The organism is Paraburkholderia fungorum, assembly GCF_046027605.1.
GTDB classification, from domain to species: Bacteria; Pseudomonadota; Gammaproteobacteria; order Burkholderiales; family Burkholderiaceae; genus Paraburkholderia; species Paraburkholderia fungorum_F.
The window spans coordinates 1-57,671 of record NZ_JAQQEF010000003.1; the positions used below are offsets into that span (position 1 = coordinate 1).

Below are 57,671 nucleotides of genomic sequence, written 5' to 3' on the forward strand. Positions count from 1 at the left end.
GCACTTGCACTTGCACTTGCACTTGCACTTGCACTTGCACTTGCACTTGCACTTGCACTTGCAGCCACAGCCACAGCCACACCAGCACTCGCAGCCGCAGCCGCAGCCGCAGCCGCAGCCAGATTCCGACCTAGAGCCAAAGCCAAAGTCCGAGCCAGAGCCAGCGGTGGCGGTGGCGGTGGCGTGGCGTCAAAGTCGAGTCGGAGCGACTGTGATAATGGGAGCGGCGGTGGTAATGCAATGACGGGGGGACAGTATTGTGCAGAACGCGAGAGTTAAAACGTAGCGAGCGGTTGTATGAAGTGCTCTTCGGCGCGCGCAGCGCCGCCGGAAGAATGACTGCCTTGTCACACGCGCCGAATGTGCGAGAACACAGATTCCAGATGCACCACTACTGCGACTGTGCGGGGGACCCATTTATGAGCTGGCGGGGTGAGCCGCTTTCTTTGCTTATCTTTCTTTGCGGCGGCAAAGAAAGTAAGTGCCGCCCCGCACAGGGGCAACGCTAATAGACCAATAACAATTCAAGGAAAGGCCAAAACAATAAGCACACAACCGAACCCGACGCCGTAGGCAAACACCCAACCCCACCGCCGCAGGCAGCCAACCAACAAGCGCCGAGCAGGCAAAAAACCCACCCGCGCCACGCGCAAAAAAACACCGATCAATAAACCCCTGCCTCCCCCACCGGCCGATTCTTAAACCTCTTATGCACCCAATAATATTGATCAGGAATCCGTCTTACCTGCGTCTCAAGAAACTCAGTAATCCGCCGAGCATCAACAGAAACATCATCCGAAGGAAAATCACTCAGCGCATCAAAAATAGTCAGCTTATAACCCCGATAGTCCGGTAAGACCTCAGTCACAAACGGCACAACACGAGCATTCCCCGCGCGCGCCATCCGCGAAACCGAAGTCAGCGTGCAAGCCGGCACGCCAAAAAACGGTACAAACACCGAATCCCGCAACCCAAAGTCCATATCAGCAGCCAGCATCACCGGCTTACCCTCACGCAAAACACGCAAAGCCCGCCGCACGCTATCGCTGCGCGGAATCATCTCCGTGCCGAAGCGCCCGCGCTGCCGCTTCGCCATCCCGTCGAGCAAAAGGTTCGACATCGGCGTGTACAGCGACGCAACCGGGTGCCGCGTCGAATACATCATGCAGCCCGCCTCGATACCGACAAAATGGAAGCCGACAAAAATCGTCGGCTTGCCCTCCATGTCGGTGAGATCAATCGCGCTTTCCACCTCGACAAGACGCGCCAGCGCCTGCGCATTGCCGAACCATTGCGGCCCGCGCTCGACATAACTGCGGATCACATGACAGAAATGCGCGCGTGCAAGGCGTTCGCGCGCCTCATCGCTCATGTCGGGAAAACACAGCTTCAGATTGGTATGCACGACGCGCCGGCGGCCGCTCGGAATCCGGTACAGCAACGCCCCGATGCCGGTGCCGATGCGAGCGACGACGCCATATGGCAAAAAAGCAAACGCGCGTAGCAAACCTGTCATCAGACAGATGAGTATTCGACTTTTCACGAGTTCTGGAGACCCTGGTGGATGCTGGGTGTGTAACACCACGGCCGGAGCAACATCGCGTTGCTGATGGCCGAGGTGGCATTCGCGCGCGTCAAAGGGGTCTCGCGCGGCGCGGGGTGCGAAGGTGGACGTGTCGCTCGCGGCGAAACGCAGCGGTGCCGGAGACCGAAACCGCTTAGGAATCGAGCGTCCGTATGGGACCCAATATTGAGACAACGCAGGCGTGATTAAAACACACTGCGGAAGGTGGGCACAAAATCTGCTGAATCGGCGCCCAGATAACATCACGAAATCTGTGAAAGGGCGGCGATTTCCCTGTCCTTTCAACAACGTAAGTGTGCAGCCGAAGCCGCCCGCACACGCTCACTGCGCCCCCAGTCGAGCCCTTCTACGCAGCCTCCCGGAAGGAAGGACCGGGCGGCATCAAGGCTTGTTCGACTCGAACAGATCCATGATCTGTTTCTTTTCATTCGACGACACGCTCGGCGGCGGCACCGCCGGCGGCGTCATACCCGCCGGTCCGACACCGCCAACCGCGTCGCTCGCGCCGGCCGTCGGATTCGCCGAATCGAGACCGATACTGGCCACGAAACCATTACCCGGCGTCACGTCGGTATAGAACAATTCGCCGTCGACCGCGGTCACGCCGTCCGGCTGCGCCGGCTCGCCTTGCGGCACGCCGCGCAGCGCGCGCTGCATGTACTCGACCCAGATCGGCAGCGCGAGCTGCGCACCGAATTCGCGGCTGCCGAGGCTCTTCGGCTGGTCGTAACCCATCCACGCCACCGCCACCAGCGATTGCTGATAACCGGCGAACCAGCCGTCCTTCGCGTCGTTGGTCGTACCCGTCTTGCCCTGCAAGTCCGAACGATGCAGCACATTGGTGCCCGCGCCCGTACCCGCGGTGGCAACCGAATGCAGCAGGCTGTTCATGATGTAGGCGTTACGCGGTTCGAGCGTGCGCGGTGCATCGCGGCCGGCCGTCAGCGGTTGCGCTTTCGAGAGCGGCTGGCCGCGCGCGTCGGTGACTTCGTTGATCAAATACGGATTGATCCGGTAACCGCCATTCGCAAACACCGAGTAAGCACCCGCCGATTGCAGCGGCGTGACCAGTCCCGCGCCGAGCGCCAGCGGCAGATACGGCGGGGTCTTGTCGGCGTCGAAACCAAAGCGCTGCGTGACAAAATCCTGCGCATACTTGGTACCGATGAACGACAGAATGCGGATCGATACCAGGTTCTTCGACTTCTCCAGCGCGAGGCGCATGGGCATCGGACCATCCGGCTGGTCGTCGTCCTTCGGCTCCCATGCGTCGCCGCCTGGCGTGCTCGGCGGGAAGTACAGCGGTGCGTCGTTGATGATCGTGGCAGGTCCAATGCCCTTGTCGAGCGCCGCCGAATAGATGAACGGCTTGAAGCTCGAACCCGGCTGGCGCCACGCCTGCGTGACGTGGTTGAACTTGTTCTTGTTGAAATCGAAGCCGCCCACCAGCGCGCGAATCGCGCCGTCCTGCGGCGTCAGCGAAACCAGTGCGCCTTCCACCTGCGGAAGCTGCGTGATCTGCCAGTTGCCTTTGTCGTCCGCAACCAGGCGCACGATCGAGCCCGGCTTGATCTTCGTGGCCGCCGTCGCCCGCGCGCTCAGGCCGCCGGCCACGAAGCGCAGGCCGTCGCCGGTGATCGTCACTTCGGTGCCGTCGACCAGTTGCGCCTTCACCTGCTTCGGATTCGCGTCCGTCACCACGCCGGCGATGATCTCGCCATTGTCGGGGTGATCGGTGAGCGCGTCGTCGATGGTCTGATCGCGGTCGTCGCTCGGCGCGGGCAGTTGCACGAAGCCCTCCGGTCCGCGATAGCCGTGGCGCCGCTCGTAATCCATCACGCCCTTGCGCACCGCGCGATAAGCGGCGTCCTGGTCGGCGGAATCGATCGTGGTGGTAACGTTCAGGCCGCGCGTATAGGTTTCGTCCTTGTACTGCGCGTACATCATCTGGCGAACCATTTCAGCGATGTATTCAGCATGCACGCTGTACTCGTTGCCCGGGTTCTTGGTGTGGATCTCTTCCTTCACTGCCTGGTCGTACTGGTCCTGGCTGATGTATTTCAGCTCGAACATGCGCTTCAGAATGTATTCCTGACGGATCTTCGCGCGCTTCGGATTGACCACCGGGTTGTACGCGGACGGCGCCTTCGGCAAGCCGGCCAGCATCGCGGCTTCAGCCAGCGTGATGTCTTTCAGATCCTTGCCGAAATACACGCGCGCCGCGGCGGCAAAACCGTACGAGCGCTCGCCCAGATAAATCTGGTTCATGTAGACCTCGAGGATCTGGTCCTTGGTCAGCGCGCGCTCGATCTTGTACGCCAGCAACATTTCGTAAATCTTGCGCGTGTAGGTCTTCTCGCTCGAGAGGAAGAAGTTGCGCGCCACCTGCATGGTGATCGTGCTCGCGCCCTGCGAGGCGCCGCCGTGCGTGATATCCGAAACGCCCGCACGCAGAATGCCGACGAAGTCGACGCCGCCATGCTCGTAGAAGCGATAGTCTTCGATCGCGAGCACAGCCTTCTTCATCTGGTCCGGAATGTCCTGGAAGCGCACGATGCTGCGTCGCTCTTCGCCGAACTCGCCGATCAGCACGTGATCCGCGGTGTAGACACGCAGCGGCACTTTCGGGCGATAGTCGGTCAGCGCCTCGAGCGACGGCAGTTGCGGCCCCATCACCACGAGCGCGTAACCGACGATCAGCGCACCCACCACGGCGAGGGTCGCCAGCAAACTGGCAATCCAGATGACGATGGTCACGCCGATCGAACGGCGGCCCGCCTCCGCGTCGCGCGACGCAGCGTTACGTCCAGGAGTGCGGTGGTAGGCGTCCCGGTCTTCACCAGCCGGAGAATTTGAAGAATGCGGTCGTTTGATGATTGGCATGACTGGAATAGTGGGCGCGTAACTGAACGCCTTTCTGCATACGCTCCTGGCGCGTGCATGGATCGTGGTCGAGCATCGTAGCTTGAGGCGCTAAACACCGCGCGGCCCTATTTCCCCGGGCAGCCACACGGCACGCCCGAGACATCGTCCGGCGCAACGTAACAGCGCATTTTAAAGAAATCAAGCGACGTCCAAGACAGTTTTTTTGTAAGAATTCCCTTCGCGCCGCGCCGTGACGGTAGGCCGCGGCAGACTTGCAAGCGCCCGGCGACGCTTGCCAGGGTTATCAACAGAAAATGTTCATAGGCCTGTGGACAAGGCCGCCGGAAACGCTACAACTCCTTGATGTCACGGGATTTTCATGTTGCGCCCGTTCCGCATCGGTGCAACTCGTCATATGATGGACTCGGCGCGCGAGTCAGCACCCACGCGCGCGACGGCGTACGCCAGATAAACGCCTTGAACCGCCCATGCCAACAAGTATGCGAGCCGACCATGAACAAGCCCAGCGAACGCATCGTCGTATTCGTCACGACCGCGCAGAAACGCGCGATCGCCGCCACCGCCGAGAACCTGGGCATTAGCGTCAGCGAACTGATGCGGCGCGCGGTATTGAGCTTTGGCGCAACCAGTGAGCAGGTGAAAGCGGCCAGCATCGTCGACCGGTTACGTGCGCCACGCGCGCCGGACGCGCTCGACGCGGCGCTGCAGCGGGTCGCCCGCGGCACGCGGCACGCACGGGCGGCGCTTCCGCCGGCCTTGCAAACTCACAAGGACAACGCATCCGCGGCGCCGGAGGACGGTACATCGGCCAGGCACGCGGATGAATTGTTAGGCACACCCGCAGGTTCAAGCCCGGCACCCTTGCTGCCGGCCGGCGTGATGGCCGCCCTCACCGCTACCGCCGAGGAGCAGGAAGCCGCCGCGGCGGCCGAAGCCGTAGGCCGCGTCGCCGCGGCCAAGGCGGCGTCCATCGCGGACCCGGCGCAGGAATCGGGCGACCTGGAAGCGCAATTGCGCAACGTGCTCAAACGCCCACGCGTCGACGCGGCGCCGCGAGATGAAGACGATCCGCAAAGCGATCCAAGCACGGAGGGCGGCCGCTTCGCATGAACGGGAAGCGGTGGGGGCCAGCGCCGCCTTCGATTCACACCTTCGATTCAATGTCGCAAACGCAGCGGTTCGACAGGGATCGCGCACACAGAAGCAGCGGGACGGCTAAAGCGACCTCACGCCATGCTCACTCCCCCGCGACAACCCGCCGCACAGATGGGTTTGGCGATTGCGCCATCGCGCCCTTTAAGTCGGTTTTAAGAGAAGGCGTGGTGTAATATCCCCGAGCAGCTGAATGACTAGCCGCGCGTTTTAACCACTGGGATTGTTTGCAAGCCGGTTTCAAAAACGTAAATTTACAGCGCCGCTATTGCAATCGGCGCGTGCGCCCCGAACTCCGGTCCGAACGTTGCGCAGCTTCCCGCGCGGCGGCGTAAAGTAGCATTTGAAAGCAGTTAAAGCGCGTGGGAATTACTCAGCGCCGATTTCATTCCTTGGAGGTTTTCATGTCGCTTTTTGACAGCATTTCGCGCACGCTTAAAGGTCTCCTGAACGACGCAGCGGATTCCGTGCAAGACCCGTCGCGCGATTCGCGCCAGATCGTGCGCGAGCTCGACGAGAGCATTGCCAAAGCCGAGAACTCGCTGATCGAGATTCAGGCACAAGTCGCCACGCAGCAAAGCAAGCGCGATGTCGCCGCCGACAAGGCGAAGAAGTACGAAGACGGCGCGAAACGCGCGCTGCAATCGGGCGACGAAGCGCTCGCCCGCGAAGCCCTCGGCGCGCAAGCCACGGCCGAAGCCGAGCGCGATGCGCTGGCCAAGGAACTGGTTACGCTGGAGCCGTCGGTCGCGCAGCTGAAGAGCCAGATCGACGACATGCGTGGCCGTCGTAACGACCTGAACGCGCGCTCGAACATTCTGCAAGCCAAGCAGCAGATCGCTCAGGCTAAAGACGTTGCGGCTACTGCGCTGGGCGGCATCGGCGGCAAGAACCTGTCCGAAGATTTCCAGAAACTGGAAGACAAGGTGGCGTTGTCGAATGCCCGCTCCGATGCGCGTCTGAACTCGGCCGACGTGAAGAGCGGCAAGGCACTCGACGACAAGCTCGCGGATCTGAACCGTGGCCCGTCCGTCGAAGATCGTCTCGAAGCGTTGAAGAAGCAGATCAACACGCCGGCCCAGTAATTGCGTTGACGGTGAACCGGTTGCCATCATGATGTGCGCAACCGGAACGCCGGCCGCCGGAATGCCGGCCACCGGATCGCCGGCCGCCGGATCGCCGGCCGCCGGAATCGCTGAAGGAGACGGGCGCATCGCGCCCGGTCCGTAAATGAAAAAATTTCTCGCAAGCGCATTCGCCTCACTGCTGTTCGTGTCGGCTGCGGCGTTCGCCGTACCGACAGTCCAGCAGATCGAATCCGCCATGTCGCAAGGCAACTGGCAGCAGGCCGACGCCGGCTTGAGCGAGGTGCTGCAGGCGCATCCGAACAACGCACGCGCGCACTACCTGTACAGCCAGGTGCTCGATCGCGAAGGCCGTTATGCCGACGCCCTCGCCCAGGTGCAACAAGCCAAGACGCTCGACCCGCAGATCCGCTTCACCGACCCGAGCCGGTTCGCGCAAACCGAAGCCCGTATCCGTAAAGACGCGGAACGTGCCGGCGGTGCCGCCGGCAACACCACCAGCCGCGCGGCCAATCCATTCGTGCAGCAGAATTCGCCGGCGGTGCAGCAGCAGTCGGCCATGGTGCCGCAAGCGCCGCAGCGGCATGGTCCTGGCGTCGGCATGTGGGTCGGCATCATTCTGCTGATCGGCGTGATTGCGCTCGTGCTGCGCTGGACCTTGCGCCGCGCCCGCTCGCAAGACGATTCGCGTGCCGACGACGATCGTCGCGTGCAGCTCAAGCGCGCGACCGAGATGCTCAACGCCGTGCGCTCGTTGAAGCTCGACGTGAAGCTCTCCACCGCACCAGGTCATGAGGCGCTGGAGAAGGAAGTCGAAGCGACCGAGGAACAGTTGCGTGGCCTCCTCGAAACGCTGTCGAACAGCAAGAATCCGGTGCCCCCGTATCAACTCGACGAACTCGAGCAGCGTATCGGCAGCATGCGCGCCCGTGCCGATGGGCGGCCCGATCCGTATGCCGCGTCGGCCGCCGGCACGCAGCAGTCGCCGTATGCGCAGGAAGCCGAACGTTTCGGCAACCCGCCGCAAGCGCCGTATCCCCAGCAAGGACCGTATCAGCAGCAACCGCCGGTTATCGTGCAACAGGGCGGCGGTGGTTTCGGCGGCGGCATGGGCGGTCTGCTGACCGGCGTGCTGCTCGGCGAGGCGCTGAATTCCGGGCGTGATCGGGTTGTCGAGCGCGACGTGATTGTCGATGACGAAGCGCGTCGCCGAGGCGGTGACGGCGGCAATGGCGGCGGCCTCGACTTCGGCCAGGGCTCGAACGACTGGAACGACAACAGCGGCGGTGGCGTCGACATGGGCAGCAACGACGACTCCGGCGGCTGGAACGATACCTGACACGCAGCACTGCTTGAGACGCAGCCGATCAAACGCTAGTCGATCAAGCTGCAATGAAAACAGGCTCCTGTGCGGAGCCTGTTTTTTATGTCCATCCCTTTTATGCGTCACTGACGCGGCGCGCTCGCCGGTTCATGCTGCGCCAGCAGGATCGAACCCGCGAACAGCCGGACGATGAAACGCTCCGCATACGCGACCAGCGCCTCCCGGCGCGCGGCATCCGCGTCGATATACTCCGCCGACAGATGAAACAGTTGCAGCACGATCTGCGTGCAGACTTCGTCGACGGTTGCGCGAGCGAGCGTCGGCATCAACTCCAGTTGCACGACGTCGTCCGCCATTTCCGCTGACACCTCGTTGAGGTTCTCCCGCACCGCCTCGCGAAGCGCCGGCGAAGTGCCGTGATACTCGGCCAGCGCGCTCAGAAACGCCTCGCGGTTCTCCAATGCGAACGTAAAAAACGCCACGCACGCGCGACGTGGCACGCTCTGCGGCTCGTCGTGCGCGGCCAGCCAGCGCTCGCGCCGCAGCATCGGCCGCAAGCGCCGGCTCACCGATTCGACCGCCTCGCGCGCCAGGTCGTCGAGCGTGTGGAAATGGCGGTAGAACGTGTTCGGATTCAGTCCTGCCTCGCGCGCCAGTTCGCGCAGGCCGAGGCTGGCAAAGCTGCGGCCGCCCGCGGTCAGACGCAACGCGGCTTCGATCAGTTTGCGCTTGCCGGGCGCCGGGTCCTGCGCGGCAAGCGCACCAAGGTCCGCGGGGGGCGCCGCTTCGGGGACGTGTTTCATGAGCTTCAGTCGGAGTGCGGCCCGTGTGTTTGATAGTCGTACTCTAAACGATCTTGACGCGAAGTGTACAGTTGTCTACCCTGCGCGTTATGCCGATGTAGACATGTGTAGACACCCGACATATGTAGCCACCGAGATTCCGCCCACCTCTCTGGAGACCCGCTGTGACGTCAGCCACATCCGCCCCACCCGCCGCGCCGCGCATTGCCATTGTCGGAAGCGGTTTCGCGGGCATCGGCATGGCAATCCGCCTTCAGCAGATGGGCATCACGTCGTTCACGGTTTACGAGGCGGCTGGCGATATCGGTGGCACGTGGCGCGACAACACCTATCCCGGCGCGGCTTGCGATGTGCCGTCGCATCTGTATTCGTTTTCGTTCGAGCCGAATCCGGCATGGTCGCGTGCGTTCGGCGGCCAGGCGGAGATCCTCGCTTACCTCAAGCATTGCGCGCGCAAATACGGCGTAGATCGTTACGTGCGTTGCAATGCGCGCGTGGCCTCGGCCCGTTTCGACGAAGCACGGCAGACGTGGCAAGTCGAGATCGATTCGAACGGCGCACGCGAAAGCATCGAGGCCGATGTGGTGATCGCGGCGAGCGGTCCGCTGTCGCGGCCGGCCATGCCGCGGATCGCCGGGCTTGACCGGTTCGAAGGCAAGCTGTTCCACTCGGCGCGCTGGGATCATGACTATCCGCTCGAAGGCAAGCGCGTCGCGGTCATCGGCACCGGCGCCAGCGCGATCCAGTTCGTACCGCAGATCCAGCCGCGCGTTGCGCAACTCGAACTGTTCCAGCGCACCGCGCCGTGGATCATGCCGAAGCCGAACAAGCCGATCGGCCCGCGCGCGCATTGGCTGTTCCACCATCTGCCGTTCACGCAGCGCTTCGTGCGCAATGCGATCTACTGGCAACTCGAATCGCGCGCCATTGCATTCGTCGTCAATCCGAAGCTGATGAAGTTGCCGATGAAATTCGGCCTGAGCTACCTCGAACGGCGCGTGAAGGACCCCGCATTGCGCGCCAGGTTGACGCCGAACTACCGGCTCGGTTGCAAGCGCGTGCTGCTGTCGAGCGATTACTATCCGGCGCTCAGCCAGCCGAACGTCGACGTGGTGACGACCGGCATCCGCGAAATCGTCACCGACGGCATCGTCACCGAAGACGGCACGCATCACCCGGCCGACACGATCATTTGCGGCACGGGCTTCCAGGTCAACGACGTGGGTGCGCCGTTCGATGTCACCGGCATCGACGGTGCCGATCTTGGCGCGATGTGGTTGCGCGATGGACCGGAGGCCTATCTTGGCACCAGCGTCGCCAACTTCCCGAACTTCTTCATGATCGTCGGCCCGAATACCGGCCTGGGTCACAACTCGATGATCTACATGATCGAGTCGCAAGTGCAGTACATCGCCGATTGCCTGCGCGTTTTGCGCCGCCGCAAGGCACGCACGATGAACCTGCGGCACGACGTCCAGCGCGATTTTAATGAGCGTTTGCAAAAGGAGATGCAGCACTCCGTGTGGGTCAGTGGCTGCCAGAGCTGGTATCAGACGAAGAGCGGCAAGGTCACGGCGCTGTGGCCGGGCTTCACGTTCAGTTTTCGCAAACGCACGAGGCGTGTGCGGCCGCATGACTATCGATTCGCGCCTTAAGGCAGGATGCGGCGGCTGAGCGGCACGCGCGCGACGGAGCAGCCGATCGCGTGGCTCAGGCGGTGCGGAGACGGAAGAGGCAACGCGGAGGCGGAGGCGGAGGCGGAGGCGGAGGCGGAGGCGGAGGCCGAAGCAGATGCAGATGCAGATGCAGATGCAGATGCAGATGCTGGCACAGAGACGATCTAATTCGAACCAAAAGGGGGATAACAACCATGGCAAGCATCGAATCCGCGGCGCCCACCTCAACCGCTCCACTGCCGCCGCGCTCGCTCGCCGCACGCCTCGGCATCACTAGTGTGCCGCGCACCGAATTGCAGCGGCGCTACACGCAAAGCGGTTCGAAGTTCGTCAAGATCATGGGCGCCGACGTGCATTACGTCGATGAAGGCAGCGGCGATACGATCGTGATGATTCACGGTTTCGCGTCTTCGTTGCATACGTGGAATCGCGTCGCCGATGAACTCAAGCGCGAGCATCGCGTCATCCGCCTCGATCTGCCGCCGTTCGGCGTGACCGGGCCACTGCGCTCGAACTCCGGCGCAATCGAAACGATGAACCTGCCAACCTACCGGCGTTTCATCGACACGTTCATGCAGGCGCTCGGCATCTCGCGCGCGACGCTGATCGGCAACTCGCTCGGCGGCCTGATTTCGTGGGATTACGCCGCGCGCCATCGCGAGGCCGTCGACAAGCTGGTATTGATCGACTCAGCCGGTTTTCCGATGAAGCTACCGATTTACATCGGCCTCTTCAACAGCGCGCTGGTGCGAGTCAGTTCGCCGTGGTGGCTGCCCGAGGTCATCATCAAGAGCGCGGTGCGCAACGTATATGGCGATCCGCGCACGATCGATCCGGTGACGCTACGGCGCTACGTCGAATTCTTCCACGGCGAAGGCACGCGCACGGCGATCGGCAAGATGGTGCCGACGCTGGATTTCAAGGACGTCGACACCGACGTGCTGAAGACGCTGAATGTGCCGTCCCTGGTGCTGTGGGGAGCGAAGGATCGCTGGATTCCGACGGCGCATGCGGCCGAATTCGCGAGCCGCATTCCGGGAGCGAAATCGGTGATGTATCCGGGGCTAGGTCACATTCCCATGGAAGAAGCGCCCGAGCGCGTGATGGTTGATTTGCGCGAGTTTCTCGGCTCACATTCGGAGGCTGCTCCGATGTCGGAAAGCATGCGCAGTACACCGGTCTGACCTTTTGTAACGCAAAGCGCGAGGGTCGTGTCGCGGGTTCGCGGGTTCGCGGTGTCATGATGTCGCGGCGTGCCTGTGTGCCTGTGTGCCTGTGTGCCTGTGTGCCTGTGTGCCTGTGTGCCTGTGTGCCTGTGTAGCCGTGTCCCCGGCAACTCAGGCCCGGCGCGCCCCCTTCAACCGCCGCCCAGCAACCGCAACAACCCCCAGAGAAACTTGCAGAGCATCACGATCAGTTCCCACAGGTGATGGAGCTGTTGCCAGCCCGAAACGCGCGCGAAAGAGTCGATCATGGATTACCGATAAAAGAAAAAATGGCTGCGGACTTGCAAGCCTAGCGCCCCATGATACCGATTGACTGCGGGATACCCCGTATCAAGTCCTTTGCAAGCTTGCCGTAAACGCGTCGAGAAGACGCGACATCCGCACTGGATGAACGCGCTCATTGACTGCGCCAGGCGCACCATCAGGAGACCAGCATGACGCGTTTCAGCTTTCGCCGGGCCGGCCGTTCGCAAGCGGTCGTTGGCGATATTGCCGCGCAAGCCGGCAAACTGGGGATCGAAATCTGCGACGTATCGGGCCACGTCGAGGAAGTCGCAGCGCGCGTGCAGCGCCAGGCGCAGGTATGCCGTGCGCTGCGCGAATCCGCTGCACAGACGCTGGCCGGCAATCATCGCATTGCCATTGCCGCACGGCAAATGCGCAGCGTCTCGGCCGAAGCCGCGACCGGCGTGCAGGAATCGCAGCAGACGCTGGAGGCATCGTTGGCCGACATCCACGGGCTGGTGGAAGGCGTGACGGTCATCGAGAGCCAGATCGGTGCGCTGCGCAGCGCGTTGGCGCATGTGAGCCGTGTCTCGGAGGAGATTTCGCTGATCGCTCGCCAGACGCATCTACTGGCGCTCAATGCCGCGATCGAAGCCGCGCGCGCCGGCGACTCCGGCAAGAGTTTCGCGGTGGTCGCAGCCGAGGTGAAGAACCTGTCGGCCAAGACCGCGGAGGCGACCGGCCAGATCGAGACAACGCTGGCGCAACTCACTCAGCAGACCGAGCAATTGATCAACGAGGGCTCGGTGAACACGGCGCGCGCGCATCGGGTCCGCGAAGGCACCCGCAAGATCGGCGACGTCGTACACGCGACGGGCGACGCCATTACACAGCTCAATGAGGAAGCTGGGCAGATTGCCGCGCTGACCGGTGATATAGAAACGCAATGCAATGGGCTTGAGGCGCAGGTGCTGGAAATGGCGAGCGGCGTCGAGGATTCGAGCGAGAACTTTGTGCAGGCGAAGGACCGGCTGGGGAATTTGCTCGGCGTGTCCGAGACGTTGATCGAGCTCACCGCGGCGACGGGGGTTGAAACTGGGGACACGCGCTTTATCGAGGCGGTACAGCACGCTGCGGCGACGGTGAGCAAACTGTTTGAGGCCGCCGTGGCTCGCGGCGAGATATCGATTGATGATCTGTTCGATCGGAACTATGTACCCGTGAACGGGAGCAATCCTGCTCAATTCATGACGCGGTTTACTGCCTTCACCGACCGCGTGTTGCCTGCGATTCAGGAGCCTTTGCTTGGGCTTGATCCACGCGTGGCGTTTTGTGCTGCTGTTGATGTGCGCGGTTATTTGCCGACTCACAACCTCAAATTTTCTTTGCCGCAGCGCGATGATGCGGTGTGGAATATGGCAAATTGCCGGAATCGGCGAATGTTCGATGATCGTACGGGGATTGCGGCTGCTTCGCATGTTAAGAAATTTTTGCTGCAGACGTATCGGCGCGATATGGGCGGTGGGCAGTTTGTTTTGATGAAAGATGCGTCGGCGCCCGTGGTTGTTGCCGGGCGGCATTGGGGTGGGGTTCGGATTGGGTATAAGGTTTGATTTTTTTGCCTGCGGCGCTTGTTGGGCTGTGCTTTTATGGCGTTGGCCTTTCCTTGATTTTTTATTGGATTATTAGCGTTGCCCCTGTGCGGGGCGGCACCTACTTTTCTTTGCCTGCCGCAAAGAAAAGATAGGCAAAAGAAAGCGGCTCACACCGCCAGCTCATAAGCGGGTCCCCCGCACAGTCGCGGTAGTGGTGCATCTGGAATCTGTGTCCTCGCACATTCAGCCGTGGTGACAAAGCACTCATACTTCCCGCCTCGCACTGCGCGCTCGCCGGAAAGGTTCATCAAAATGCAGCGGGCTTTGTTTGGCGCGGGGTCATCGATTTCGCCTCCGGTGCGGGGGCCTTAGGCTTCGCCTCAGCGATGTGCCTTGGCGACGACGAGCCGACGCGCTGTGCCACCGCGCCGAATGAAGCGTGAGTACGAAAACGGAGTGGTCGGCTCTATGATGCCAGTCAGCGCGCGCCGGCGGAAGCACGCCTGCCTATAGAAGAGAAGCCAATAATTCACCCGAGTCCCGAACAAAATCGCCGTTCTTCCCGATGTCCCGCTCCGGCGAGCACGCAGTGCGACGCGGCAAGTAAGACTGCCTAGCGCCCCCGAGCCCACGAGTTTACTTAACGGCCCCTTCCGACGAGCGCAGTGCGACGCGAGAAGTAAGACTGCCTACTGTCGCCACCGCGCTCAAACGCAGCCACGAGTTTACTTGACGGCCCTTCCGGCGAGCGCGCAGTGCGAGGCGGGAAGTATGAGTGCTTTGTCACCACGGCTGAATGCGCGAGGACACAGATTCCAGATGCACCACTACCGTGACTGTGCGGGGGACCCGCTTATGCGCTGGCGGGGTGAGCGGCTTTCTTTGCTTATCTTTCTTTGCCGCGGCAAAGAAAGTAAGTGCCGCCCCGCACAGGGGCAACACTAATAGACCAATAACAAATCAAGGAAAGGCCAACACCGTAGGCACACAACCAAGCGCCGCGCAGGCAAAAAAAAAAACTACACCGCCATCACACCCCTCTTCCTCTCCGCCCGCTGCATAAAATAATTAGCAACCACAACCCCAACAGTAACAACAGCAATAAACAGCGTAGCAAGCGCATTCATCTCAGGATTCAACCCAAGCCGAACCCGCGAAAAAACAACCAGCGGCAGCGTCGTCGACCCAGGCCCGGACAGAAACGCCGACAACACCAGATCGTCGATAGACAAAGTGAACGACAACAACCACCCGGAAACCAGAGCCTGCGAAATCAACGGCAACGTGATAAAGAAAAACACCTTAAGCGGCGTAGCCCCAAGATCAAGCGCGGCCTCCTCAAGAGAAGGATTCAACTCCTTCACCCGCGACTGCACGATGATCGCCACATAAGAAATACACAACATCACATGCCCGATCCAGATCGTGAAAACGCCACGCCCGGCAGGCCATCCCAACCACTTGGCCATTTCGATGAACAACAGCAGCAGCGAGATCCCCTGAATCACCTCGGGAATCACCAACGGCGCATTGATCATCCCGGTATAAAGCGTAAACCCCCGAAACCGCCCCATCCGGGCCAAAACAAACCCCGCCCACGTGCCGATAATCACCGAAGCAAACGCCGTCAACAAAGCCACCCGCAGCGACAACCACGCAGCCGCGATCAACTCATCGTCCTGCAATAGCGCCGCATACCAGCGCGTGGAAAACCGCGTCCACACCGTGACCAGTTGCGATTCGTTAAACGAATACACAACCAGACTCACGATCGGAATGTAGAGAAACAGAAACCCGATCCCCAACGCGATGAACTGCAAAATCCGGTTTGGTTTCATTTGCGCCTTTCCTCCATCGCCTTCGCCTGCGCGTACTGGAAAAACGCCATCGGCACCAATAACAACAACACCATCGCGCACGTCACGGCAGACGCCATCGGCCAATCGGCATTGTCGAAGAACTCATTCCACATCACGCGGCCAATCATCAGCGTGTTCGCGCCACCCAGCAATTCCGGAATCACGTACTCACCCACAGCCGGAATGAACACCAGCAGGCAACCGGCAATAATGCCGTTCTTCGACAGCGGCAAGGTGATCTGCCAGAACGCTCGCCACGGCTTCGCGCCGAGGTCGTAGGCGGCTTCCAGCAACGTCATGTCCATCTTCACCAGGTGCGCGTACAGCGGCATCACGAGAAACGGCAGATACGAATACACCATGCCGATATAGACCGCGGTATTCGTGTGATACAACTCGATCGGCGTATGGATCAGCCCGATCGACATCAGAAAGTTGTTCAGCAAACCGTTGTTCTTCAGAATCCCGATCCACGCATACACGCGAATCAGAAACGACGTCCAGAACGGCAACATCACGGCCATCATCAGCAGATTGCGGCTCGCCGGATTCGATCGCGCAATGTAGTACGCCATCGGGTAACCAATCAGCAAACACAGCAACGTGGAGATCGCCGCGACCACCACGGAATTCACATAGGTCGCGAAGTACAGACTGTCAGTCAGCAGAAATGCGTAATGCGACAGGTCCAGCGCGACGTGAATCACGCCATCCGTGAATGTGGTGAGTTCCGTATACGGCGGAATGCCAAGCCGCAAATCCGCGAAGCTGATCTTCACGACCAGCAGGAACGGCACGAGGAAAAACAGCAGCAGCCAGATGAACGGGCCGGCTACCACCACGGTGCGGCCGGTCAGATTGAAACGGCGCACCGGCCACGATGCGAGGGAACTGATCGAGCGCTTCATGACGTCAGCACCACGCCGGCCGATGCGCTCCAGCGCACATAGACTTCGTCGCCCCAGGTGGGCGAATCGATCTCCGTCAAGGCGAGGCTCGTCACGTTGGCGATCACCGTCTTGCCGGCGCCGAGCTTTACGTGATACAGCGAATAGCCGCCCATGTACGCGATATTCGTGACGACGCCCTTGCCCCAGTTGTACGCGCCTTCGGGCGGCTTGCGGGTGAGCGCGATGCGCTCGGGCCGCACCGAAATCGTCACCGGCATGCCGAGCGGCCCGGTAATGCCGTGATTCACGTAGAGGCGAACCGGCAGGTCGGGCGTATCAATGAATACGTGATCGGGCTCGTCTTCGACGGTATGGCCTTCGAACAGATTGGTCGAGCCGATGAACTCGGCCGAAAAACGGCTGTTCGGATATTCGTACACTTCGTGCGGCGTGCCGAGCTGGATGATCTCGCCTTCGCTCATCACGGCAAGGCGGTCCGCCATGGTCATGGCCTCTTCCTGGTCGTGCGTCACCATCATGCAGGTCACGCCGACCTTGTCGAGAATGTTGACCAGTTCGATCTGCGTGCGCTGACGGATCTGCTTGTCGAGCGCGGACATCGGTTCGTCGAGCAACAACAGCTTCGGCCGCTTGACGAGCGAACGCGCGAGCGCCACACGCTGCTGCTGGCCGCCAGAAAGCTGATGCGGCTTGCGCTTCGCAAAGCGCCCCATCTGCACGAGATCGAGCGCGGTCTGCACGCGGTCTTTCAGTTCAGACTTCGGCACGCCTTCCTGCTTCAGGCCGAAGGCGACGTTGGCCTCGACCGTCATGTGCGGAAACAGGGCGTACGACTGGAACATCATGTTGACCGGCCGACGATAAGGCGGCAATTGCGCGAGGTCCTCGCCGTCGATCAGAATCTTGCCCGACGTGATCGATTCGAGCCCGGCCAGCATGCGCAACAAGGTCGATTTGCCGCAGCCGGAACTGCCGAGCAGCGCGAACAACTCGCCCTTTTTCACCGACAGGTTGACCCCTTTGACCGCCACGGTCTCGCCGAACTTCTTCACGACGTCGACGATCTGGACGAAATTCTCTGCTGCATCGCCCGCTTCGGCGTTCAGGCGCGGGATCGGCGCGGCGGTCCCTGCCAGCGCGCCCGACTGGTCACTACTCATCACAATGCATTACTCCGGCGTTTGACGAACAAAGCCCCCGGTGGACACCGAGGGCTTCATGATGATGCTTACCCGTTCACTCTGGCCGCGCTTCAGCGGCCGGACTTGAATTCAGTCCACAGGCGCGTTTGCAGCCGCTGGATTTCCGGCGGCAGCGGCTTCAACAGGAACAGCGTCTTGATGACGTCGGGCGGGGGGTACACCGCCGGGTCGCTCGCCACGTCCTTGTCCACATACTTGCGCGCTTCGAGATTGGCGCTCGGATAGTAGACGGCGTTGGTGATCGCGGCGTGAACCTGCGGCGTTTCGATGTAGTTGATCCACTCGAGCGCGGCTTCCTTGTTTTTCGCGTCTTTCGGAATCGCCATCACGTCGAACCACACCGGCGCACCGCCCTTCGGAATGTAGTACTCCACCTTGAACGGCTTCTTCGCTTCGAGCGCGCGATGCTTGGCGATCACGACGTCGCCCGACCAGCCGTAGGCGAAGCATACGTCGCCGCCGACCAGGTCATTGATGTAGCCCGACGAGTTGAACTGCGTGATGTACGGCCGGATCTTCTTCATCATCTCGAGCGCGGCGCGATAGTCGGCCGGGTTCGTGCTCGCCGGATCCTTGCCGATGTAATGCAGCGCGGCGGCGAACATCTGGTCCGGCGCGTCGAGCACGGACACGCCGCAGGCCTTCAGCTTCGAAATGTTTTCCGGCTTGAAGAGAACGTCCCAGCTATCGAGCGGCACGTTCTTGCCAAGGATCTGCTGCGCCTTGGTGACGTTGTAGCCGAGCCCGGTCGTGCCGTATGCCCAGGGCACCGTGTACTTGTTGCCCGGATCGGCGCCGGCCACGAGGGCCATCAACGAGGGATCGAGGTACTTCAGATTCGGCAGCTTCGATTTGTCGAGCGGCGCGAAGATGCCGGCGGCGATCTGCTTGCCGGCGTAATTGCTGGTCGGCACGACGATGTCGTAGCCGGAATTGCCGGTGAGGAGCTTGGCTTGCAGCGTGTCGTCGCTGTCGTAGTTGTCGTATTTGACCTGGACGCCCGTCTGTTTGGTGAAGTTCGGAATGGTGTCCTTGGCGATGTAATCGGACCAGTTATACACGTTCAACTGCGTATCTTTCGCAGCGGCCGTCAACCACGGCGTCGCACACAAGACCAGCGCCGCCACCTGCCCCACTACCCGTCTTTTCATTCCGTTCTCCGATCCTGACCGGCTCGAGCCAGCCATTCCTCACTCACGCCGCGGCATCCCGCACGCGGCTCCCCTGAAAAAAACGAAAACTACCATTAATTATTGCGCGCACCAAAAAAAATGCCGAGATGTCGCGCAAACGGTACAGCGTAAGCCGCGCCGCTACAAAATGGGCGCAATTTTAGCGGGTTATCGGCGCGTGTCTACCCAAAAAAAACACCCGTGGCGGCTCTGTGTTAGCTGGCTGTCAAGTTGCGGCGGCGGCGCCGCACCTGATTCGCATCGGGGTGGCAGCCAGCGGCGCGTTCCGCCAATCCTATGCCTTACGATTAAGCTCAGGCTCACCTCGACGCGAGTCAAGCCACCGGTCGCGCTACGGTGCACAATAGCCCCGAGAGACTTGTAAACAGGACCGTGAGAATCACGCTAGCGTACCCTCGCCTTACTGCGTCGTGTGCCGGTTCGCCGCGGGCATGTCACTTGCGAGCGGGTGCAGTCTCAAACCTCCCAGGCACCGATGAACACGAATCCGTCCGCGTTACGACCGAACCGCCGTCGGCGTCTGCCGGGAGACGGCCCTGCCCGTCCGGCGCACTGGTTTTCGTTCGTCGGCGCGGGTGCGCTGATCGCGGTCGGCTATATCGATCCGGGCAACTGGGCGACCGCGCTCGGCGCCGGCGCGGGGTACGGCTACCGGCTGTTGAGCATGGTGCTGCTGGCAAGCCTGATGGCGATGCTGCTGCAGTGGCTGTCGTCGCGGCTGGGTGTGGTCACCGGGCGCGATCTCGCGCAGATCTGCCGCGAACGCTCGAGCCGCCGCGTCACGCTCTTCCTTTGGTTGACGAGCGAGGTTGCGATCATCGCCTGCGACGTGGCCGAAGTGGTCGGCAGCGCCGTTGCGTTGCAATTGCTACTCGGCGTTTCGCTGACGGTGGGTGTGCTGATGTCGGCGGTCTGCACCTTCGCGCTGCTGGCCCTCCAGCAGAAAGGCGGCCGCAAGCTCGAAGCCGTGATCGCGTCGCTGATCGGTTTTGTCGGGCTGTGCTTCGTGATCGAGCTGGCGCTGGCGCGGCCCGACTGGCACGCCGCGCTCGCCGGCAGCGCGCCGAGCCTCGATCTGCTGCGCAATGCGGGCATGGTGTGGCTTGCGGCCGGCATCGTCGGCGCGACGGTGATGCCGCACAACCTGTATCTGCACTCCGCGCTCGTCAAGCATCACGCGCCGGAAGGCAGCGACGTGCAGATCAAAGCGGCGCTGCAGGTCGTGAATCTGGATACGTTCGGCTCCCTGTCATTTGCTTTCGTGATCAACGCGGCGCTGCTGATTGTCGCGGCGGCGGTGTTCTACGCGAGCGGCCATCGCGACGTCACCGATCTCGCTGACGCCCATCGGCTCCTTGCGCCGCTCGTCGGGACGCATTGGGCGGCCATCCTGTTCGCGGCGGCGCTGCTCGCCTGTGGCCTGAGCGCGACCGTCACAGGCACCCTGGCAGGTCAGGCGGTGATGGAAGGCTTTCTGCGCCTGCGCCTGCCGCGCTGGAAGCGTGCCCTGCTCACCCGTGCGCTTGCAATCGGCCCGGCGCTTCTGGCGGTCGCGCTATTCGGCCAGCACGGTTCCAATCAGCTGCTGGTGGCAAGCCAGGTGGTGCTGAGTCTTCAATTGCCGCTCGCGGTCGTGCCGTTGATCCGCTATACGTCGGACGCCGGCCTGATGCGCGGCTGGCACGTGCGCGGCGTGCCGCTCGTGCTGGCCTGGCTGTCGGCGGCGTTCATCATCATGCTGAATATCGCGCTGCTATGGCAGTTGGCATTCGGCGGATGAAGTGGTGTGCCGGCCACTCCCTGCATTGTGTTTGCGAATGAAGCCGGTTTGTAAGTATTCTCTTAGAATTTCCTGATGTCCTGCGATGCCGCCGTCTTGCCGCGGTGTCGCCTCGCCGTCTTGCCGCCTCGCTCACACCCCCTGCTCTCTGGACGACAGCCCATGCGCTTTTACGCTTCGCTTGCCCGCCTCGCCCTCGATACGTCACTTCAAAGTCAGCGCGCCGTCCGGCGCAATTCACGCACTGCCCTGCTGTCCATCCTTGTCACCATCGTCACCATCGGCGCCTTCTCCGGCGAGGCCCGCGCGACCGTCGCGATGCTGCAGCCGGCGCGCGTCGCCGCCGCCAACGAGCCATTGCAGATCACGCTGCTCTATTCCGCCGACGACGCCCGCGCCCTCACCGTCACCGTCCCGCCGACGATCCGCGTCACCTTGACCGGTGCCGAAGCGTCGCCGCAGCCGCTCGACTTGCAGCGCGAATCCGGCGTGCCCGACACGCTACATCTGCGGCCCGGTCAATTCCGCAAAGTGCGTTTCTCGGCGCCCTGGCCGCAGTCGGCACGCGGCGAAGTGCGCATCGATCCAGTGGGCTTCGACGCGTCGCCGGCGCTCGTCGCGATCAATCGCGGCCCGCAGCAGGACGCCATCGCCCAGGCAGAACGCACGGAAAGCCAGGCGAGCACGCCTGCCGAGGCCGCCGAAACGGCCGCCGCCGTGGGCGGCCCGACAGGCGACGCGATGTCGCCGCCCGGCGACTCGCTCTCCACCACCGGGCGCGGTGTGCTCGCGCACGTTTCCTACTACGAGCCGATGTACATCGCCTTCGGCCACAATGGCGACACGAACGCCCGGCTGCAGCTGAGCTTCAAATACCGCATCCTGATGCCCGACGATCTGCGCTCCAAGGCATTCCTCGACAACCTGTACTTCGCCTATACGCAGACCTCGATCTGGGATCTGTCCGCCGACTCGCGGCCGTTCCGCGACACGACCTACTCCCCGCAGTTGTTCTACTACGTGCCGGACACCGGTTGGCATAGCCCGTTTTTCACGCGCATGGGTTTTGCGGCGGGTATCTCGCATGAATCGAACGGCAAGGCGGGCACCGACTCGCGCAGCATCAACATGCCCTTCATCCGGCCGACATGGGAATTCGGCGATCTGACCGGCAACCATCTGACCGTCTCGCCAAAAATCTATTACTACGTTGGGACGAGCAACAACCCCGATATCGCCGACTATCGCGGCTACGTCGACCTGCTGGTCAAATACGGCAGCCCGGACGGCTGGCAACTCGCAACCACACTGCGCAAAGGCACCAAGCACTGGTACGGCAGCGTCGATTCGCAATTCACCTATCCGCTCGCCAAACTGCTCGGCAGCAAGTGGGGCGGGTATATCTGGGTCGGATACTTCAACGGTTACGGCGAGGATCTGCTTGATTACAACAATCGGCAGCACTGGATAGCGCGGGTCGGGTACAGCATCGCGCGCTGAGGAAGGTTGCGGGCTGGGCGTTGATGGTTTTGAAGCTGCCGGGTTCAGGCCAAAGCACCGCCGGATGCTGCCAATCGTGCGAGGTTCCTGGCCATCGTGTTTGCCGCGTCGGGGCGTGGCCACGGCATCGGTTAACATAGCGGAACTCCGCTTCCCCGCCCCAAGGTTTCCGATGGCTTCGAATCTCCACGATCTTCCCGACAGCCCGTGTATCGGCGTCTGTTCCACGCTGTTCGACGAAGTCTGCAAAGGCTGCGGCCGCACCGCCACCGAGGTATCCAACTGGGTGTTCCTGAGCGACGAGGAAAAGCGCGCCGTGTGGGTACGCATCGAGCAGGACGGCACGGCCATGCGATTCAGGAACGACAAGCTATAGCCCCATCGCGCTGCGGGACGCGCCTGGACGCGACCGCCGGCGAGCGCGTCTCCCGATTGGAATGGCCATAAAAAAACGCCGGAAATTCCGGCGTTTTTGCGTCATGCGCAACGTTGCTCGCGCGCGTCAATCAGAACCGCATACCGACACCCAAACCGACCACCACCGGATCGATATTCAGACGGCCCAGTGGCTGGCCGCCAAGCGAGGCGTCGGTGTGCATCCAGATTTTCTTGATGTCCGCGTTGACGAACAGCGACCTGGTCACCTGCACGTCCACACCTGCCTGCAAGGCGGGGCCAAAGCTGTGGTTGGTGATCGAGATCGGCTGACCGCCTGCGTTCAGACCATTGTTATAGAACAACGTGTAGTTCAAACCCGCACCGACATACGGACGGATACGCCCCGCGTGGTTGAAGTGATATTGCAGCAACAGCGTGGGCGGCAACACGTTCACGCCGCCGAGATTGCCGAGGCTCGAACTCAGTTGATGGCGCGACGTGCCGAGAATCAGCTCGACGCCGAGGGAGTCGCGGATCATGTAGGTCAGATCCAGCTCCGGCACGATGGCGTTGTTGACGCCCACGTTGAGCGCCGACAGCGACTGATTGGTTCGCACGTCCGGCATGATGCTGATTGCGCGCAAGCGCACCAGTATGTCGCCGGCGTGGATGCCGTTCATCTGGTCGTTGCCGGCAGCCTGAGCGTGCGCCGCCAGCGGCACGCCTGCGCTTAGCAGGCACGACGCGACCGCAGCGGCCTTGATTCTGTTCCTGAGCGAGTGCTTCATATGCTTCCCCGAGTGTTTGTTTGCGTGCGGGGATTGTCGAAGTTCTCGCGAGGCTTCACGTTGACCCGCATCAACCGGGCGAGAACGCGCAGCGCCCTGCGACAGCCGGTCGCGTCACACCGGTCAGGAGCAGTTCGATCAGGTCGTGGACGCTGCGGATCGCGGTACCGAACGGCAACGCCTCGCGGCCGCGAAAGAACAAACCATTGGCCAGGTCGCCGCGCAATGCCGCGGCGAGCCGCGTGTCGATGCAGAAGTGACCGAACTTCTCGACACCGTCGCGCCAGCCGCAGACGCTCAGACATTCGAGCGCGGTCGGACATACGTGTTTGAGCGCGCCGATCTTCTCGCGGATTTTCGTTTCGTGGCGCAGATAGCGCATCAGCCACGGTGTCTTCACGGCGCGCGCGGGCAGCCCCGTCACGCTGACAAATTCGACGATGTCGTCGGGCGTCGCGTCGGCCAGCACGCGCTTGAAGTTCGGATGCGCGTCGCCTTCTTCGGTGACGGCAAACGGTGTGCCGAGCTGCACACCGCTGGCGCCCGCCGTCAGTAACTCGCGCACTGCTTCGTGACTATTGATGCCGCCCGCGACGATCAAGGGCACGTCCTGGCGACTCAAACCGAGTGAAACGAATACCGCATCGAGCTCCTCGAGGACACGCAGGAAATCGAAGCGCGGGTCGTGCAGATCGGCGAGGTTAGTCACGCCGAGGTGGCCCCCTGCGTGGGCCGGATGTTCGATCACGACGGCGTCGGGCAAACGGCCCTTCTTCAGCCACTTCTTCAGCACCAGTGCGACGCCGCGGCTATCCGACAGGATCGGGATCAGCGCGATGTCGTGACCTTGGGTCAGGTCCGGCAAATCGAGCGGCAGGCCCGCGCCCATGACGATTGCGTCGGCGCCGTTTTCGCAGGCGACGCGCACGTAATCTGCGTGCGCATTGACTGCTTTCATCACGTTGACGGCGATCATGCCGCGGCCATCGCTGAGCGCTTTGGCAGCGTGGATTTCGCGGGCCAGCGCGGTCAGGTTCGCCTGTTCGAGGGTAGCCCGATCAGGCGATTGCCGGCAGAGCTCGCTCAGATCGCGATGATGATGACGCAAGTCGATGCTGGCGATGGTGCCGAGTGCGCCCTCGCAGGCGACGCTGCCGGCCAGCCGGTGTGCCGAGATACCGACGCCCATGCCGCCTTGTACGACCGGCAGCAGCGAGTGGCCGCGGATAACGAGCGGAGGGAATGAGTGAAAGGTGTGCATTGACGAGCCGAGGATGAACGATCGAAGCGGTGATAATCGGTCGTTGGGCGCGGCTTGCGTTGCGTTGGGTCAATGAGGCTGTTTGCCGGTTGGTTTTCGAACCGGGTGGGTTGATGCGGGTCATGAAAAAAGCCCGCTTCGAAGAAGCGGGCTTTGCCTGACGCTGCGCTGTGAAGCGAGGAGCGCTTACTGCACGCCCTGGCTCAGCAGGAAGTCTTCGTAGTTGCCGCCGAAGTCGTTCAGCGTGCCGTTGGTCTTCACTTCGATGACCCGGTTCGCGAGGCCGCTCACGAACTCACGGTCGTGCGATACGAAAATCAGCGTGCCTTCGAACTTGTCGAGCGCGATCTGCAGCGACTCGATCGATTCCATGTCCATGTGGTTGGTCGGCTCGTCCATCAGCAGCACGTTGTGGCGGCCCAGCATCAGCTTGCCCCAGATCATGCGGCCCTTCTCACCACCGGAAAGCACTTTCACGGACTTGCGGATGTCGTCGGCATTGAACAGAAGACGGCCTAGCGTGCCGCGCACCATCTGCTCGTCGTCGCCTTCCTGGCGATAGCCGTCGATCCAGTCCATCAGCGTGATGTCGTCAGGAAATTCTTCGTACGTATCCTGCGGCATGTAACCGACGTTGGCGTTTTCCGCCCACTTCACCGTGCCGTGATCCAGCGTGAGCCTGCCGAGCAGCGAGCGCAACAGCGTGGTCTTGCCCGCACCGTTCTCGCCGATGATCGCGATCCGCTCGCCTGGCTGCACGCTGATGCTGAAGTCGTTGAAGATCGAGCGCTCGTACTTCTTCGAGATCTTCTCGGCCACCACCGCAATGTTGTGCAGCTTCTTTTCATACTCGAAGCGGATGAACGGGTTTTGCCGCGACGACGGCTTGAATTCCTCGATCTTGATCTTGTCGATCATCTTCAGACGGCTGGTAGCCTGACGTGCCTTCGACTTGTTCGCCGAGAAGCGGCGCACGAAGTCCTGCAGGTCGGCGACGCGTTCCTTCGCCTTGGCGTTGGCGTTCTGCTGACGCTCGCGCGCCTGCGTGCTGGCCAGCATGTAGTCGTCGTAATTGCCCGGATAGACCTTCAGCGTGCCGAAGTCCATGTCGGCCATGTGCGTGCACACCTGGTTCAGAAAGTGGCGATCGTGCGAGATGATGATCATCGTCGAGTTGTACTGGTTGAGCACGTCTTCCAGCCAACGGATCGAGTTGATGTCCAGGTTGTTGGTCGGCTCGTCAAGCAGCAACACGTCCGGCTTCGAGAACAGCGCTTGCGCGAGCAGCACGCGCAGTTTCCAGCCAGGCGCCACATTGCTCATCGGGCCGTTGTGGTCTTCAATCGCGATGCCGATGCCGAGCAGCAGCTCGCCGGCACGCGCTTCGGCGGTGTAGCCGTCGTACTCGGCGAATTTCGCTTCGAGTTCGGCGGCGTGCATGTAGTCGTCGTCGGTGGCGTCCGGGTTCGCGTAGATCGCGTCGCGCTCGGTCATGGCGGCCCACATTTCGGCGTGGCCCATCATCACGACGTCGAGCACGCGCACGTCTTCGTACGCGAACTGGTCCTGGCGCAGCTTGCCCAGACGGATATTCGGTTCGAGCATCACGTTGCCGGAGCTCGGTTCCAGATCGCTACCCAGGATCTTCATGAAGGTGGACTTACCGCAGCCGTTCGCACCAATCAGGCCATAGCGGTTCCCTCCCCCGAACTTGACCGAGATGTTCTCGAAGAGGGGCTTTGGCCCGAATTGCATGGTGATATTGGCGGTAGACAGCACGGCGCGTCCTTTGAAGGTGATATCGGCGAACAACCCAACATTTTAGCAGGTTATCGCGAATTCAACCCCCGCGCGCGCCGTGCCCGCGCGTTTTGACGCCGCGTTCGAGCTTCGAGCAGGCTTCATTCACGCCTGCTTCGCGCCTCCTGCCTGACTTCCAGCCACTGCGCGGCGTCCTCGGATCCTCATGACGGCGTCGCCTCGCCGAGGCATACCGGGCACGCGATGTGCGGCATGACTCACTCGCAGAGAGAACATCAGAAGGCGTCGGCCGCGATCCATTGCCTATACTTTTTGCACACCAACGAAGATCAAAGGAGGAAGTTCATGTCAGAACACGTCTACAAACAAATCGAACTGACCGGCTCATCGACCAAATCGATCGACGACGCCATCAGCACCGCGATCGCCAAAGCGTCGAAGACGCTGCGTAATTTGCACTGGTTCGAAGTGACGGAAACGCGGGGTCAGATCGAAAACGACAAGGTCGCCTACTGGCAGGTGACCATCAAGGTGGGCCTGCGCATCGACTAGCGCTTCACCTGAAATATTTTCGACCATCATCCAAAGCGAAAAAAAAGCTGCGTCCGTATTGGACGCAGCGTCTTAATGCAGCGATTGCTGAAACCGCGTGCTGGCCAATAGCGGCCTTCAATTAGTTGTCGCTCAGCCAGTCGTTGCCGGCTCGATCGCGACCTGCCCTACAGTGCCACGATCGGCTCGCAATGACCGCGAAACCCGGATTACTTCGGCAGCGAACCGTCCACCCCTTCCACGTACCAGTTCAGACGTTGCAGCTCGGGATCGGTCAGGGTTTTACCTGCCGGCACCTTTACCGCGCCGGACTGATCCTTGATCGGGCCAGTGAACACATCCCACTTGCCGCCTGCCAGTTCTTCGCGCTTGGCCGCGACCTGCTTCTGCGCGTCGGCTGAAATCGCCGACGTATTCAGGTCCTCGAGATTGACGGCCTTCTGCGGAATGCCCCACCACACGGGATCGTTTTTCCACTTGCCGTCCAGCACCTGCTGGATCGCCGCGTTGTAATACACGCCCCAGTGCGCGACCACCGAACCCAGGTGCGCGTCAGGACCGAACTTCTTCATGTCCGAATCCCAGCCGAATGCATGCACGTGCTTTTCCGATGCGGTCGCGAGCGTCGCGCTCGAATCGGTGTTTTGCAGCAGCACATCGGCGCCCTGGCCGATCAGCGTTTCAGCGGCCTGCTTTTCCTTGCCCGGATCGAACCAGCTGTTGATCCAGATGACCTTGGTGTGAATCTTCGGATTCACCGAGCGCGCGCCGAGCGTGTACGCGTTGATGTTGCGGACCACCTCGGGAATCGGCACCGACGCGACAAAGCCGAGCGTGTTGGTCTTCGTCACATAGCCCGCGGCCACGCCTGCCAGGTACGCGCCCTGGTACATGCGCACGTCATAGGTGCCGAAGTTCGGCGCCTTCTTGTAGCCGGTTGCGTGCAGGAACACCGTGTCCGGGAAGTCCTTCGCGACCTTCAGTTCGAAATCCTGATACCCGAAGCTCGAACCGATGATGATCTTGTTGCCCTTGTTCGCCAGATCGCGGAACACGCGCTCCGAGTCGGCCGATTCCGGCACGTTCTCGATGCGGGTGATCTTGATCTTGTTGCCGAACTTCGCTTCCACTTCCTTCGAGCCCTGATCGTGCGCGAAGGTCCAGCCGGCGTCGCCCGGATTGCCGAGGTAGACGAATGCGACGCCCGGTGCGTCAGCCGCCTGCGCGCTTTGCGCGAGCGGCGCGGCGAGCGCCAGCGAGGCCGCGCCCCATGCGAATGCGGTCAGCAGATTTCTTCTCTTCATGTTTTCTCCTGTCGTGTTTGTCGATTGATTTGAAACGTGTGGTCGGTCACGTGCGAATACGCTAGCGAACCCATCCCCATCAGCCCGCCGAGAAAAACGGCTTGCCGAGCGATGCGGGTGCATTCAGACGAATCGTGTTCGGGTTGCGGGAAATCAGCACCAGCACGACGACGGTCGCGACGTACGGCAGCATCGCGAGGAACTGCGTCGGCACCGGCACGCCGATGGCCTGCGCGTAAAACTGCAGCCCGGTCACGGCGCCGAACAGCAGCGCGCCGATCAGCAGGCGCCCCGGGCGCCACGTCGCGAACACCACCAGCGCGAGCGCGATCCAGCCGCGGCCGGAGGTCAGCTGTTCCTGCCACAAATGCAGATTGACGATCGAGTAGTACCCGCCTGCGAGCCCGGCCATGCCGCCGCCGAAGGCCACCGCGCCGTAACGCACGCCGACCACCGGAAAGCCGACCGAGTGCGCCACTTGCGGCGATTCGCCGACCGAGCGCAGCACGAGGCCCGCCCGCGTGCGATACAGGAACCACCAGATCACCGCGAACATCAGGAACGCGAGGTAATCGAGCGGCGTGAGGCTGAAGAGCGCGGGTCCAAGCACCGGAATCTTCGAGAGACCCGGAATGGTCCACGTGTCGATCGTGGCGCGCACCGCTGCCGACGTGTACGGTTTGCCGACATAAGCCGACAAACCAATGCCGAAGATCGTCAGCGACAAGCCCGTGGCGACCTGATTGGCGAGCATGGTGAGCGTGAGGAACGCGAACAGCAGCGACATCGCGAGGCCCGCACCGATCGCGGCGACCACCCCGAGCCACGGGCTGCCGGTAATGGCGGTGACCGCATAGCCGGTCACGGCGCCCATCAGCATCATGCCTTCGACGCCGAGGTTGAGCACCCCCGACTTCTCAGTGACGAGTTCGCCCGCGCCCGCGAACATCAGCGGGATCGCGGCGGTGACGGCGCTCGAGGTGAGCGCGCTGGCTTGTTGAATATCCATGGAAATCCGGCGGGAAAATCAGTGGCGAATGAGTGGACTTACGCGGCGACGGAACGCCGGCGCACGCGATAGTTCACGAACAGGTCAGCACCCAGCAGGCAAAACAGCAACAGCCCCTGGAACACGCCGGAGAGCGCCTGCGGCAATTGCATCGAGGTCTGCACCGCTTCGCCGCCCAGATACAGCAGCGCCATCAGGAGACTCGCGAGCACGATGCCGACCGGATGCAGCCGCCCCACGAACACGACGATGATCGCGGTGAAGCCGTAGCCCGGCGACCAGGTGGCCTGCAACTGGCCGATCGGACCCGCGATCTCGCCCATGCCGGCGAGACCCGCCAGGCCGCCGCTGATCAGCAGCGACGTCCAGATGGTTTTCTTGTCGGAGAAACCGGCGTAGCGCGCGGCGAGCGGCGCGAGACCGCCGACATTCATCCGGTAGCCCGCAAAGCTCTTGCGCATGAACAGCCACACGCACGGAATCGCGATCAGCGTGACGAACACGGAGGCGTTCAAACGCGTGCCGCGCAGCCATTTCCAGTGCCAGTCGCCGGAGAACGTTGGATAGAGTGCGTCGCCGCTGAACATTTCGGAGAGCGGAAAATTCATCCCCTGCGGATCGCGCCATGGGCCGCTCACCAGATAGATCAGCAACTGCGTGGCCACATACGTGAGCATCAGGCTGACCAGAATCTCGTTGGTGTTGAAGCGGCTTTTCAGGAGCGCGGGGATCGCCGCCCACGCCATGCCGCCGAGCACGCCGGCGATCATCATGGTCGGCAGAATCCACCAGCCGGTGGCCTGATCGAAATAGATCGCGACGCCACTCGCGGCGATCCCGCCGAGCAGCATCTGCCCTTCAGCGCCGATATTCCAGACGTTCGCGCGATAGCCGATCGCGAGACCGAGGCCGATCAGGCACAACGGCGAGGCCTTCAGCAGCAGTTCGGACCAGCCGTTCACGCTGGCAAGCGGTTCGATAAAAAACGCGTGCATGGCTTCGAGCGGATCACGGCCGACCAGGCTGAAGATCAGGAAGCCGATCGCGAGCGTGAGCAACGCGGCGATCAGCGGCACGGCAAGCTGCATCGTGCGCGAGGGCGTCGTGCGTGCTTCGAGTCGATACGGAAGAATCATGGGAGCGTGTGGTTAGAGCGGGTTCTTGTGTTTAGCGTCGCTGCAAAGCGGTCGATGCAAGCGGTCGATCCGGCTTCGGCTCAGGCATGCGCCGGCTGTTCCGCCGAAGGCGCCGCGCCCTCGCGGTCGCCGAACAGGCCTGCCATCCAGCGGCCGATTTCCTCGGCGTTGGTCGCCCCCGTGGCACGCACCGGCGAAAGTCTGCCACCGGCGAGCACCGCGATGCGATCGCAGATGTCGAACAACTCTTCCAGCTCCTCGGAAATCACCAGAATCGCCACACCGCGCGCCGACAAGTCGAGCAATTGCTGACGAATGAAAGCGGCCGCGCCGACGTCGACGCCCCAGGTCGGCTGCGCGACCACCAGCACCTTGGGCGCCTGCAGAATCTCGCGCCCCATGATGTATTTCTGCAGGTTACCGCCAGAGAGACTTTGCGCCAGCGCTTCGGAGCCGCCGCAACGCACGTCGAAGGCTTCGATGCAACGCCTCGCGAAGGCGCGCATCGCGCCGGCCTTGATCCAGCCGGAATTCACCATCTGCTGACGATGCGCCGTGAGCAGCGCATTTTCCGACAGCGTCATCGCCGGCACAGCGCCGCGGCCCAGACGCTCTTCCGGTACAAAACCGAAGCCGAGCGCGCGCCGCCCGCCTGCGCCAAGGCGCCCTGCCTGTTTGCCGCAGATCGTGACCGCGTCGGCGCGCGCGCCGCGTTTTTCACCGGAGAGGGCCGACAGCAATTCGGCCTGCCCATTGCCCGACACGCCGGCGATACCGAAAATCTCGCCGGCATGCACGCCGAACGAGACGTTATCGAGCGAGGTGCCGAACGGATCGTCGCTTTCCACCGACAACTGCTTCACGTCGAGCAGCACCGCACCGGGGGTGTGTTCACGCCGCGTGTAATCCGGCAGCGAGTGGCCGACCATCAGCTGCGCGAGCGATGCATGGGTTTCTTGTTTCGGCGTCACGTGACCGGTCACGCGGCCGCCGCGCATCACCGTGGCGGTGTCGCACAGTTCCTGGATTTCGTCGAGCTTGTGGCTGATGTAGAGAATGCTGCAGCCCTCCGCAGCGAGACGCCGCAGCGTCGCGAAAAGCTTGCGGACCGCTTGCGGCGTCAGCACCGAAGTCGGTTCGTCCATGATCAGCAGGCGCGGATTCTGCAGCAGACAGCGCACGATCTCCACGCGTTGCCGCTCGCCCACGGTCAGGCTATGCACGTGACGCTGCGGGTCGATATCGAGGCCGTAATCGGCAGAGACTTCGCGGATACGTTTGGAAAGCGTCTTCAGGTCGAACGGTTCGTCGAGCGCGAGCGCGATGTTCTCGCCGACCGTGAGCGTCTCGAACAGCGAAAAATGCTGGAACACCATGCCGATGCCGAGCTTGCGCGCCGCCGCCGGGCTGGCGATCTCGACCGGCTGGCCTTCCCAGCGGATCTCACCGGCGTCCGGGCGCACCGCGCCGTAGATGATTTTCATCAGCGTGCTTTTGCCGGCGCCATTTTCGCCGAGCACGGCATGGATTTCACCCGGCGCGACGATCAACGTGACGTCGTCGTTGGCCCGCACGGCCGGATATTGTTTGGTGATGCCGTGAAGCATCAACCGGGGTGCCGCCTGTTCCGGCCTGCTTGCCGGCTGCGCGGCGGCGCCGTCGCTATAAGAAGAGTCGCTCATGTGATTCCGTAGTACGTCGGAGACTACCGCCGCGGCGCGTTCGCCCACCCTGTCAGCAAGCGATCCGTCACCACAACCGGATGACAATACCTAATTCGACCCAGTGAGTCGAGCCGCCAAAATTCCCCGCAAACCCGCGCCGCAGCGTGCTCTGCGGGTATCCCACTCTTGACTCGGATTTGTGTTCATATTAAAAGTCATATACACCCACGCCCGTTCGATCAGCCAGAACATATATTTCGGAGAAGTCATGAGTCAGCAACGCGAGGCGATCGATACGTACCTGTTACGCGTCTTGCACACCCTTCTGATGGAGCGCAGCGTTACGCGCGCAGCCGTCAAACTGAATCAATCGCAACCTGCTATCAGCGCGGCACTGCGCCGTTTGCGCGACATCACCGGCGACCCGCTGCTGGTGCGCGGCAAGTCCGGCATGGTGCCGACCGAGTACGGTCTGCGCCTGCTCGAACCGGTGCAGAACGCGCTGCGCGAGATCGAACGCATCAAGTTCCAGCAGCACAACTTCGATCCGGCCACCTCGATCCGTTGCTACCGGATCGGCTGCCCCGACTACCTGAACGTGCTGTTCGTGCCGACGGTGGTCGAACGTTTTCGTCAGGCCGCGCCGAACGCGACGCTCGAATTTCACTCGCTCGGGCCGGCCTTCGACTACGAACTCGCGCTCGAGGACGGCAAGCTCGACATCGTGGTCGGCAACTGGCCGGAGCCGCCGGAACAACTGCACCTGTCGAATCTGTTCGTCGATCAGATCGTCTGTTTGATGAGCAACGCGCATCCGTTCGCCAAACGCGGCGGCTTGACGCTCGACCAGTATCTGAATGCGCCGCATCTTGCGCCTACTCCTTATTCGGTGGGCCAACGCGGCGCGATCGATGTGCATCTCGCGCGCGAGCGGTTAAAACGTCATGTGGTCGTTACGTTGCCGTACTTCAATCTGGCGCCTTACGTGCTGATCAAGTCGGATCTGATCTTCACGACGACGCGCCTGTTTGCCGATTACTACGCCAAGTTCCTGCCGCTGACCGTGGTGCCCGCCCCGCTCGATTTCCCGCCGATGCAGTACTACCAGCTGTGGCACGAGCGCGTGCATTATTCCGACGAAGTGCGCTGGCTGCGCAGCCTGGTGGCCGAAGCCACCAAGACCTTGATCGACAAGCCTTGATTCTTGCGCTGGGGCGTATCGGCCCCTGTTCCGGCCACTGTTGTCGGCATCCGCTCTGATGGATGCCGATAACGGGGCCGCTTCCAGTGCGCGATTACTCCGCCCTTTCTCCTTCGTTACGCTGCCGCTTCATACAACGTCTTCGCCAGCCGGTTGTGCCGCTCGATGACCGGTCCGAGTTCCAGCGTCGTCAACTGTCCGTCTTTCACCACCACCTTGCCGCCGATCACGCTGTGGCTCACCTGCGACGGTGCGCAGAACACCAACGCCGCGACCGGATCGTGCAAGGCGCCGGCAAACAACGGCTGACGCAGATCGAACGAGACGAAATCCGCGGCCATGCCCGGCGCCAGCGCGCCAATGTCATCGCGATTGAGCACCTTCGCGCCGCCTAGCGTCGCGATCTCCAGGGCTTCACGCGCGGTCATCGCGTCCGGTCCGAAGCCGACACGCTGCAAAAGCAGCGCCTGACGCACTTCCGCGATCATTTGCGCACCATCGTTCGAGGCCGAACCGTCGACCCCCAGGCCCACCGGCACACCGGCAAGACGCATCCGTTTGACCGGTGCAATTCCCGAGGCGAGCCGCATGTTCGAGCACGGGCAATGTGCGACGCCGGTGCCCGTGCGGGCGAACAGTTCGATGCCCGCGTCGTCGAGTTGCACACAATGCGCGTGCCATACATCGTGACCGACCCAGCCGAGATCTTCCGCATACTCGGCCGGCGTCATGCCGAACTTCTCGCGGCTGTACGCGATGTCGTTGACGTTCTCCGCGAGGTGCGTGTGCAGCGACACGCCGTAATGCCGCGCCATCACCGCCGATTCGCGCATCAGATCGCGGCTCACCGAGAACGGCGAGCACGGCGCCACCACCACGCGCAGCATCGCGTAACGCCCTTCGTCGTTGTACGTTTCGATCAGCCGCTGCGTGTCCTTCAGGATGTCCGCTTCACGCTCGACCACCGAATCCGGCGGTAGACCGCCGTCCTTCTGACCCACGCTCATGCTGCCGCGCGCGGCGTGAAAACGCATGCCGATCCGCTTTGCCGCGACGATGCTGTCGTCGAGGCGGCTGCCGTTCGGGTAGATATACAAATGGTCGCTCGACGTGGTGCAACCGGACAGCAACAGCTCGGCCATCGCCGTCAAGGTCGAGACTTCGATCATCTCCGGTGTGAGGTTCGCCCACACCTTGTAGAGGCTGGTCAGCCAGCCGAACAACTCGGCGTTCTGCGCGGCTGGAATCGCGCGCGTCAGGCTCTGATACATATGGTGGTGCGTGTTCACCAGCCCTGGAATCACCACGTGGCCGCGCATGTCCAGTACTTCGTCGGCCGTTTGTGGCAATTCCGCCGTCGGTCCGACCGCCGTGATGCGGTTGTCCTCGATATACATGCCGCCGTCGCGCAGTTCGCGCCGGGCGCCGTCCATCGTGACGAGCACATCCGCGTGCTTGACCAGCATCGTTTTCTTTGGCTTGTTCGGCTTTTGGGCCGGCTGTTCCATCGTCATTCGTTTCTCCGCTTCATTGCTTCCGTGCAAAGCCGTTCGAACGCGATGTGACGGCACGCCAACCGTGCCGCCGCGTCCCGTTGAACGCCGTTGGCCCGGTTACCCAGCGTGTTATCGCCGTCTTCGGGTGTGCCGCGATGCTGCGGCACAGGCGTTACCTTCGACGGCCAAAATAATGCTGACAACTCGCGCCAATGAGATACCCAAGTTCACGCTGTCGATATAGTGGGCCTTTTTGGCGCGGGTACGATCCGCCAACAGGTTAAATGCACTGCAACAATCGAACCAAACGACGCGTTGCGGCTTTCAATGGGCTGTCTGTCATGCGCCAGCTATTATCTTTCCTATCTCGCGTGCGCTGACATGAACATCCTTTTTACAATGGCTGCCACGGCGCTCGCTTCAACTCGCCGACGGGTATGTAGCCACTGACGTGGAGCCTCGATCCGCCGCAACGTATTCTGGATCGGGCCGCCGCCGAAACCTCGCATTCATATAAGGAAAATTGCGAATGGGAAAGCTCACTACCCATGTGCTCGACACCGCGAACGGCCGTCCTGGCGCGGGCATCAAGGTCGAACTCTTCGCGCTCTCCGGCGACACCCGCCGCGCGCTCAAAACCACCACCACCAATGACGACGGCCGCTGTGACCAGCCGCTGCTCGAAGGCGACGCATTGGTCGCCGGCGAATACGAACTTGTGTTCGGTGCCGGCGATTACTTTGCTTCGATCGGCACGAAGGTGCCCGAGCCGCGTTTTGTCGACCGCGTCGTGCTGCGTTTCGGCGTGGCCGATGCCGGTGCGCACTATCACGTGCCGCTGCTGGTGTCGCCGTGGTCGTACAGCACCTATCGGGGCAGTTAAGCGCACGGCGCGTTTTTCGATAGGCTTTGGAGGAAGACGAGGTTGAAGTCGCATTCTTGAGCGCGCCCGATTGCACTGCGCAGATGCGTGGAGACACACCCGCGAAGCGCAATCGAATGCGAGCGGCTCGACCCCTGGTTCCAATAAAAAATGACGCCGTGCGAACTGAGCGCATCGCGTCTCTCACCCCGCAGTCTGCGCAGCGACACCGTGCATGCCGACGACCCGTCAGCAGGGTCACCGAAGACGTCACCACGGCACAAGCGTCGTTGCGCGTACAACGAATCAGAAGTGGAGGAGTTTCATGGAAGGCTTTATCACCGACTGGCTGAACCTGGCATTGCGCTGGTTCCACGTCATCGTCGCCATCGCGTGGATCGGCGAATCGTTCTATTTCGTCGCGCTCGACAACAGCCTGAAGCCGCCTACGGACCCGAACCAGCGCAAGCGCGGCGTGTTCGGCGAGTTGTGGCACGTGCACGGCGGCGGCTTCTACAACATGCAGAAGTACACCGTCGCGCCGCCGGAAATGCCGGACGACCTGCACTGGTCCAAGTGGCCGTCGTACACCACGTGGCTGTCGGGCGCGAGTCTGTTCACGGTGCTGTATCTGCTCTCGCCGTCCACGTACCTGATCGACAGGAACGTGCTCGACATGGGCCCGGTGGTCGCGGTTGCTTCGGCACTCGGCTTTCTCGCCGCAGGCTGGATCGTCTACGACTCGCTGTGCCGTCTGCTCGGCAACAAAGACAAAGTGCTTGGCATCTGCGTCGGCATTTATGTGGTGATCGCGGCGTACCTCGCGTGCCACATCTTCGCGGGCCGCGCGGCGTACCTGATCATGGGCGCGATGCTGGCAACGATCATGTCGGCGAACGTGTTCTTCGTAATCATCCCGGGTCAGCGCAAGATGGTTGCCTCGATGCTCAAGGGTGAAACGCCGAACCCGATCTACGGCAAGCGCGGCAAGCAACGCTCGGTGCACAACACGTATTTCACGCTGCCGGTGGTGTTCGCGATGCTGTCGAACCACTACGCGATGACCTACACGAATCAGTACAACTGGGTCGTGCTCCTGATGATCATGCTGGCCGGCGCGCTGATTCGCCAGTTCTTCGTGATGCGTCACCGTGGCCAGGTGCTGTGGTATTTGCCGCTGGTGGGTATCGTGCTGATGTTCGCCGCCCTCTTCTCGACGATGCCCAAGCCGGTCGTGCCGCAAGCACAGGCTGCGAATGCACCGGTCGTTCGAGTGACCGATATCGCGCCGGTGCTGCAACAGCGCTGCGTGGCATGCCACTCCGCCCATCCGACGATGATGGGCAGCGCCCCGGCCGGCGTGCTGCTGGATACGCCGGATGAGATCTCGCAGAACGCACAGCGGATCTATCAGCAAGCAGTGACCTTGAAGGCAATGCCGCTGGGCAATGTCACGCACATGACCGACGAGGAGCGCGTGAAGATCGCCGCGTGGTTCGAAGGCGGTGCGGCGAAGTAATGGAAATGGCCGGGCATCGCGCCCGGCTCGCGGATTGGAAAGCGGGCTTTTTCGCGCAAGCGGAGAGCCCGTTTTTTCATTGGTGGCGGACGGGATAGGTCGTTGCGCGGCACCGCCTTGAATTTGTAGCCCAAAGGCCACAATATCCGTCAAATTAGCCGACGGGCGAAAAACCTGGGCGGCCGGAAAAACGCTCGAGCGTTTTTTCAACACGCGCATGGGGATTGCGCCGCGGCAATACGCGCAGATGGTGGAAGCGCTGTGCGATCGAGGCGGCGGGATTTTCCGCAACGGAACCGGCGGAACGCGCGCGCGAAGTCATGGGGCGTTCACCCCTCCTCGGCAAGCGCGCTGAAATACGGCATTGCGGCGGCAACCCGCGTCTGGAAAGCAAAAAGCCCACAGCATGCACCGTGGGCTTTTTGCATCATCGACTTGTTCGACCTGCTACGTCGAAGCGCGAAACCTCAAACAGTCACCGCGCTCAACGCATCTTCAGTGAGCCAGAGCGACTCGGCCAGATCCTGCTCGTTCAGGTTGAGTCCATCGCCGCCACGATCGACGACAATAAAGTCGCTCACGTCGCCCAATGCGATCAGCGGATGGTGCCAAACGCCCTTCGCATAGTTCACACCCTGCCAGCCGCTCGTCACGAACGCGCGAATCTGCTGCGGGTCCAGTTCCCCCGCCGGCGCCACGACCACCAGATACGGTTTGTCGTTCAGCGGCACGAAAGCCTGGCTGCCCAGCGGATGGCGCTCGAGCATCTTCACTTCGAATGGCAGCGTGCGCGGTTGCCCGCGAAACAGATTCACCAGCGTACGGCCGTTTTCGTCGGTCACGTCCACTTTCGCCAGATCGTGAAAGCGGATCGTGGTGCCGAGATTGATCGGAATCTGCTTTGCGCCTTCGAGTTCGATCACGTCGCCGAATGCGGCGAACGCTTCCTTTGTCAACGGTTCGATCGCCAGCGTTTTCATGATGCGAGCGTACCCCACAGACGCAGACGCGACACGCCGCCGTCCGGAATGATGTTGAAACGCACGTGCGTAACCGGACCCAGTGCGGCGATCTCACTTTCGAAATAGTGCTGGTTGTCCATCTTCAGCTTCTGTTCGCCCAGCAGCACCGGCCAGAACATGGCTTGCGTGATCAGCGAGCTGTCCGTGCCACCCGTCACGAACGCGGCCTGGATCGAGCAACGGTCCGGATAGTTGCCCTTGAAGTGAGCCGTGTCGACTTCGATCTTCCTGATCTCGCCCGGCTGTGCCAACGCGACGATCGCCCAGTCATTGCCCGGTTCACGGCGACGGCGTGTTTCCCAGCCGTCGCCCATGTTCACGCCGCGGCCAGGCATCAGGATCGTCGATGCCGCGCCGAAGTGCTGGTTGTTCGCCGCAACCAGATAGGCGCCGTTTTCCATCGCGGCCAGATCGAACTGCTCCGTGCGGCTCGCGCCTGCCCAGTCGACTTGCGGCTGGCCATACACCCGCAGGCGCGCAATCCCCCCGTCCGGGTAGATGTTCACGCGCAGGTGCGTGTAGGCGTTCGCATCGCTGACTTCGTGATAGTGGTGGCTATTGCCTTGCAGCGTGGTCGACGGGACGATTTCGGTCCATTGCGTCGACTGGTTCGGCACGCCGTCGACGACTCGCGCAGCCTCAACCGAAGCTGCCGGCGGGAAGTTGCCCGTGAAGTGGCTGGTGTCGAGGTCGAGACCCTTGATCACGCCCGGACGCGCGAGCTTCACCACGCACCAGTCGTAACCGTTGGCGCGCTTGCGGCGCGTTTCCCAGCCGTCCATCCACTTGCCGTTATCGTCGTACTTGCCCGGAATGAAAACGGCCGGCTCCGGATTTAGCATGCGTTCCTTCGGTGCGAAGAAATCGTCGCTAGCCTCGAGCGCCTGCGCGCCCAGACGCGGGTCCGCCAGATTCACATAGCGGCGCGTGAATTCCGGTGCGTTGGGGTCGAGAATCGGGAGTGCCATCTTTGTCTTCCTTAATGTTTGCTGATGCTGAAAAAGCGCTTTGGGCCGAGGTTCGAAGTTCGCGACGCGTGGCTAAACCTTACGCGTCGATCAGGTCGTCGAGCCGGAAACGTGCGATGCGATAGATTTGATCGAGGCTCGCGCGCAATTCGTCGGCGCGGCTGTTATTCACGCGCGCCTCGAAGTTGGCGATGATGCCGTGGCGGTCGTAACCGCGCACCGCGAGGATGAACGGAAAGCCGAACTTCTCGCGATAGGCGCTGTTTAGCGCCAGCAGCTTGCCGAATTCTGCCTGCGTGCACTGGGCGAGGCCTGCGCCGCTCTGCTCACGCGTCGATTCGGCGGTCAGCTCGCCGCGCACCGCGGCCTTGCCGGCGAGCTCCGGGTGGGCATTGATCAACGCCAGTTGCTTCGCTTCGCCCGCAGTCTCGACGATGCCCGACATCTTGGCATGCAGTTCGTCGATGCTGGCAAACGGCCGTTGCTGCGCGGCGATTTCCGCGACCCACGGCGAGTGCTCGAAAATGCCCGACAGCGCCGCGACGAACGCGTCGGTCGAGATGCTGTTGAGTTGGTCCAGAGTGTATTGCATCGCCTTCATGCCGCTGCCCCGCGGTTGTTTTGCTGGTAAGGGTGATGTTCGCGCCAGTGACGCGCGATATCGACGCGCCGCGTCACCCACACGCGATCGTGCTGTTCGATATGGTCGAGAAAACGTTGCAGTGCGCGGAAACGCCCAGGGCGGCCGAGCAAACGACAGTGCATGCCGATCGAGAGCATCTTCGGTGCTTCGTCGCCTTCTTCGTAGAGCACGTCGAACGCGTCGCGCAGGTACGTGAAGAAATGGTCCGCGGTGTTGAAGCCCTGGGGGCTCGCAAAGCGCATATCGTTGGTGTCGAGCGTGTACGGCACGATCAGTTGCGGACTCTTCGCACCGCCAGTTACTTCGACATCCATCCAGAACGGCAGGTCGTCGCCGTAATAATCCGAGTCGTACAGGAAGCCGCCGTGTTCGGCAACCAGACGATGCGTGTTGGGACTATCGCGACCGGTATACCAGCCGAGCGGACGCTGGCCCGTAATGCGCTCGATCGCTTCCATGCCGAGGCGCATGTGCTCCGCCTCTTTTTCCGGCGACACGTCCTGGTAGTGGATCCAGCGATAGCCGTGGCAAGCGATCTCATGACCGAGTTCGACGAAGGCGCGCCCGAGATCGGGATGCCGTTCGATCGCCATGCCGACACCGAACACCGTAAGCGGCAGCCCGCGCTTTTCGAATTCGCGCAGGATGCGCCACACGCCCGCGCGCGAGCCGTATTCGTAAATCGACTCCATGCTCATGTGACGCGCCGGATAAGCCGCCGCGCCCACGATTTCCGACAGAAACTGCTCCGAACCCGGATCGCCGTGCAGCACGCAGTTTTCACCGCCTTCTTCGTAGTTCAGGACGAATTGCACTGCGACACGCGCTCCACCGGGCCAGTTGGCCTGCACCGGGTAGCGGCCGTAGCCGATCAGATCGCGTGGATAGTTCGAGTCGAGTGGCATGGTTTGACGAAAAGCGTGGTGACGGTACGTAAAATTCGCGTGAAACTCAGGTGACATGCACGTGGAGTCCGTTTGCGCGTGTTTGCAGGTTACTCACGCCGGCGCGGGGAAAACAGCCCTCAATAGTGGCGCCAGAAGCAGCAGCAAAATAACGTTCTGGCACCAGCGCCGAGTGGGATCAGTGTAGCGAAAACACCCGGGTGCGCCCATACACCCGGGCAGATAGTGCGTGTCAGACCGGAAGTATGTGCGAAGCCGGCCCCGCCGGACGTTCCGTGGTGTTTACCCGCAGTAAGCCGCCTGGATTTGTGCTTTCCGCGGCGCTTGCGGCCGAATCGCGGGGCGGCTGCGGATTGGGGTCCGCATCGCCCGGACTGAAGGCTTCCAATGCGCCGTCGTAACGCTTGGCCAGTGGCCGCGCATAGTCGCCGCGCTTGGCCGTGTAGAGCCGCAGTGCGACCAGCGCCTCGGTCCATTTGAGCGCGGCCGTCACGCCCTCGATCACCGGCGCGCCCAATGCATCTTCGATCTCCGCGCACAACTCGACCATGCCGGCGCAACCGAGCACAATCGCGTCCGACCCATCCTCCTCCAGCGCGCGCCGGCATTCGTCGAGGATGATGCGGCGCGCCGCTGAGCCGGGCTTGTCCAGATCGAGCACGGCGACATCGGTGGCGCGCACGTTGCGGCAAAAACGCTTCATACCGTAACGCTCGGCGAGATGCCACGCCATGCCGCAGGTGCGCGCCAAGGTGGTCACCACCGAAAACCCCGGCGCCAGCACGCTTGCCGCATGCATCGCGGCTTCGGCGATACCGATCACCGGACCGCGCGCCAGCTCACGTGCCGCGTACAGACCGGGGTCGCCGAAGCAGGCGATCACGTAACCATCGCAGCCCTCACGTTCGCCGGCAATGATCTCGGCGAGCAAGCCGGGCGTCGCCAGCGCTTCGTCGTAATAGCCTTCAATCGACGGCGGCCCCATCGTCGGATTCACCGCAATCACTTCGGTGCCCGGCGCGGCGACCTCGCGCGCACAGCGGCCCATCGCGTCCGTCATACGTTGTGTCGTATTGGGATTAATCAGTTTGATGCGCATGTCGACTCCTGTTGCGACTCCAAAACCCAGCTTGCCAATTAGCGTGCAAGTACGCGATAGAACAGCGCGGCCAGGCCGGCGCCGATGAACCAGGAGAAGTTCGCAAGTCCATCGAGCGTCGGCACCATCACGCAGATCACCGCAATCAACGCGGCCGGCAGCAAGGCAGCCACCGCGCGGTAGTTGACGCCGTTGCGGTACCAGTACGAGCCGCTCGGGGACACCGAGTAGAGATCATCGAGCACGATCTTCTGACGCTTGACGAGGAAGTAATCGACGATCAGGACGCCATACAAAGGGCCGATGAAACTGCCGAGCACGTCGAGCGTGTAGTGAATCACCGCCGGATTGTTGAACAGGTTCCACGGCGTGATGAAGATCGACGCCACCGCCGCGAGCATGCCGCCCGCGCGCCAGCTGATCAGACGCGGCGCGACATTCGAGAAGTCGAAGGCCGGCGACACGAAGTTGGCGACGATGTTGATGCCGATCGTCGCAATCGTGAAGGTCAGTGCACCGAGAATCACCGCAGTCGGATAGTCGATACGGCCCACCGTTTCAACCGGGTCCGTGATCAGTTGGCCAAATACCGGCAGCGTCGCCGCAGTGGTGATCACCGTCACCAGCGAGAAGGCGAGGAAGTTGACCGGCAAGCCCCAGAAGTTACCGCGCTGAACGCTGCGAAAGCTCTTACCGTAGCGGGAAAAGTCGCCGAAATTCAGCATCGGCCCGGAGAAGTACGAGACCACCAGCGAGGTTGCCGTGATCATCACCGGCACCACTTCCATGCCGTGATATTTGACGCCGCCGAGATTGATGCCGATGTTTCGCCATCCTGCGCGATACACCATGTAGCCCGCGAGAATGAACATCACCACGTAGACAGCCGGACCGGCAAAGTCGATGAACTTCTTGATGGTCTCCATGCCGTGCCAGAACACGAGCGCCTGCAAGACCCACAACAACATGAAGCCGGCCCAGCCCAGGGTGGACAGCCCCATGAAGCCATGGTGATGCACATCCGCATAGGGCAGCAGTTGCGGAACGAACTTCAGCACCACGATCACCAGCGCGCTCGAAGCCAGATAGGTTTGAATGCCGTACCACGCAACCGCGATCAAACCACGAATCACGGCGGGGATATTCGCGCCGAGCACGCCAAACGTTGCGCGGCAGGCCACCGGATAGGGCACGCCGTTCGCCTGACTCGGCTTCGCAATCAGGTTGCAGAGGACGTTGACAATGGCAATGCCGACCAGCAGCGCGATCAACACCTGCCAGCTTGTCAGCCCGAGCGCGAACAGACTACCCGCGAACACATAGCCGCCAACACTGTGCACGTCCGACATCCAGAATGCGAAGATGTTATAGGCACCCCAGGTTTGATGGCGCAGCGGCGCCAGGTCTTCGTTGTACAGCCTCTCGCTGTAGCCTGCGGGTATCGACGGATCGCTGGGCGCGCCGCCGTCTGCATAGGTCGGAATTGCGGGACTGCCGGACGCTGCACTGAACTGAGCCATGACTCCTCCTTGGAATAGGGACCGTCGATTGCGAATCGAAGGACGTTGCATCGGCCATGCCAGTCGCGCCCTCCTCCTCCCGCTCGGGAAACCGAAGGTTCAAGCCGGCTGATAGACCGCGCCGCGGGTGTCTCCGTACTTGATGTACTTGTGGTTATCGCACCGCCGGTAACCGCGAATCCCGGCGATGCGTTACGACTTCAAGGCGGCCATTCGATAACGGCCACGCGTGCGCAAGCCGGCAGCGCTCACGCCGAGCCGCCTTGCAACGCTTGATTCGGTTCAGTTCAATTCAGTGCAGCGCGCACCAGCAAGCAGCGCGCACCGGCCGCCTGCCTCAGTCTGGCGCGGACTTGCCTTTGGATGAAACCCTGGACGCACCGTTAAGTGCGCCGAACACCTCATGCAGATCCGCCGCGCCGCGTGCGGGGCGGTCCAGCATCTTCAACTCGACGCTTTGCAAATGGCGCGCCATGAGCGCCGCTGCCTCTTTTGCATCGCCGGCGTCGAGCGCGGCGAGAATTGCTTCGTGGTCTTCGAACGAGCAAGGGCTGCGTCCGAGCGACTCATACAGTGCCGAAATCAGCGTGGAGCGCGCCACCAGTCCGTTCAGGCAGTCACACAGCACGGTGTTGCCGGTGAGCCCGGCCAACTCGGTATGGAACTCGCCCGACAGGCGAATCCACGCCGGAAAATCACGTGTTTCGAACGCTTTGCGTTCACGGCCGATCATGCTGCCGATACTCTTCAAACGGCGCATCCCATGACCGCCGCAAATCTTTTCAACCACGGCCAGTTCGATGATCCGGCGCATTTCAAACACTTCATGCACTTCCTGCAACGACGGGCTGGCAACGAAGGCACCACGATTCGGCTCGAGGTCGACGAGATGGTCGGTCGCCAGTTGCGCGAGCGCCTGGCGGATCGGTCCTCGCTTCACGCCAAATACTTCGCATAACTGTGCTTCTGTCAGCTTGGCGCCAGGGGCGAGCCGATGCTCGAGGATCGCGGCGCGGATGCGCTCGGCGATCGCTTCGGGTTTCGAACCATTCGAGCTGGCGGAATCTGTGTCGGACATGATGTTCGTCTCGGTATGTTGGTCATCATAGGATGGACATAAAAATTGTCAACAATTTTTGATTTGAATTTTGACAATGTTGGTAGCGCCATTGGGTTGGGGACCTAATGGAGCGGTGTGTGATCCTTGCGGGGCTTCAGTACCAGTTTAATTAAGGAGCTCCGCAACCGTCTACTGGTGGAGATTTTTGTCAACAAAATAGATGGACCATCACTGGCACGTCTGCTGGTGGTCGGGGTTAATAATAGACCGTTAGTTGCGTTAGCAATTCAAAAAGAAAGCAGGCAAACGCCCGCTTCCCAGCTCCCTGCCCCTTCGGCGCTCAGGCGAGAGACGGATAGCCCGATAACGTCAATTTGAACCCGTGTGCGCCGGCGACGAGGTGTGCGTCCGCACCGACCGGCAGCGTCAGCATATTAGGAACATGGCCGAATTGCAGACCGGTGATCACCGGAATCCCGACCACCGACCTTACCTGCTCGACCATCGCGTGCACGTCGTAGCCGTTGTCGTAATCGTAGGGTTTGCCGCCGGAGAAATCGCCGAGCACCAGCGCCTGCTGCTGCGCGAGAATGCCCGACAGGTGCAACTGATAAAGCATTCGCTCGAGCCGAAACGGCTGTTCGTTGACATCTTCGACGAACAGAATGCCGCCCTGCACCGGGGGCATGTACTGCGTGCCGATCAGCGATGTCAGCACCGCCAGATTGCCGCCCCACAACGTGCCGCTCACATCGGCGGTCTGTGCTTGTGGCGCGTTGCTCGTCACCGTCATGGTCGGCTGGGTCAGCGCGGACCAGAAGTGCTGCATGGTGAATTCGCTCAGATCTTCCGCGCCGAAGTCGCTCATCAACATCGGGCCGCCGAACGTTTTCAGTCCCGCGCGCGCCAGCAACGCCAGTTGAACCGCGGTGAAATCGCTATGGCCCACCAGCGCGACCGGTTGATCGGTCAGCCGACGTTGCAGCCCATCGTAGTCGAGTCCGTGCAGAATGCGCACCGCGCCGTAGCCACCACGCACGGCCAGCACGATGTCGGGCAATTCACGCGAAGGGTCGGCCAGCCGGTTCAGATCAGCGGCACGCTCGCCGTCAGTGCCGGCGAAGCGTTGGTATCGGCGTTTGGTCGCCTCGACACCGTTGACGCGATGCCCCTGGGCATGCAAGCGGCGCAACGCGCGATGCAGCACTTCGGAGTCGTGCGGATACCCGGACGGCGCGATCAGATCAATGGTGCGATGGACGGTCATTGGCAAGACCTGTTGGACGTTGTTGTGTTGTTTAGAGCGGCTCGGCCGGCCCCAGTTCGGTATGCGCTTCACCGCGCGCCGCCGCGCGTGCTTCACGGCTTGCGCGACGCCGCTCCGCAAAGAACGATCTGAGCGCGGCGCCGCATTCGGTTTCCAGCACGCCGCCCGTCACCGTGGCGTGGTGATTCAACTGCGGATTCGCAAACGCATCGACGACACTGCCGCACGCTCCCGTCTTCGGATCGCGCGCCCCGAACACGACGCGGGCGATGCGTGCGTGCATGATCGCGCCGGCGCACATCAGGCAAGGCTCGAGCGTGACATAGAGTTCGCAGCCCGGCAGCCGGTAGTTCCCGACGGCTTGCGCGGCTGCCCGCAACGCTACCATTTCCGCGTGCGCGGATGGGTCGTGCGCACCGATCGGATGGTTGAACCCTGTGGCGATGACTTCGTCGCCGCGCACGAGTACCGCGCCGACCGGCACTTCGCCGGCTGCGCGGGCCTGTTCGGCGGCGGCCTGGGCGAGCACCATGAAGCGGCGATCGCGCTCCGACACCGGAGGTGCGGGCAATTCGTCTGGCGGAGGATCGGTGTGGAACGACGCAGTGGCGGCAACTGTTTGAGCCGAATCGCTCGCCGGCACCGTAATGCCGGAACCAGCGGATTCAGGCTGGGCAGCCGGCAACTTCGCCGTCCCGGCCAATTCATCACACTCCGCGGGCTCGACCGGCTCCGGGCCTGACTCGACACAGCGGGCAAGCGGCTCGCTCACTGCGAACCCGCTTCAGCCGCATTGAGGTTGCCAACGCGTTCCGACAGTCGCTCGGCAATGCGCCGGCAGTATTCGCGCGGCAGGACCAGCGGACCGCCGCGCAGCGATTCAAGTGCCATGTCGAGCGCCAGCATGCGCGCCTGGAGACGGCAGCGGGAAGCCTCGTCACTCACGGCATTCAGCTCCGCTTGGAGGTCGCGCAACGCGCGCAGCTGCTCGACAGCTGGCGGCACGAAACCCGCATTTTTCAAAATCCGGTTGGCGACGCGCACCTCCTCGGGGACCAGTGCATCGTCCTCCAGAAGCAGCGGCGCGCCCGCGCCCGGCAAATCATCGAACTCACCGCGCGCGGCTGCGGCGGCAATACGCTGTTCGACTAACGCATCAAGCAATTTCATCTGCGGTCCACTACGTTGCGGCCCAAGCATTCTATCAGGGAGCACGCGGCGGTTCTGACTGTCTGACCGACGAATCTACCTGGTTTTCAGATTTTGCGCATTCGAAGAATGCATGTCGTGGATTAGGGTAGAGGGTTGTCGGCGCCGCCGCTTCGCCCCCAAAAAACTTACAAACATCTTTCGTCCGGCGACACAAAACAGCCGCCTTCAGCCGCCCTACTCATGGAGCCCATTTACGCCATGCAATCCGGATTCAACAATCACCGCGCCCACCCCGCACTTCCCGCTAGTGCCGCTTATGCCACACATGCCGCACGCTTCGATCCACGCCTGAGCGCACCGCTCGCGCAACTCCGCAAGCACGCTTTCAAGCGATACCTACGCGTGACCGTGATGGCCGTTGCCATCTCCGCCGCGTTATCAGGCTGCGGTGTGTTCTGCGGAGGCGCTGGCGGAAGCGGTGGTGGCTTTGCCGGCGGTTGCGCAACCGGTGTGCGGTTCTAGTCCGGCGCGCCTCAACGCATTAGTTCATAACGGCCCACACGAGCCAGTATCGTCACCCAGCCGCCAACGGCCAGCGCGCCAGAACGACATGCCGGGTTCGCCCGAGCAGGCTGTGCACCAAAGCAAACTCGCGCACGTTCCAACTGACGGCTTCAACAGGACGTGGCGCGATCCAGGGCATGCCGTAAGCGAGGGTCACGTGCGGCGTGAACGGTGTATTGGCCGAGTCCGTGCGATCTCCGAATCCAGCGCTCTGCAATGCCGGCCCCAGCGCGTCGTGAAGCGCGTGAAGTCCGGCGACACCCTCGCCTCCGCCCAACACCAGTGGCCCCGGCCGCGGCTTCAGCGCAAAACTGCGCGCGCTGTCGAACTCGACGCCAAAAGGCTCCATTTTGATGGTCGCGGCCGCGCTCATCGCTGCTTCCACGCGTGCCGGCGGCAAACCACCCGCGAAATTCCCGAGGTGCAGCAATGTGACGTGCAAACGGTTGGCCGCGAGAGGTTTGCTCTTCGAGCGCGTCTCCCCGCAGAGCTGGTGCGCCAGCTTCGAGATGCTCGCCGCCGTATGCGTATCTGGAAAGACGGCGAAGAACAGGCCATCGGTCGGCACAGGTGGCGCCTCGAGTCCGGGTAGCCAGAATTGCTCAGGCATAGCGCGCCTGAATGGGTGACGCAGACATTTCGAAGAATCTCCTCGCATCGTTGCGGGCTTGCCCACGCATCTGAAAATTTTCACGACTCGACGGGGCGAGGCGAGGCGAGGTTTAGCACATCCCCCGTATCCCGTGCCCGTTCACGCCCAATGAACTTGCACTCACTGGCCGTCCACGCACGATACTGTACATTCATACAGTATCGATGACAACGTGGAATCGCTCAAAACGCAGGAAGTACTTGCCGACGCAGTGAAATGCCCGGGATCTTGGGCACGCCCGGCACACGAAAAAGGGCGCCGCAGCGCCCTCTTCCGTGCCTTCAAATCATCTCCGACGCCGCCCCCCGGGAACAAGACCGGGAACAAAGCCGGCGCCGGCAAAGCGCGCCTGTCCGCGCCCGTCGCGCGAGCCCCGCAGGGCGGCCGCGACTAAAACATCCGCCCGCTAGAACCGGTATCCCAGTCCAACAAAGACGATCACCGGATCCGCCGTGATGCGCGTCTTGTTGGACAACACCGTCTGACCGTTGGCAGCCACGGCATTGACCGTCGCATTTGTCTTGAGAGACAGATAGGTCACCGACGCAGTCGCGTACCAGTTCTTGCTGATGTTGTAAGACGCGCCCGCAACGAAGGCGGGGTTCCATGACGGACTGAGCGATGCCGTCACCTGTCCGCCCGGCCCTGCAATCTGCTGCAACGCGCCACTGAATGTCGAATTGAGATTGGTATGCGAGAACCAGGTGTAGTTCACACCGACACCGACGAACGGACGCAGCTTCGCCTGCGCGTCGAAGAAGAAATACTTCAGGAACAGAATGGGTGACCACGACCGGGTGGTAGCGAGCGGCTGCAGATTTCCCAGATTGAGCGATGGCCCGCCAGCACCGAATGGTTTGGCGTTGCCCTGCGCAAACAGCTGGAGCTTGGGCGGTATGCCCGCTGCCAGGTCGACGGCGATATTGTCCGTGAAGAAATACGTGTTCGAGAGCTCCAGGGTGAACGTGTTATGTATCTGACCACCCGTGCCCGTTGACGTGAATGTGCCCAAAGCCGAACTGCTCTGCAACGAGGTTGCGGAAGACGGGGCAAAGTCGAGCCAGACACCTCCCACGCTGGTGATGAGACTGCCGGCGCTCTGTGCCATCGCGCTGCTGGACCATATCGCGCCGGATATTAACGCAAGGCATGCAAGTTTTTTAAACATATCCCCTCCACTTTATTTCGTATTACATATCAATAGTTTTGTATCGACGCCGGTTCTTCCAGTGCCGTTCAGAACTGCTCGATTGGGAGGCTCGACCCGCCCGACGCCCCGCTGCGGATCGCTTGCAGAAGCCCGTTCGCCCTGGGCAAGATCTTGTCGGCGTAGAAGCGCGCAGTGGCGAGCTTGGTGCGATGAAAGTCCGGGTCCTCATTCGCGGCGCTTTTTGCTGCCGCAACGAGCGCTGCGCGCCCCATCTGCCAGCCGCCGCACACGTAGCCGGTGAGCATCAGGTAGTCGACGGAACTGGCAAGCGCTGCATCGGGCTGAGTCGCCAATGCTTGCAGCATCCAGGCGGTGGCATCTTCCAGCGCCTGCACACCGGCCGCGAGCGCCGTGCCCACGGAGGCCACTTGCGTATCCGTGCTGCGTCCCAGCGCCAGCGCGGCCTCACGTATCTCCGCGACAAGCTCAGCCATCCCCGCGCCTTGGTCTGACGCGAGCTTGCGACCGGCAAGGTCAGCCGCCTGAATGCCCGTGGTGCCCTCGTAGATCGGCGCGATCCGTGCATCGCGCAGAAACTGGCATGCGCCCGTCTCTTCGATGTAACCCATCCCGCCGTGCACCTGCACGCCCGTCGACGCGATCTCGACGCCCAACTCCGTGCACCACGCCTTCAACACAGGGATCAGAAGATCGACACGCAGCTGGCGACGTGCGCGCTCAGCGGCGTCTGGGTCACGGTGCGCGCGGTCCATGTCCGCCGCCATCACATACGCGAAGGCGCGCATCGCTTCGATCTGGGACTTCATCGTCATCAACATGCGCCGCACGTCCGGGTGATGAATGATGGCCACGGCGCCACCTGATTTGCCGGACGCGAGCCGTCCCTGAACGCGTTCCTTCGCGTATTCACGGGCCTGCTGATAAGCGCGTTCCGCGATCGCGAGTCCCTGGATACCCACCTTCTGGCGCGCTTCGTTCATCATCGTGAACATATGCGCGAGCCCCTTGTTCTCCTGCCCGATGAGATAGCCGATCGCGCCGCCCTGGTCGCCGAAGCTCATCACACAGGTCGGACTCGCGTGAATGCCGAGTTTGTGTTCGAGCGATACGCAGTGCACGTCGTTGCGCGCGCCTCTAGAACCATCGGCGTTGAGCAGGAACTTCGGTACGAGGAACAGCGAGATGCCGCGCACGCCTTCGGGCGCATCGGGCGTGCGGGCCAGCACGAGGTGAATCACGTTATCCGTCATGTCGTGATCGCCCCACGTGATGAAGATCTTCTGGCCGGAGAGGCGATAGTGATCCCCGTCCGGCACGGCCCTGGTGCGCACGGCGGCCAGGTCCGAACCGGCTTGCGGCTCGGTCAGGTTCATCGTGCCGGTCCACTCGCCGCTGACCATCTTCGGCAGATAGCGTGCCTTCAACTCGTCCGAACCATGCTGGCGCAACGCCTCGGTGGCGCCGGCCGTCAACAGCGGACACAGCGCGAACGCCATGTTGGACGAGTTCCACATTTCCACGGTCGCTGCCTGCAGGAGTTCGGGCAAGCCCTGGCCACCGAACTCGGGGTCGCCGCTCAGGCCGCTCCAACCTCCCGCGACGAACTGCCCGTAGGCAGCCGGGAAACCGTCGGCGGCCACCACGCCATCAGGCGTCAGCCGCGCGCCCTGTTCGTCGCCGGACTTGTTGAGGGGCGCCAGGACTTCAGTCGCGAGCCTTGCGGCCTCCTCGAGTACCGCCTCGGCGAGTTCCGGAGTCGCCTCCTCGTAGCCCGGCAGCGAAGACAGCTCGCCGAGCTCCGCCAGTTCCGTCATCACGAAACGCATGTCGCGCAACGGCGCAATGTAAGTAGTCATTCTGTGCTCCTGTCTCAACCCTGTTGCAGCTTGTCGAGTTCGCCGGACAAAGCCGGCAATACCTTGAAGAGGTCACCGACGATCCAGTAGTCGGCGACCTGGAAAATCGGCGCCTCCTCGTCTTTATTGATGGCGACGATCACCTTCGAGTCCTTCATCCCGGCCAGATGCTGGATCGCGCCGGAGATGCCTACCGCGATATAAAGCTGCGGGGCAATCACCTTGCCGGTCTGGCCCACCTGATAATCGTTGGGCGCGAAGCCGGCATCGACCGCGGCCCGTGACGCGCCGACCGCCGCGCCGAGCTTGTCGGCGATGTCGTCGAGCAGTGAGAAGTTTTCGCCGGCCCCCATGCCCCGGCCGCCGGAGATCACGCGTTGCGCGGCCGTCAGCTCGGGGCGCTCGGAGCGGGTAAGCTGCTGGCTCACGAAGCGCGAGCCAGCAACTTCGGCGGCGCACTCCAGCGCTTCGATCGCGGCGCTGCCTCCTTCAGCGGATGCCGCGGCGAAGGCCGTCGTTCGAACGGTCACGACCTTGACAGGGTCGGCGCTTCGCACCGTCGCCAGCACATTGCCCGCGTAGATGGGGCGCACGAACGTATCGGCGGATTCGACGGCAACGATGTCGGAGATTTGCGCCACGTCGAGCAGCGCGGCCACCCGCGGCATCACGTTCTTCGCGGTAGTGGTGGCCGGTGCGATCACGTGGCTGTAATCGGCGGCGATCTTCACGATGAGCGCCGCCAGATTCTCGGCCAGCGCGTGGCCGTAGTGCGCGGCAGCGGCGAGACGAACCCGCGTGACACCGGCAATGCGGGCCGCCTGTTCGGCGACCGCAGCGTTTTGCGCGCCGGCCACGAGGACATGAATGTCGTCGCCCAGTTGGGCGGCAGCGGTCACGGCATTCAGGGTCGCTGTCTTGAGCGTCTGATTGTCGTGCTCAGCAATTACGAGTACGGGCATTTCTCTCCCCTTGCGTGTTAGATGACGTGTGCGACGTTGCGCAGTTTGTCGACCAGTTCGGCTGCGTCGGCGACGCGAATGCCTGCCTCGCGTTTGGCCGGCTCCGCGAGCCCGAGCGTCGTGAGCCGCGGCTTGACGTCGACCCCGAGCGCGTCCGGCGTCAGGACATCGAGCGGCTTTTTCTTCGCCTTCATGATGTTGGGCAGCGTGGCGTAGCGCGGCGTGTTGAGCCGCAGATCGGCGGTAATCACCGCCGGCAGATCGACTTCGATCGTTTCGAGCCCGCCGTCGATCTCGCGCGTGACCGTGGCCTTTCCCGCTTCGATGGCAATCTTCGAGGCGAACGTCGCCTGCGGCCAGCCGAGCAGCGCCGCGAGCATCTGGCCGACCTGGTTCGAGTCGTCGTCGATGGCCTGCTTGCCGAGCAGCACCAGTTGCGCTTGCTCCTTATCCACGAGCGCCTTCAGCAGCTTCGCGACCGCGAGCGGTTGCAACTCCACGTCCGTGTCGACGAGGATGCCGCGGTCGGCCCCCGTCGCCATCGCGGTGCGCAGCGTTTCCTGACAGGCCTGTACGCCACACGACACCGCGATCACCTCGCTCACCGTGCCGGCTTCCTTCAGGCGCACGGCTTCTTCAACACTGATTTCGTCGAAGGGGTTCATCGACAGCTTCACGTTGGCGATATCGACAGCGCTGCCGTCGGCCTTCACGCGGACCCTCACATTCGCGTCGACGACGCGTTTGACAGGAACAAGTACTTTCATTGCCTACTCCGTTTTGAAAATTCGTATGTTTCAGTGCGCCGTCTCACGGCGTTTCTGTGAATACGCCGTCACGCTGTTCGTCGAACATGGCTATCAGGTAGCGCTCAAGCGGCTTTTCCGATGCTGTCTTCGGGATCTCCGGCACCACCTGCAGCCAGGCGATTACCGAACTCGCTTCGAGCTTCGCGCGGCACGCGCGGAATATCTGCTGCGGGTCGAAACGGACCGCGTCCTTGGGCACCACCGCCGCGACCACGTCCTTCTCGCCGGGCGCGCCTGAGGCGGCCTTCACGCCGTAGACGTAGACGTCCTCGACCAGACCCGATTCGGCGATCACTTTCTCGATCGGCGCCGGATTGATGAACTCGCCGTTGTGGCGAATGCCGCCGCCTTTGCGGTAGTCGAAGAAGAGCCAGCCGTTCTCGTCCGCGTGCACGACGTCCCCCATGTACAGCCAGCCGTCCCTGCACTTCTTCGCCGAGGCGTCCGGATTACCGAAGTATTCGACCTTGAACGGCGAGCCGTCCGCCGGACGGAACAGCAGCTCGCCGGGCACGCCAGGCGCGCAGTCGTTGCCGTCGTCGTCGACGATGCGGTGCCTGAGAATCGGCGCGGGCTTGCCGATACTGCCGACCGGACCGGTCCCGAGCGGCTTGATCGTGATCCCGCCTTCCGCCGCGCCGTAGAACTCGACGATCTGCACGCCGAAGCGCTGCTCGAATGCCTGCCAGATCGCCGCCGGCATCCCTGCCGAGATCACGAAGCGCACGGGGTTGTCCGCGTCGCCGGCCTGGTTCGGCTGGCTATAGACCGCCGTGGTCATCCCGCCGAGCAGCGTGAACGTCGTGCAGCGGTACCTGCGGGTGATGTCCCACAGACGCGACTTCGTGAAGCGGCGCGACAGCACGGCGCGCATGCCGGCAGTGAGCGATGCGCCCAGCGTCACGATCTGCGCGTTGGCATGCGTGAGCGACAGTCCCGAATACGGCCGGTCCTCAGGCACGTAGCCAAACAGTGCCGACACCGCCGCCGACGTCGCGCAATAGCGGCGGTGCGTCATGACAATGCCCTTCGGCTCGCCGGTGGTGCCGGACGTGAAAATCAACTGCATTGCGCTGTCGGGATCGCGGCCCACGATCTGCAACTCGGGCACCCGTTCGGGCAGCAACGCGCGGTACGACGACACGCCGGCAAAAGCGCCGGGCGGCTTCGCGCCCTCGTCCGTTTCGAGCCCGATCACCCACGACAGCTGGGAGAGCGAAGCGCGCACCGCAAAGAGGTTGTCGAGCGCGTAGTCCGCCGCGATGACGCCGCGACAGCGCGCGTTGTCGAGCATGAAGGCGAGCTTCTCGCCCTTCGCGCGCGGATCGATCGGCACGAACACCGTGCCCGAAATCGACGCCGCGACCATCGCGTCGACGAACTCCGCGTGATTGGCCATCAGCAGCCCGAAATGCTCGCCGGGTTGCAGGCCCTGATCGATCAGTACCTGTGCGAGCCGTTGACCGTTCTCCCACAGTTGCCGGTAAGTGCGCACCTCATCGGGCCGCACGCCGGCGCCTTCGACGGTCAGCACGTCGAGATCCGGCATGCTCTCGACGCGATTGGCGAGCAACGCCGCCAAGGTGGTTTCAGGTGTCGTGCTCATGGCGCCCTCTCTCCTTGCAGATGCGATTGGGTCTTGCGCGTGCGCAGAATCTGTCGCGGGGTCACGGTTCGCCTCAGCGTCCGAGAATCGTGATGCTGGCGACGGCCTCTTCCACGCCGCACAACCCGCCGCCGTTCTCCGCGATCGCGATGCGCGCGCCTTCGACCTGGCGGGCGCCCGCCTCACCGCGTAACTGCGTCACCAGTTCGTAGAGCTGACCCAGTCCTGTTGCGCCGATCGGATGGCCCTTCGATTCGAGGCCGCCCGACGGATTGATCGGAATCCGCCCGCCTAGCGTCGTCTCGCCACGTTCCGCGGCCACGCCCCCCAGGCCCGGCTCGCACAACCCGAGCACTTCGGACTGGATGATTTCGCCGATCGCCGTCGCGTCGTGCACCTCGGCGACCGAAACATCCCCCGGCGCGACGCCCGCCTGCTCATAAGCGCTCAACGAGCCCAGCCGGACCAGATGCCGGTCGAGCGCGGTGGCTGGCCGTTCGCTTCCCGTTTGCAGCACCGAGGCCAATACACGAATCGCGCGCGCGCGCCGCCCCTGCAATAGCTCGAGGCCGGCCTCGCTGCACACGATCGCCGCGGCCGCGCCATCGCTGACGGGCGAACACATCGGCAGCGTGAGCGGATAAGTGATCGGCGGTGCGCCGAGAATCTCTTCGATCGAGTAAGCCTGCCGGTACTGGGCGAGCGGATTGTGGACCGAGTGTCCGTGGTTCTTGGCGGACACGGCGGCAAACTGGCGCTGGGTGGTGCCGAATTCGCGCATGTGCATGCGGCCCATCGAGGCGTAGATATCCATGAACACGCTGTACGGTTTCGGCGAGATGCTGCCTGCCGGCGGCTCGATGCCGTCGCCCATGTCGAGCAGCCGGCGCTTGCCGTTTTCCGTGTCATGCACGTCCCACGCGCCATCGAAGGCGCTGAAGGTGCGCGCCTTGTCCGTCGAGAACATCTTCTCCGCGCCCACCGCGAGGACGATATCGGCAGCACCGGCTTTCACGTAGTTCACCGCGAGGTGAAACGCGGTGCTGGCGCTCGCGCAAGCGTTCTCGACGTTGATCACCGCAACTTTCTCGATACCCATCGCCCGCAGTGCGAGCTGGCCGCGAATCATGTGCTGGCCTTCCATGTGCCCCTGGGTGGAGTTGCCGAAAAACGCGCCCTGCAACTGCGCCTTGTCACAGCCTGCGTCGGCGAGCGCGTCTTCCACTGCCGCGCGCGTGAGCTGCTTCACGCTGGTGTCGAGATGCTTGCCGAAGGGCGTCATGCCGACGCCCGCGATATACACTTCGTTGCCCATATCAATCTCCAATGCCGGCCGGCACGCGCCGCGAACCGCCGGCGCGAACCGTTCGATTCGTTGTCAAACGCGCTTGACCTCGTAGGCGAGATAACCTTCCTCGGCTTGCGCGGCGATCAGATTGCGCGCGCCGAACGCCTGCGCCGGCGACACGAAGCCGGTCGCGTGCAATTGCCCGCGCAGCACGCGGCGCGCCGCTTCCGCCCCGAGCACGCCGGTCTGCGCATAGGGCGAATTGCCACGCAGAATCACGCTGACGGAATTCGTATTGCCCCGTCCCCGAACCGACAGCGTGCAGCGATTCACATCCGGGTTTTCGCGCGCGGGCTCGGTCTGGGTCACCGCCTTGCCCCACTCATTGGTGACGTCTTCCTGTTTGGCGGGGTCGAGATGCCGGCACTCTTCCTCGAACTTCCTCAGCAGGCCGACCACCGCGAGAAAGCGCTCCTGATTCCTGAACGACACCAGCGTCTGGCAATTACGCACACGCGGATCGTCCTGGTACCAGACCGGCTCGCCGCCGCCGCTCCATGGCAACGCGTTCAGCAGCATGTGCTCACCCGGCACATGAACCTGATACGGGGTGGCCCACGGCCATTGCACCAGTTGCTTGTTGCGCAGATAAAACTGCGGCTGCGTGCACATCCGCAGAAACGACATCGTCGAGGCGACGCTGACTTCCGAGTCCCCGAGATAGAGCACGTCGAGCGTGTCGATGCCCGGGGTCTCCAGCGCGATCTCCGCCGCCAGATTGCCTTCGGCCCACATGTATGAATTGCCGGGGCACAGCGCCAGATTCCTGGCAGCGAAAGCCTCTCCATACGTGCGCTTGAGCAGCGACATCCAGTCGGTTTCGCCGGTGGTGTCGAAGTAGTTGCAACCGGCCGCGAGACTCGCCTCGACGACCGGGCGCCCGAGCTGCATGAACGGTCCGACGATATTGATCACCACCTTCTTGCCCTTGAAGAATTCGGTGAGCGCGCCTGTTTCGTGTTGAACCGCTACGCACTGGTAGTCATGTCCGGCCAGCTCGGGCACCTTCGCGAGCTCTTCTTCCAGCCGCTCCTTGCTGCGCCCGGCGGCAATGAACGGAATGCCGCGCTCGGCGAGCTTCCATGCCGTGAGCTTGCCCGTATAGCCACTTGCTCCATAGAGGACCACTTCGTAGGTCGTTGCCATTTCGTCGTCTCCTTCAGGTTTTCATCGGATTGCACGACCGTGCCGGGCCGTTCAAAGCAGCTCGGGATCGATCAGGTAGTAGCCGCCCTTGATCGCAAGGACTTCGTTGCAGCCGTCCTCGATCAGCGAAGCGCGGGCGTCGCGCCAGATCTTTTCGATCGGATACTCGCGGGTGAGCCCGTTGCCGCAGAAGATCTGCAGCGCGTCGTTGGCGACTTCGAAAGCGGTCTGGGTCGCGGTGATCTTCGCTGTCATGGCCGCGTGCAGCGACGGCTGCGCCGCCGTGAAGTTGTAATGCACGACACGCTGCGCGAGCGCGCGGGAGGCCTCCACCTTGCGGAACATGTGGAAGAGCCGTGCCGCGACCGACTGATGGCGGATGATCGGCAAGCCACCCTGCTTGCGTTCATGCGCGTAGGCGAGCGCGAGCTCGAACGCGGCGCGCGCGGTGCCGGTGAACACAGTGGCCATGATCGCGTTGGCGAATGTGTGGATCGCGTAGACGGCGTCGACATACTGGTCGGGACCGGCAAGGAGGTGCTCCTTCGACAACCTGACGTTCTCGAAGAACAGTTCGCCCTGGTTGAGCGCGCGCTGACCAACCTTGTCGAGCGGCTTGCCACGCGAGACGCCTTTGGCGTCGAGCGGCACGATCACCACCACGCCGCGTTTCGTGTCGGCGCCGCTGCCGCTGTCCGCCGCGCAATAGAGAATGCATACGTCGGCGACAATGCCGTTCGACACCCAGGCCGACTTCTGCCCGTTGATGATCACCTCGTCGCCGCGCAGCGTCGCCACGCAGTTGGGCCGGCCATAGGTGCCTTGCGGATTGAAGATCATGCCGTTCACGTCGAGCATGTCGGAGCCGTGATCGGGCTCCGTGATGGCCCAGCAGCCGAGCTTCGCATCCGGTGCGAGTGCGCGGCAAAACGAATTGCCGGACACCGCGCTCATCAGCGCGGGCAGCAAGCCGGCGCCGTACGACACC

47 protein-coding genes and 1 pseudogene (1 of these 48 running past the window's edge) are annotated in these 57,671 nt (G+C 62.4%); 14 read left to right on the forward strand and 34 right to left on the reverse strand.

The window, feature by feature from the left end; translation table 11 throughout:
- Nucleotides 1-664: 664 nt before the first annotated feature.
- Both PQR53_RS06190 and PQR53_RS06195 read right to left on the reverse strand, forming a co-directional pair.
- Nucleotides 665-1,543, reverse strand: coding sequence for a lipid A biosynthesis lauroyl acyltransferase (locus tag PQR53_RS06190; RefSeq protein ID WP_459251625.1), 879 nt, complete (start codon nt 1,541-1,543; stop codon nt 665-667).
- 423 nt (nt 1,544-1,966) lie between these two features.
- Complete coding sequence (locus tag PQR53_RS06195; protein WP_408451700.1) at nt 1,967-4,468, reverse strand: penicillin-binding protein 1A; 2,502 nt, start codon at nt 4,466-4,468, stop codon at nt 1,967-1,969.
- Nucleotides 4,469-4,963: 495 nt separating this feature from the next.
- Here PQR53_RS06195 and PQR53_RS06200 point away from each other — a divergent pair, with 495 nt between their 5' ends.
- The 3 genes from PQR53_RS06200 to PQR53_RS06210 all read left to right on the forward strand — a co-directional run bounded on the left by PQR53_RS06200 (nt 4,964) and on the right by PQR53_RS06210 (nt 8,047).
- A complete protein-coding gene (locus PQR53_RS06200) occupies nt 4,964-5,581 on the forward strand; it encodes a hypothetical protein (RefSeq protein ID WP_408451701.1) in 618 nt (205 codons plus the stop codon).
- A 446-nt stretch (nt 5,582-6,027) separates the two neighbouring features.
- Entirely contained in the window at nt 6,028-6,708 is a 681-nt protein-coding gene (locus tag PQR53_RS06205) for a PspA/IM30 family protein (RefSeq protein WP_408451702.1), read from the forward strand.
- Between the two features lie 145 nt (nt 6,709-6,853).
- A complete protein-coding gene (locus PQR53_RS06210; RefSeq protein ID WP_408451703.1) occupies nt 6,854-8,047 on the forward strand; it encodes a tetratricopeptide repeat protein in 1,194 nt (397 codons plus the stop codon).
- 107 nt (nt 8,048-8,154) lie between these two features.
- Here PQR53_RS06210 and PQR53_RS06215 read toward each other — a convergent pair whose 3' ends face one another.
- Entirely contained in the window at nt 8,155-8,835 is a 681-nt protein-coding gene (locus PQR53_RS06215) for a TetR family transcriptional regulator (RefSeq protein WP_408451704.1), read from the reverse strand.
- A 164-nt stretch (nt 8,836-8,999) separates the two neighbouring features.
- On the opposite strand from PQR53_RS06215, the gene PQR53_RS06220 reads away from it, so the two are divergent.
- From PQR53_RS06220 to PQR53_RS06230, 3 genes are all read left to right on the forward strand, one after another.
- Entirely contained in the window at nt 9,000-10,490 is a 1,491-nt protein-coding gene (locus tag PQR53_RS06220) for a flavin-containing monooxygenase (protein ID WP_408451705.1), read from the forward strand.
- A gap of 215 nt (nt 10,491-10,705) precedes the next feature.
- Nucleotides 10,706-11,695: an alpha/beta fold hydrolase gene (locus PQR53_RS06225; RefSeq protein WP_408451706.1), complete on the forward strand. Its 990-nt coding sequence runs from the start codon at nt 10,706-10,708 to the stop codon at nt 11,693-11,695.
- A 476-nt stretch (nt 11,696-12,171) separates the two neighbouring features.
- Nucleotides 12,172-13,575: a methyl-accepting chemotaxis protein gene (locus tag PQR53_RS06230; RefSeq protein WP_408451707.1), complete on the forward strand. Its 1,404-nt coding sequence runs from the start codon at nt 12,172-12,174 to the stop codon at nt 13,573-13,575.
- A 1,001-nt stretch (nt 13,576-14,576) separates the two neighbouring features.
- Here the strand turns inward: PQR53_RS06230 and PQR53_RS06235 are convergent.
- The 4 genes from PQR53_RS06235 to PQR53_RS06250 all read right to left on the reverse strand — a co-directional run bounded on the left by PQR53_RS06235 (nt 14,577) and on the right by PQR53_RS06250 (nt 18,680).
- Nucleotides 14,577-15,395, reverse strand: a complete 819-nt coding sequence (locus tag PQR53_RS06235) for an ABC transporter permease subunit (RefSeq protein ID WP_408451708.1) — start codon at nt 15,393-15,395, stop codon at nt 14,577-14,579.
- Complete coding sequence (locus PQR53_RS06240) at nt 15,392-16,324, reverse strand: ABC transporter permease subunit (protein WP_408451709.1); 933 nt, start codon at nt 16,322-16,324, stop codon at nt 15,392-15,394. The genes PQR53_RS06235 and PQR53_RS06240 overlap by 4 nt, the downstream gene beginning before the upstream one ends.
- Nucleotides 16,321-17,487, reverse strand: a complete 1,167-nt coding sequence (locus PQR53_RS06245; RefSeq protein WP_408451710.1) for an ABC transporter ATP-binding protein — start codon at nt 17,485-17,487, stop codon at nt 16,321-16,323. Before PQR53_RS06245 ends, PQR53_RS06240 begins: the two co-directional genes overlap by 4 nt.
- A 92-nt stretch (nt 17,488-17,579) precedes the next feature.
- Nucleotides 17,580-18,680 (reverse strand): polyamine ABC transporter substrate-binding protein, encoded by a 1,101-nt coding sequence (locus PQR53_RS06250; protein WP_408451711.1) that lies wholly within the window; start codon nt 18,678-18,680, stop codon nt 17,580-17,582.
- 517 nt (nt 18,681-19,197) lie between these two features.
- On the opposite strand from PQR53_RS06250, the gene PQR53_RS06255 reads away from it, so the two are divergent.
- The 3 genes from PQR53_RS06255 to PQR53_RS06265 all read left to right on the forward strand — a co-directional run bounded on the left by PQR53_RS06255 (nt 19,198) and on the right by PQR53_RS06265 (nt 22,378).
- The gene (locus PQR53_RS06255; RefSeq protein WP_408451712.1) at nt 19,198-20,502 is read left to right on the forward strand and encodes an Nramp family divalent metal transporter; all 1,305 of its coding nucleotides are present in this window, start codon (nt 19,198-19,200) and stop codon (nt 20,500-20,502) included.
- A 162-nt stretch (nt 20,503-20,664) separates the two neighbouring features.
- A complete protein-coding gene (locus tag PQR53_RS06260) occupies nt 20,665-22,002 on the forward strand; it encodes a phospholipase A (RefSeq protein WP_408451713.1) in 1,338 nt (445 codons plus the stop codon).
- 172 nt (nt 22,003-22,174) lie between these two features.
- Nucleotides 22,175-22,378, forward strand: coding sequence for a DUF1289 domain-containing protein (locus PQR53_RS06265; protein WP_408223405.1), 204 nt, complete (start codon nt 22,175-22,177; stop codon nt 22,376-22,378).
- Nucleotides 22,379-22,508: 130 nt separating this feature from the next.
- On the opposite strand, the gene PQR53_RS06270 is transcribed toward PQR53_RS06265, so the two are convergent.
- The 3 genes from PQR53_RS06270 to PQR53_RS06280 form a co-directional block, all read right to left on the reverse strand.
- Complete coding sequence (locus tag PQR53_RS06270; RefSeq protein WP_408451714.1) at nt 22,509-23,168, reverse strand: OmpW/AlkL family protein; 660 nt, start codon at nt 23,166-23,168, stop codon at nt 22,509-22,511.
- 70 nt (nt 23,169-23,238) lie between these two features.
- On the reverse strand, nt 23,239-24,429 hold the full coding sequence (locus tag PQR53_RS06275) for an NAD(P)H-dependent flavin oxidoreductase (RefSeq protein ID WP_408451715.1): 1,191 nt from the start codon (nt 24,427-24,429) through the stop codon (nt 23,239-23,241).
- A 186-nt stretch (nt 24,430-24,615) separates the two neighbouring features.
- Nucleotides 24,616-26,208 (reverse strand): ABC-F family ATPase, encoded by a 1,593-nt coding sequence (locus PQR53_RS06280; RefSeq protein WP_408451716.1) that lies wholly within the window; start codon nt 26,206-26,208, stop codon nt 24,616-24,618.
- A 327-nt stretch (nt 26,209-26,535) separates the two neighbouring features.
- Between PQR53_RS06280 and PQR53_RS06285 the strand changes: the two genes are divergently transcribed.
- Complete coding sequence (locus tag PQR53_RS06285; protein WP_091793652.1) at nt 26,536-26,742, forward strand: dodecin; 207 nt, start codon at nt 26,536-26,538, stop codon at nt 26,740-26,742.
- Nucleotides 26,743-26,951: 209 nt separating this feature from the next.
- Here the strand turns inward: PQR53_RS06285 and PQR53_RS06290 are convergent, their stop codons facing one another.
- The 4 genes from PQR53_RS06290 to PQR53_RS06305 all read right to left on the reverse strand — a co-directional run bounded on the left by PQR53_RS06290 (nt 26,952) and on the right by PQR53_RS06305 (nt 31,873).
- Nucleotides 26,952-28,046 carry a BMP family ABC transporter substrate-binding protein gene (locus tag PQR53_RS06290; RefSeq protein WP_408451717.1) on the reverse strand — a complete coding sequence of 365 codons (1,095 nt, stop codon included), beginning with the start codon at nt 28,044-28,046 and terminating at the stop codon, nt 26,952-26,954.
- A gap of 79 nt (nt 28,047-28,125) precedes the next feature.
- Entirely contained in the window at nt 28,126-29,055 is a 930-nt protein-coding gene (locus tag PQR53_RS06295; RefSeq protein ID WP_200658640.1) for an ABC transporter permease, read from the reverse strand.
- A 38-nt stretch (nt 29,056-29,093) separates the two neighbouring features.
- Nucleotides 29,094-30,191, reverse strand: coding sequence for an ABC transporter permease (locus tag PQR53_RS06300; protein ID WP_408451718.1), 1,098 nt, complete (start codon nt 30,189-30,191; stop codon nt 29,094-29,096).
- Nucleotides 30,192-30,271: 80 nt separating this feature from the next.
- Nucleotides 30,272-31,873: an ABC transporter ATP-binding protein gene (locus PQR53_RS06305; protein WP_408451719.1), complete on the reverse strand. Its 1,602-nt coding sequence runs from the start codon at nt 31,871-31,873 to the stop codon at nt 30,272-30,274.
- 250 nt (nt 31,874-32,123) lie between these two features.
- Between PQR53_RS06305 and PQR53_RS06310 the strand changes: the two genes are divergently transcribed.
- On the forward strand, nt 32,124-33,056 hold the full coding sequence (locus tag PQR53_RS06310) for a LysR substrate-binding domain-containing protein (RefSeq protein ID WP_012433318.1): 933 nt from the start codon (nt 32,124-32,126) through the stop codon (nt 33,054-33,056).
- Nucleotides 33,057-33,172: 116 nt separating this feature from the next.
- On the opposite strand, the gene PQR53_RS06315 is transcribed toward PQR53_RS06310, so the two are convergent.
- Complete coding sequence (locus PQR53_RS06315; RefSeq protein ID WP_408451720.1) at nt 33,173-34,570, reverse strand: 8-oxoguanine deaminase; 1,398 nt, start codon at nt 34,568-34,570, stop codon at nt 33,173-33,175.
- A gap of 511 nt (nt 34,571-35,081) precedes the next feature.
- Between PQR53_RS06315 and uraH the strand changes: the two genes are divergently transcribed.
- The 3 genes and pseudogenes from uraH to PQR53_RS06330 form a co-directional block, all read left to right on the forward strand.
- On the forward strand, nt 35,082-35,435 hold the full coding sequence (gene uraH, locus PQR53_RS06320; protein ID WP_012433320.1) for a hydroxyisourate hydrolase: 354 nt from the start codon (nt 35,082-35,084) through the stop codon (nt 35,433-35,435).
- A 304-nt stretch (nt 35,436-35,739) separates the two neighbouring features.
- Nucleotides 35,740-36,933 carry a urate hydroxylase PuuD gene (locus PQR53_RS06325; protein WP_408451721.1) on the forward strand — a complete coding sequence of 398 codons (1,194 nt, stop codon included), beginning with the start codon at nt 35,740-35,742 and terminating at the stop codon, nt 36,931-36,933.
- A gap of 160 nt (nt 36,934-37,093) precedes the next feature.
- Nucleotides 37,094-37,283, forward strand: a pseudogene (locus PQR53_RS06330) (type II toxin-antitoxin system HipA family toxin); the annotation flags it as partial.
- Between the two features lie 117 nt (nt 37,284-37,400).
- Here the strand turns inward: PQR53_RS06330 and PQR53_RS06335 are convergent.
- The 19 genes from PQR53_RS06335 to PQR53_RS06425 all read right to left on the reverse strand — a co-directional run.
- Nucleotides 37,401-37,913 (reverse strand): ureidoglycolate lyase, encoded by a 513-nt coding sequence (locus PQR53_RS06335; protein WP_408451722.1) that lies wholly within the window; start codon nt 37,911-37,913, stop codon nt 37,401-37,403.
- Nucleotides 37,910-38,923 carry an allantoicase gene (alc, locus tag PQR53_RS06340; RefSeq protein ID WP_408451723.1) on the reverse strand — a complete coding sequence of 338 codons (1,014 nt, stop codon included), beginning with the start codon at nt 38,921-38,923 and terminating at the stop codon, nt 37,910-37,912. The genes PQR53_RS06335 and alc overlap by 4 nt, the downstream gene beginning before the upstream one ends.
- A gap of 79 nt (nt 38,924-39,002) precedes the next feature.
- Nucleotides 39,003-39,524 carry a 2-oxo-4-hydroxy-4-carboxy-5-ureidoimidazoline decarboxylase gene (gene uraD / locus PQR53_RS06345; RefSeq protein WP_408451724.1) on the reverse strand — a complete coding sequence of 174 codons (522 nt, stop codon included), beginning with the start codon at nt 39,522-39,524 and terminating at the stop codon, nt 39,003-39,005.
- Complete coding sequence (puuE, locus tag PQR53_RS06350) at nt 39,521-40,471, reverse strand: allantoinase PuuE (protein WP_408451725.1); 951 nt, start codon at nt 40,469-40,471, stop codon at nt 39,521-39,523. The genes uraD and puuE overlap by 4 nt, the downstream gene beginning before the upstream one ends.
- 232 nt (nt 40,472-40,703) lie before the next feature.
- Complete coding sequence (locus PQR53_RS06355) at nt 40,704-41,570, reverse strand: aspartate/glutamate racemase family protein (RefSeq protein ID WP_408451726.1); 867 nt, start codon at nt 41,568-41,570, stop codon at nt 40,704-40,706.
- 38 nt (nt 41,571-41,608) lie between these two features.
- Nucleotides 41,609-43,090, reverse strand: coding sequence for an NCS1 family nucleobase:cation symporter-1 (locus PQR53_RS06360; protein ID WP_323044232.1), 1,482 nt, complete (start codon nt 43,088-43,090; stop codon nt 41,609-41,611).
- A gap of 337 nt (nt 43,091-43,427) precedes the next feature.
- The gene (locus tag PQR53_RS06365; RefSeq protein WP_408451727.1) at nt 43,428-44,168 is read right to left on the reverse strand and encodes a GntR family transcriptional regulator; all 741 of its coding nucleotides are present in this window, start codon (nt 44,166-44,168) and stop codon (nt 43,428-43,430) included.
- A 322-nt stretch (nt 44,169-44,490) separates the two neighbouring features.
- Nucleotides 44,491-45,417: a muramoyltetrapeptide carboxypeptidase gene (gene ldcA, locus PQR53_RS06370; RefSeq protein WP_408451728.1), complete on the reverse strand. Its 927-nt coding sequence runs from the start codon at nt 45,415-45,417 to the stop codon at nt 44,491-44,493.
- Nucleotides 45,418-45,448: 31 nt separating this feature from the next.
- The gene (gene tadA, locus PQR53_RS06375; protein ID WP_408451729.1) at nt 45,449-46,189 is read right to left on the reverse strand and encodes a tRNA adenosine(34) deaminase TadA; all 741 of its coding nucleotides are present in this window, start codon (nt 46,187-46,189) and stop codon (nt 45,449-45,451) included.
- Entirely contained in the window at nt 46,186-46,587 is a 402-nt protein-coding gene (locus PQR53_RS06380) for a DnaJ family domain-containing protein (protein WP_179732569.1), read from the reverse strand. The genes tadA and PQR53_RS06380 overlap by 4 nt, the downstream gene beginning before the upstream one ends.
- Before the next feature lie 556 nt (nt 46,588-47,143).
- Nucleotides 47,144-47,743: a 2'-5' RNA ligase family protein gene (locus tag PQR53_RS06385; protein WP_408451730.1), complete on the reverse strand. Its 600-nt coding sequence runs from the start codon at nt 47,741-47,743 to the stop codon at nt 47,144-47,146.
- 448 nt (nt 47,744-48,191) lie between these two features.
- Nucleotides 48,192-48,893, reverse strand: coding sequence for an OmpW/AlkL family protein (locus PQR53_RS06390; RefSeq protein WP_408451731.1), 702 nt, complete (start codon nt 48,891-48,893; stop codon nt 48,192-48,194).
- A gap of 128 nt (nt 48,894-49,021) precedes the next feature.
- Complete coding sequence (locus tag PQR53_RS06395) at nt 49,022-50,812, reverse strand: acyl-CoA dehydrogenase C-terminal domain-containing protein (protein WP_408451732.1); 1,791 nt, start codon at nt 50,810-50,812, stop codon at nt 49,022-49,024.
- 14 nt (nt 50,813-50,826) lie between these two features.
- On the reverse strand, nt 50,827-51,774 hold the full coding sequence (locus tag PQR53_RS06400) for an electron transfer flavoprotein subunit alpha/FixB family protein (RefSeq protein WP_408451733.1): 948 nt from the start codon (nt 51,772-51,774) through the stop codon (nt 50,827-50,829).
- Nucleotides 51,775-51,791: 17 nt separating this feature from the next.
- The gene (locus PQR53_RS06405) at nt 51,792-52,541 is read right to left on the reverse strand and encodes an electron transfer flavoprotein subunit beta/FixA family protein (RefSeq protein WP_408451734.1); all 750 of its coding nucleotides are present in this window, start codon (nt 52,539-52,541) and stop codon (nt 51,792-51,794) included.
- Between the two features lie 43 nt (nt 52,542-52,584).
- Complete coding sequence (locus tag PQR53_RS06410) at nt 52,585-54,189, reverse strand: AMP-binding protein (RefSeq protein ID WP_408451735.1); 1,605 nt, start codon at nt 54,187-54,189, stop codon at nt 52,585-52,587.
- A gap of 73 nt (nt 54,190-54,262) precedes the next feature.
- Complete coding sequence (locus tag PQR53_RS06415) at nt 54,263-55,504, reverse strand: thiolase family protein (RefSeq protein ID WP_408451736.1); 1,242 nt, start codon at nt 55,502-55,504, stop codon at nt 54,263-54,265.
- A 63-nt stretch (nt 55,505-55,567) separates the two neighbouring features.
- A complete protein-coding gene (locus tag PQR53_RS06420; RefSeq protein ID WP_408451737.1) occupies nt 55,568-56,683 on the reverse strand; it encodes a saccharopine dehydrogenase family protein in 1,116 nt (371 codons plus the stop codon).
- Nucleotides 56,684-56,734: 51 nt separating this feature from the next.
- Nucleotides 56,735-57,671: the 3' portion of an acyl-CoA dehydrogenase family protein gene (locus PQR53_RS06425; protein ID WP_408451738.1), read on the reverse strand. It continues 320 nt past the right edge of the window; only the last 937 of its 1,257 coding nucleotides appear in the window; its start codon lies off the right edge, out of view; the stop codon is at nt 56,735-56,737.

Coding starts and splice junctions, on each gene's coding strand:
- PQR53_RS06195 (WP_408451700.1), bottom strand. CDS start 4,468: ATGCCAATCATCAAACGACCGCATTCTTCAAATTCTCCGGCTGGTGAA.
- PQR53_RS06200 (WP_408451701.1), top strand. CDS start 4,964: ATGAACAAGCCCAGCGAACGCATCGTCGTATTCGTCACGACCGCGCAG.
- PQR53_RS06205 (WP_408451702.1), top strand. CDS start 6,028: ATGTCGCTTTTTGACAGCATTTCGCGCACGCTTAAAGGTCTCCTGAAC.
- PQR53_RS06210 (WP_408451703.1), top strand. CDS start 6,854: ATGAAAAAATTTCTCGCAAGCGCATTCGCCTCACTGCTGTTCGTGTCG.
- PQR53_RS06215 (WP_408451704.1), bottom strand. CDS start 8,835: ATGAAACACGTCCCCGAAGCGGCGCCCCCCGCGGACCTTGGTGCGCTT.
- PQR53_RS06225 (WP_408451706.1), top strand. CDS start 10,706: ATGGCAAGCATCGAATCCGCGGCGCCCACCTCAACCGCTCCACTGCCG.
- PQR53_RS06230 (WP_408451707.1), top strand. CDS start 12,172: ATGACGCGTTTCAGCTTTCGCCGGGCCGGCCGTTCGCAAGCGGTCGTT.
- PQR53_RS06235 (WP_408451708.1), bottom strand. CDS start 15,395: ATGAAACCAAACCGGATTTTGCAGTTCATCGCGTTGGGGATCGGGTTT.
- PQR53_RS06240 (WP_408451709.1), bottom strand. CDS start 16,324: ATGAAGCGCTCGATCAGTTCCCTCGCATCGTGGCCGGTGCGCCGTTTC.
- PQR53_RS06245 (WP_408451710.1), bottom strand. CDS start 17,487: ATGAGTAGTGACCAGTCGGGCGCGCTGGCAGGGACCGCCGCGCCGATC.
- PQR53_RS06250 (WP_408451711.1), bottom strand. CDS start 18,680: ATGAAAAGACGGGTAGTGGGGCAGGTGGCGGCGCTGGTCTTGTGTGCG.
- PQR53_RS06255 (WP_408451712.1), top strand. CDS start 19,198: ATGAACACGAATCCGTCCGCGTTACGACCGAACCGCCGTCGGCGTCTG.
- PQR53_RS06260 (WP_408451713.1), top strand. CDS start 20,665: ATGCGCTTTTACGCTTCGCTTGCCCGCCTCGCCCTCGATACGTCACTT.
- PQR53_RS06265 (WP_408223405.1), top strand. CDS start 22,175: ATGGCTTCGAATCTCCACGATCTTCCCGACAGCCCGTGTATCGGCGTC.
- PQR53_RS06270 (WP_408451714.1), bottom strand. CDS start 23,168: ATGAAGCACTCGCTCAGGAACAGAATCAAGGCCGCTGCGGTCGCGTCG.
- PQR53_RS06275 (WP_408451715.1), bottom strand. CDS start 24,429: ATGCACACCTTTCACTCATTCCCTCCGCTCGTTATCCGCGGCCACTCG.
- PQR53_RS06285 (WP_091793652.1), top strand. CDS start 26,536: ATGTCAGAACACGTCTACAAACAAATCGAACTGACCGGCTCATCGACC.
- PQR53_RS06290 (WP_408451717.1), bottom strand. CDS start 28,046: ATGAAGAGAAGAAATCTGCTGACCGCATTCGCATGGGGCGCGGCCTCG.
- PQR53_RS06295 (WP_200658640.1), bottom strand. CDS start 29,055: ATGGATATTCAACAAGCCAGCGCGCTCACCTCGAGCGCCGTCACCGCC.
- PQR53_RS06300 (WP_408451718.1), bottom strand. CDS start 30,191: ATGATTCTTCCGTATCGACTCGAAGCACGCACGACGCCCTCGCGCACG.
- PQR53_RS06305 (WP_408451719.1), bottom strand. CDS start 31,873: ATGAGCGACTCTTCTTATAGCGACGGCGCCGCCGCGCAGCCGGCAAGC.
- PQR53_RS06310 (WP_012433318.1), top strand. CDS start 32,124: ATGAGTCAGCAACGCGAGGCGATCGATACGTACCTGTTACGCGTCTTG.
- PQR53_RS06315 (WP_408451720.1), bottom strand. CDS start 34,570: ATGACGATGGAACAGCCGGCCCAAAAGCCGAACAAGCCAAAGAAAACG.
- uraH (WP_012433320.1), top strand. CDS start 35,082: ATGGGAAAGCTCACTACCCATGTGCTCGACACCGCGAACGGCCGTCCT.
- PQR53_RS06325 (WP_408451721.1), top strand. CDS start 35,740: ATGGAAGGCTTTATCACCGACTGGCTGAACCTGGCATTGCGCTGGTTC.
- PQR53_RS06335 (WP_408451722.1), bottom strand. CDS start 37,913: ATGAAAACGCTGGCGATCGAACCGTTGACAAAGGAAGCGTTCGCCGCA.
- alc (WP_408451723.1), bottom strand. CDS start 38,923: ATGGCACTCCCGATTCTCGACCCCAACGCACCGGAATTCACGCGCCGC.
- uraD (WP_408451724.1), bottom strand. CDS start 39,524: ATGAAGGCGATGCAATACACTCTGGACCAACTCAACAGCATCTCGACC.
- puuE (WP_408451725.1), bottom strand. CDS start 40,471: ATGCCACTCGACTCGAACTATCCACGCGATCTGATCGGCTACGGCCGC.
- PQR53_RS06355 (WP_408451726.1), bottom strand. CDS start 41,570: ATGCGCATCAAACTGATTAATCCCAATACGACACAACGTATGACGGAC.
- PQR53_RS06360 (WP_323044232.1), bottom strand. CDS start 43,090: ATGGCTCAGTTCAGTGCAGCGTCCGGCAGTCCCGCAATTCCGACCTAT.
- PQR53_RS06365 (WP_408451727.1), bottom strand. CDS start 44,168: ATGTCCGACACAGATTCCGCCAGCTCGAATGGTTCGAAACCCGAAGCG.
- ldcA (WP_408451728.1), bottom strand. CDS start 45,417: ATGACCGTCCATCGCACCATTGATCTGATCGCGCCGTCCGGGTATCCG.
- PQR53_RS06380 (WP_179732569.1), bottom strand. CDS start 46,587: ATGAAATTGCTTGATGCGTTAGTCGAACAGCGTATTGCCGCCGCAGCC.
- PQR53_RS06385 (WP_408451730.1), bottom strand. CDS start 47,743: ATGCCTGAGCAATTCTGGCTACCCGGACTCGAGGCGCCACCTGTGCCG.
- PQR53_RS06390 (WP_408451731.1), bottom strand. CDS start 48,893: ATGGCACAGAGCGCCGGCAGTCTCATCACCAGCGTGGGAGGTGTCTGG.
- PQR53_RS06395 (WP_408451732.1), bottom strand. CDS start 50,812: ATGACTACTTACATTGCGCCGTTGCGCGACATGCGTTTCGTGATGACG.
- PQR53_RS06400 (WP_408451733.1), bottom strand. CDS start 51,774: ATGCCCGTACTCGTAATTGCTGAGCACGACAATCAGACGCTCAAGACA.
- PQR53_RS06405 (WP_408451734.1), bottom strand. CDS start 52,541: ATGAAAGTACTTGTTCCTGTCAAACGCGTCGTCGACGCGAATGTGAGG.
- PQR53_RS06410 (WP_408451735.1), bottom strand. CDS start 54,189: ATGAGCACGACACCTGAAACCACCTTGGCGGCGTTGCTCGCCAATCGC.
- PQR53_RS06415 (WP_408451736.1), bottom strand. CDS start 55,504: ATGGGCAACGAAGTGTATATCGCGGGCGTCGGCATGACGCCCTTCGGC.
- PQR53_RS06420 (WP_408451737.1), bottom strand. CDS start 56,683: ATGGCAACGACCTACGAAGTGGTCCTCTATGGAGCAAGTGGCTATACG.